The following is a 57,409-nucleotide window of genomic DNA, read 5'->3' on the forward strand; positions in this document are numbered from 1 at the left end:
CCAGGGGCACCGTTCATCCGGAGGACCTGATTCATGAGCTTCTACCGTGGCGGCCGTCGCCGCTGCAAGGACGACTGCGACTACGACTACAACTACAACAGCAAGTACGGCTACAACTACCAGCAGGGCTACGGCCATTACTGCAACAGGCACCGCGGCGGCTCGGGCTGGACGATAGCCATAACCCTTTGCATCGGTGTCTGGCTGATGGGAAACGGCTCCAAGCAGGTCACTCCGCCGACACCGCCCGCCTCGGAGGCCTTCGACAGCTCCGGCCCCGAATCCGGCTCCAACTCCGGCTCCGGCCCCGACTCCGCGCACCGCGTCGCACCCGCCGCCGCCCCGCTGTCGTCCGCCGCTCCGGTCGCGCTCCGGATCCCCGGAATAAAGGTGGACACGCCGCTCCTGGGGCTGGGACTGGACCGCGACGGCAGCCTGGACGTACCGCCGGCCGGAGTCCGCAATGTCGCGGGCTGGTACAAGGACGGCCCGTCCCCGGGCGCGAAGGGCACCGCGATCATCGCCGGCCATGTCGACAACGCGCGCGGACCCGCCGTCTTCTACAAGCTGGGCACCCTCAGAAAGGGCGAGCGCATAGAAGTGGCCCGCGCGGACGGCCGTACCGCCGTCTTCTCCGTCGACGCCCTTGAGGTCTACGAGAACGCCGACTTCCCCGAGCGAAAGGTCTACGGATCATCCGGCCGGCCGGAGCTACGGGTGATCACCTGCGGCGGCGGCTTCTCGAAGAAGACCGGCTACAAGGGCAACGTCGTGGCGTACGCCCATCTCACCGGCGTGAAATAGCCCCTGCGCGCCCCTGCCCACGGGGTCCACGGGGTCCACACGCCCCCCGGGACTCACCCATTCGCACACCCCGTCCGTACACACCCGCACGCCCCGGACTCACGCGGTCCACTGGTCGAAGGCGAGCTTCGCGACCAGCGAGAGCACCACTACCAGCAGTACCCCGCGCACGAATTCGCTGCCCTTCCTGAGCGCCGTCCGCGCGCCGAACATCCCGCCCGCCAGATTGAACACCGCCATCAGCGCCGCAAGCCGCCACATCACCGTGCCCTGGTGGGCGAACATGGCGAGCGCCCCGGCGTTGGTGCAGACGTTCACGATCTTCGCTGTGGCGGAGGCCGTCACCAGATCGAGATGGAGCACAGCAGTGAGGGCCAGCACAAGAAACGTTCCCGTGCCGGGTCCGAACAGTCCGTCGTAGAAGCCGATCCCGCCGCCCACCAGCACGATCGCCATGACGGTACGCGTCCGGGTGACGGGACCGTCCGGGCGCGCGGCCCGGCCGAAGGACGGCCGCAGCACCACGAAGGCCGCCACTCCCAGCAGCACCACCATGATCACCGGCCGGAACACCTCACTGCTGATCCCGGCCGCGAAGAAGGCTCCGGTCATCGAGCCGGCGAGGGCCGCGAGGCCGATCCGTACCGCCGTCCTGACATCGACCGGAGCCTTCCGCAGATAGGTCACCGCCGCGCCCGAGGTACCGACGATGGCGACCGCCTTGTTGGTGCCGAGGATGTGCGCGGCGGGGACGTGCGGCAGGCCGAGCAGCATCGCGGGCAGAAGCAGCAGCCCGCCGCCTCCCACCACGGCGTCGATCCAGCCGGCCGCCGCGGCGGCGAGGCAGAGCAGAACGAGCGTGGTCAGCGGTATGTCGGGCACGGCCGTCAGCCTATATACGGGCGTTCGCGACCGCGCTCGTGCCCTCGGCCCGATCACGAGCCGCTGTCCGGACGGCGACGAGGCCGCCGTCCGGACAGACGAGCAGACGGATCGGACAGACGGATCGGCGGACGAGCAGACGAGCAGACGGGCGAGGTGCGAGTGGGTACAGGCGCCGACCGCTACCGCGAGCCGCTACGACAGGGCGAGCGTGCAGGCGGCCCCGTTCAGGGTGAAGGCGCCCGGCGCGGTGTTGCCGCCGCTCCAGGCCCCGTTGAACCCGAAGCCGGCCGAGCCGCCGGGCGCGATCGCCGCGTTGTGGGCGACGTTCACGGCGGTGGCCTGCGCGCCGGACTGGCTGACAGTGGCGTTCCAGGCCTGGGTCACGCTCTGGCCCGAGGGCCATGTCCAGCGCAGGGTCCAGCCGTTGACCGGCGAGTTTCCGGTGTTCCTGACCGTCACGGCGGCGGTGAAGCCGGTGTTCCACTGACTCTGGACGGCATAGGTCACGGCGCACCCGGTGGTGGGTACGGGATCACCGGGGTCGCCGCCGCCTCCGTCCCCGGTCCAGCCGAGCGCCTCCGCGATCCCGTAGTACGCCGGTTTGGGCTGGAAGCCGGCGTCGTACGGCGTGGCCGCGCCCTCTCCCGGGAAGACGTCCGGGATCCAGGAGTCGGAGTCGGTGAAGCCCCAGACGGTGACCCCCTCGCAGCGCGCGACGGCGAGGCAGGCGTTGGTGACGGCCTTGAACTCGGTCTTCTGCTGGGCGAGCTTGGCGGCGGTGGCGGGCAGCGTCATCCGGATGTCGAGTTCGGTGATGGCCACCTCCACACCGAGGTCGGCGAAGCGCTGGAGATTGGCCTGGAGCGTGGCCGGTACCTGGCCGAGGATGAGATGGCCCTGGAAGCCGACGCCGTCGATCGGTACGCCCTGCGCCTTGAGCCGCTGGACCAGGGAGTACATCCCGTTGCTCTTGGGGCCCGTGCCGTCGGTGTTGTAGTCGTTGATGTACAGCTTCGCGGCGGGATCGGCGGCGCGCGCGGCACGGAAGGCGTCGGCGATGTACGACTCGCCGAGCTGCGTGTAGAACTTGCTGGTCCTCATGGTGCCGTCTTCGTTGAGGGGCTCGTTGACGACGTCCCAGTGGTCGATCCGGCCCTTGTAGCGTGTGACCTCGGTGGTGACGTGGTCGTTCATGATCGTGCGCAGCTCGGTGTTGCTGAAGGAGCCGTTGGCCAGCCAGTTGGGCATCTGGCTGTGCCAGACGAGCGTGTGCCCGCGCACCTGCTGCCCGTTGGCCTCCGCGAAGTTCACCACCCGGTCGGCACCCGCCCAGCTGAAGCTGCCGCGGTTCGGCTCGACCGTGCCCCACTTCATCTCGTTGGCGGGAGTGATGGAGTCGAACTGGGCGCCGGTGATGGCTCCGTACGTACCGCTGAGCTTGGAGGACGTGACGGCGGTGCCGTAGTAGACGCCCTTCGTCGCGGCGAGGTCCCGCAGGACGGGATCCGCGGCGTGCGCGGGGGCGGCGAGTCCGACCAGGGCGACGGTCGCCGCGGTCAGGGCCGAGACGGCTGTCACGACTCCGGACAAGATCCGAGGTTTTCTCACGATCGTCCCTCTCTCATGTGATTTCGGAAAGTTCACAGAAAGTTTCGAGAGCGCTGTTCGGAACGTAGAGGCGGAGGTGGTGTTCGTCAACGGACGTGGCACGAGTTCGCGCATCCGGGTACCGCACGTGTTCCTGCCGCCCCACCCGGGCAGACCGACGCCGTACGCCACATCAGGACATGCCCCCTCCGTACGCCACTCCGGGCCGTGGCGATCCGGGGCCCCATGCCTCGGCTTCGCCTCACCACCCGTTCAACCACCGGCCATGCGCGGCCCCTAGGCTCCTGCGGCGTGCGACCCCGTGGCGCCGTCCGGCGCCTCGGGACGGTCACCACACCCCCATGGAGCGACCAGTGGAACGTCGCAGTTTCCTGCGCGGAGCGGTCATCGGCACTTCTGCCGCCGCACTCGGCGGCACGTTGTGGCGCGGAGCGGCCATCGCCGCGCCCGCCCAGCCGGGCGCGGGCCCCTATGGAGCACTCGGCGCGGCGGACGCCAACAACATCCGCCTCCCCGCCGGCTTCACCAGCCGGGTGATCGCCCGTTCCGGGCAGCCGGTCACGGGCACGTCGTACACCTGGCACAGCGCGCCCGACGGCGGCGCCTGCTACGCCGACGGCACCGGCTGGATCTATGTCTCCAACTCGGAGATCGACCCGTCGGGCGGCGCGAGCGCGGTCCGTTTCTCCGCCACCGGCGCGATCACCGGGGCGTACCGGATCCTCTCCGGCACCCGGCAGAACTGCGCGGGCGGCAAGACACCGTGGAACACCTGGCTCTCCTGCGAGGAGGTGGACCGCGGCTATGTCTACGAGACCGACCCGTGGGGCGCGAAGGCGGCGGTACGGCGGGACGCCATGGGCCGCTTCAAGCACGAGGCCGCCGCGGCCGACCCGGTCCGCAAGACGATCTATCTGACCGAGGACACCACGGACGGCTGCTTCTACCGCTTCACCCCCACCATCTGGGGCGATCTGTCGTCGGGCCGTCTTGAGGTGCTCGTCGCGGGTACGGCCACCAGCGGCCCGGTGACCTGGAAGACCGTGCCCGACCCCACCGGTGCCACCGCCACCCGTAACCAGGTCTCGGGCGCCAAGCGCTTCAACGGCGGCGAGGGCTGCTACTACGCGGACGACACCTGCTGGTTCACCACCAAGGGCGACAATCGCGTCTGGCAGTACAACGTGGCCGCCGGGACCATCGAGCTGGCCTACGACGACTCGCTGGTGTCCGGTACGGCGCCGCTGACCGGTGTCGACAATGTGACCGGTTCCTCGTCCGGCGATCTCTTCGTCTCCGAGGACGGCGGGAACATGGAGATCTGCGTCATCACACCGAACGACGTCGTGGCGCCGTTCCTGCGGATCGGCGGCCAGTCCGGCTCCGAGATCACCGGACCGGCCTTCTCGCCCGACGGCAAGCGGCTCTACTTCTCCAGCCAGCGGGGCACCAGCGGCAGTTCGTCGGCCGGTATCACCTACGAGGTGACCGGGCCGTTCCGCGCGTAACGCCCGTCGCTCTTCCGCGCGGAGCGCCCGTCCGCGGTGGCGCCGCCCCTCAGCAGGGCGGCGCCCAGTGGTGTGAGGGTGTGCAGTACGGCATTGCCGTGGCGCAGGGTGACCACGAGCCCCGCCTCGCGCAGCACGCAGGCGTGCTGGCTCGCGGAGGCGAGTGACACCCCCGTCCTGCGGGCCAGTTCGCTGGTCGTGGAGCCGTGTCCGATGGCCCGCAGGACCGCCGAGCGGGTGTGGCCGACGAGCCGGCCGAGCGAGGGCCCGGGGCGCTCATTGACGGCCGGCGCGTCGGAGTGCGTCACGGGATAGACCAGCACGGGCGGCAGCGTCGGGTCCCGGTGGACGACGGGTGTGCCGCGGCAGAAGAAGGACGGCTGGAGGAGCAGCCCCCGTCCGTCCAGGCGCAGTTCGCGGTCGACCGGATAGTCGGCCTCCAGCACCGGGGAGCGCCAGCGCAGCATCGGGGGCAGCGTGCCGAGGAGTTCGTCGGCGCCGCCGTCGAGCAGGGCCCGGCCGCGCAGCGCGCGGTCCGCCTCGGTCCTGGCGCGGATGTGCGGCCAGTACGGCTCTATCGCGGCCCGGTGGTACGTACGCAGCGCGTCGACGAGCGCGCCGAGCCGGGCGGCCCCGGGCCCGGGGCCGCCCCCGTGACCGTCCCCGTGGTGGCCGGCCCCGGCCCGCTCGACCGCGAGCAGGGCGAGCTCGGCGCGGACCCGTTCGGGCGGGGTGGCGCGCAGCGCGTCGAGGCCCGTCTCCAAACCGGCCCGCCCTTCGGCGGGCGTCAGGAAATCCGGGAAATAGCCGCGCCGTGGCACCAGGGCGGAGATCGGTGCTGTTTCGCCTTTCAACCTGGCCCGCGTTTCCTTGCGCCATTCCCCGAAGGCAAGAGGACCTCGCCGATCCCTTATTCGATGAAAACTGAGAATCGTTTCCCAGAGCGGATCGGGACCGGCGGCCATCCGGACCCCGCCGAGGTCCTTCCCGGTGAAATGAATACGCAGCATCGAATCCCCACCTGTTTGCATCCACAATCTCCCCCGACACCGAGTATGCATGCCATCACAGCCGGTTACCACGGTGTTTCAGCCACAGTTGAAACGCATCGCGGCCGGTACGTCCCAACCGAAAAGCTGTACCGCGTCGGGCATGAAACCCGGACGGCCGAATAGGCGCGGCGAAGGCCGTGGGGGGCTTTGCCCGCCCGGCGGCGGTCGGTCGGGGTTGCGGCTCCATGTCCGGCTCTCGAAAAGGGAGCGCGGTCGGTGGGTGGGGATCCACCGGCCGTGCTCCACCGTGCCGGAGGAGCCGCCCGTAAGGCATTACTCAATGTGCTTGAAGAAAACGTGTGCCCGCCGAATGGGCGGAGAATCGACGAAGGGACGGGCGCCTCCGCACGGGCACCCGCCCCTTCATCGTGTTCCGGAGCCGCCCGCCGGGTCGGCGAGGGTCGGGTGACCGGCGACCGGCTCCGGGGTCCGTGTCCGGCGGCGACCGCCTACCGCGAGTCGCTGCCCGCCGAGGCCGCCGCCGCGCGGCCCGCCTCCAGCCGCGCCACCGGGATACGGAACGGCGAGCAGGAGACGTAGTCCAGGCCCACCTCGTGGAAGAAGTGCACCGACTCCGGGTCGCCGCCGTGCTCACCGCAGACGCCCAGCTTCAGTCCGGGCCGGGTGGCGCGCCCCGCCTCCACCGCGCTCCGTACGAGCGCGCCCACACCGTCCCGGTCGATCGTCTCGAACGGCGAGACGCCGAAGATGCCCTTCTCCAGGTACGCCGTGAAGAAGCTCGCCTCCACGTCGTCGCGGGAGAAGCCCCAGACGGTCTGGGTGAGATCGTTCGTGCCGAAGGAGAAGAACTCGGCGGCCTCCGCGATCTGCCCCGCCGTCAGCGCGGCACGCGGCAGCTCGATCATCGTGCCGAGCGCCAGGGTGAGTTCGACGCCGGTGGCGGCCTCCACCTCGGCGATGACCTGCTCGGCCTCGTCGCGGACGATCTCCAGCTCCTGGACCGTACCGACGAGCGGGATCATGATCTCGGCCCGCGGATCCCCCTTGGCGTTCTTGCGTTCGGCGGCGGCCTCCGCGATGGCCCGTACCTGCATGGCGAACAGCCCCGGGATGACCAGCCCGAGCCGTACCCCGCGCAGACCGAGCATCGGGTTCTGCTCATGGAGCTTGTGCACGGCCTGGAGGAGGCGCAGATCGTTCTCGTTGTGGTCCTTGCGGGCCTCGGCGAGCGCGACCCGTACGGACAGTTCGGTGATGTCGGGAAGGAACTCGTGCAGCGGCGGATCGAGCAGCCGGACCGTCACGGGCAGCCCGTCCATCGCCTCGAACAGCTCGATGAAGTCCTTCTTCTGGAGCGGCAGGAGCGCGCCGAGCGCCGCTTCGCGCTCGTCGTCCGTGTCGGCGAGGATCAGCTTCTCGACCATCTCGCGGCGCTCGCCGAGGAACATGTGCTCCGTACGGCACAGTCCGATGCCCTGGGCGCCGAAGCGCCGGGCGCGCAGCGCGTCCTCGACGTTGTCGGCGTTGGCGCGCACCCGCAGCCTGCGACGGCGGTCCGCGTAGGCCATCATCCGGTGGACGGCCTCGACCAGTTCGTCGGCGTCGTCGGCGCCGGCGTGCATCCGGCCCTCGAAGTACTCCACCACGGGCGACGGGACGACGGGCACCTCGCCGAGGTAGACCTTGCCGGTCGAGCCGTCGATGGAGACGACGTCGCCCTCCTCGACAACGGTCCCGTTCACCGTCATCCGGCGGGCCTTGGTGTCCACCTCCAGCTCCTCGGCGCCGCAGACACAGGTCTTGCCCATGCCCCGGGCGACGACGGCGGCGTGGGAGGTCTTGCCGCCGCGCGAGGTCAGGATGCCCTCGGCGGCGATCATGCCGTCGAGGTCGTCGGGGTTGGTCTCCCGGCGGATGAGGATGACCTTCTCGCCCGACCTGGACCATTTGATGGCGGTGTACGAGTCGAAGACCGCCTTGCCGACGGCCGCGCCCGGCGACGCGGCGATCCCGCGTCCGAGCAGTTCCCGCTTGGCGTCCTCGTCGAAGCGCGGGAACATGAGCTGGGCGAGCTGGGCGCCGTTGACGCGCTGGAGCGCCTCGGCCTCGCCGATCAGCCCCTGGTCGACGAGCTGGGTGGCGATCCGGAAGGCGGCGCCGGCGGTGCGCTTGCCGACCCGGGTCTGGAGCATCCACAACTGGCCGCGCTCGATGGTGAACTCGATGTCGCACAGATCGCGGTAGTGCGTCTCCAGCGTCTCCATGATGCTCATGAGCTGGTCGTACGACTTCTTGTCGATGGCCTCCAGATCGGCGAGCGCCACGGTGTTGCGGATGCCCGCGACGACGTCCTCGCCCTGGGCGTTCTGGAGGTAGTCGCCGTACACGCCCTGCTGGCCGCTGGCCGGGTCGCGGGTGAAGGCGACGCCCGTGCCGGAGTCGGGGCCGAGATTGCCGAAGACCATGGAGCAGACGCTGACGGCCGTGCCGAGATCGCCGGGAATGCGCTCCTGGCGGCGGTAGAGCCTGGCCCGGTCGGTGTTCCAGGACTCGAAGACCGCGCGGATCGCGAGATCCATCTGCTCGCGCGGGTCCTGCGGGAAGTCGCGGCCCGCCTCCCGGGTGACGATCTTCTTGAACCGCTCGACCAGCTTCTTGAGGTCCTCGACCGCCAGATCCACGTCCGTGGCGGCGCCCTTGTCCTGCTTGGCCTCCTCCAGCGCCTCCTCGAAGAGCGCGCCGTCGATGCCGAGCACGGTCCTGCCGAACATCTGGATGAGTCTGCGGTACGAGTCCCAGGCGAAGCGCTCGTCCCCGGCCTGGGCGGCGAGACCCGCCACGGAGGCGTCGGAGAGGCCGACGTTGAGGACGGTCTCCATCATGCCGGGCATGGAGAACTTGGCGCCGGAGCGTACGGAGACGAGCAGCGGATCGTCGTGCTGTCCGAGCTTCTTGGCCATCGTCCGTTCGAGGGCGTCGAGGTGCGCGCTGACCTCCTCGCGCAGGGTGGCCGGTTCCGTACCGCTGTCGAGGTAGATGTTGCAGGCCTCGGTGGTGATGGTGAATCCCGGCGGAACAGGCAGCCCGAGGTTGGTCATCTCGGCGAGATTGGCGCCCTTGCCGCCGAGCAGGTCCTTGAGATCCTTGTTGCCCTCGGTGAAGTCATAGACGAATTTCTCGGCTGAGGCTGAGTGGGGATCAATGTTTTCCGACACGGGTCTCGACTCCTCGAGGACGCGGTGGCTGCCCTGACGGCGAGGAACATACCCAGATCGAAGGTACCTGGGTACGTCCACTTGCCTGTCATACGGCCTTAACCACCCGTCCGCCACCAGATCGAAAGTGGCCCGGGGCCGGGTGGCCCTGTCCCGCGTCTTCACCCCTCGAAGCGGACATGACCCGCCCATGACACGAGATGCTCATATGAGCGAAGACATCGACGTCTGAGTTCAGAAAGTGAACACGAAAAGGGTGGCGCCAGGCGCCACCCCTTCCAGTAGTGCAGCCACCCACATCAAGCTCATATGAGCCGAGCGCCGATCAAACGTGGCGAGAATCACGCTTCGGTCGGCACTGTGATTCCAGGATCCGGACGGTCTTCCGGTGCGATGAACACACCCGTGACGGATGGCCCGTTACGAACGGTCCGTCACCGGTGCGGGCCGCGCCCGGGAGCGCAGCCGCTCAGCACACCGAGGTCGACCTCCTCCAGGCTGTCCGCGAAGTACCGTCCGTCGGCGGGCTCCACGGGCAGCAGCGAGGGCACCACCAGGACCGCGCAGCCGGCCGCCTGGGCGGAGGCGCTGCCGTCGGGCGAGTCCTCCACGGCGACACACGCTCCGGGCCCGACGCCCAGCCGTTCGGCCGCCGCGCGATAGGGATCGGGGTGCGGCTTGGTCCGTACGGTGTCGTCGGCCGAGAGCGTGAAGGCGAAGCCGACACCGGCCAGCGAGCCCGCGACCACCGAGTCCACCACGGCCCGCGGTGACGCGCTCACCAGGGCGAACGGCACCCGGGCGCCCTCCAGCTCGGCCAGCAGCCGGCGGGCGCCCGGCCGCAGCGGCACGCCCGCCTCCACCCGCCGGAAGAAGGACCCGGCCAGTTCGGCGGCGACCGTCTCGGCGCACCCGCCGCCGCTGACCGTGACCAGATGAGCGGCGGTGTCGGCGACCGCCCGGCCGACGACCTGCGGCGCGTCCGCGTCGGTGAGCCGGTGGCCGAGACCGGCCGCGACCTCGTCCGCCGTCTCCCACCACAGCACCTCGGTGTCCACGAGCGTGCCGTCCATGTCGAAGAGCACCGCCTCGGGCAGCACCGCCCCGGGCGGGCTCACCTCGTCCGTGCTCACCTCGCCGTTCGTGCTCACCTCCGGCGTACTCACGCGCCCTTGCCCGCGGCCGGCACCACGAGTACCGGGCGCCGCGCCGGCGCGACCGTCGCGCGCACGCCCGGCGTCAGCGCGCCGGCGTCCCGCGACGGTACGTCGGACTTGACCGAGCCGCCGCCGGGCAGATCAAGCAGCACACGCGTGACCGAGCCGAAGAAGGACGCGGAGACGACCGTGGCCGTACCGGCCGGATCGGCGGTGGCGAGGATGTTCTCGGGCCGTATCAGCACCTCCACCTCACGCTCGGCCGGGATCTCGCCGTCCACCGGCAGTTCGGCGCCCGCGACCTCGACCAGTCCGCCGTCGGTGAGCCGGCCGGGCAGCCGGTTCATCGCACCGACGAACTCGGCGACGAACGGCGTGGCGGGCCGCTCGTACAGCTCGGCGGGCGGCGCGCACTGTTCCAGTCTGCCCGCGTTGAGCACCGCCACCCGGTCGGCCATGGAGAGCGCCTCCTCCTGGTCGTGGGTGACGAAGATGGTGGTGATGCCCAGCGAGAGCTGGAGCCGGCGGATCTCCTCGCGCAGAGTGAGCCGCACCTTCGCGTCGAGCGCCGAGAGCGGCTCGTCGAGCAGCAGGACGCGCGGGCGCAGCGCCAGCGCGCGGGCCAGCGCGACACGCTGCTGCTGGCCGCCGGACATCTGGTGCGGGAAGCGGTCGCCGTGCTGGGGCAGTCCGACCAGATCGAGGAGTTCGGCGGCGCGGGCGCGCCGCTCGGCGGCGGACACCTTCCGTACCCGCAGCCCGAAGGCCACGTTGTCGCGCGCGTTGAGGTGCGGGAAGAGGCTGTACGACTGGAAGACCATGCCGGCGTCGCGCCGGTTGGCCGGCACCCGGGTGATGTCCTCGCCGTCCACCAGCACCTCGCCCGCGTCCGGCTGCTCGAAGCCGGCGAGGACCCGCAGCGCCGTGGTCTTGCCGCAGCCCGACGGTCCGAGCAGGGCGAGCAGCTCGCCCGGCCTGGCCGTCAGATCCAGGCCGTCGAGGGCGACGGTGGCACCGAAGGCCCGGCGCAGTCCGCGGAATTCGACCAGGGCGCCGGTGGCCGTGGCCCGCTCCGGCCGCTCGGCGGTCGCTGTGGAGGTGGATGACATGGGGGTCTACTCCTTGCCGGAGACGGAAGAGGCCGCGGGGGCCGGAGCGGTGGAAGGGGCGGAGGCGGCCGGAGGGGCCGGAGCGGCGGCCGAGGAGGCACGTGTTCCCGCCCGGGAGAGGACCAGCAGCAGCGCCCAGGTGATCAGCAGGCTGAGCAGGGACACGGCCACCGACATCCGCGCCTCGGCGCCCGAGACGGTGACGATCCACACCGCGAAGGGCCGGAAGCCGAGCAGCGAGGCGATGGTGAACTCACCGAGCACCAGCGCCAGGGTGAGGAAGGAGGCACCGGCCAGGGACGAGCGGAGGTTGGGCAGGATGACCCGCAGGATCACATACGGCCTGCTCGCGCCGCAGTTGCGCGCGGCCTCCACCAGCGTCGGTACGTCGATGGCGCGCAGCCCGGCGTCCAGCGAGCGGTAGACGAACGGCAGGGCGAGCACCGTGTAGGCGAGGACGAGCACCACGGGGAACGACTCGTTCTGCACCGCGAGGAACGTCTGGTAGAGCGGCGTACGGGAGAGATGGTCCGGGCCCCAGCGCAGCACCGTGGTGACTCCGGTGACCAGCGCGATCGGCGGCACCACCAGCGGCAGCATGCAGACGATCTCGACGAGCGGCGCGAGCCTGGGCGCACCGAGCCGTACGGCCACCAGGGCGGGCACGGTGAGCAGCAGCGCCAGAAGGATGGTGGCCGCGGCGAGCCCGAGCGAGAGCAGCAGGCTCTCGGTGAAGCCCTCGGCGGAGAGGATCCCGGTGTAGGCGTCGAAGGTGAGGCCCTGCCCGGGAATGCGCACCGTGAAGACGAACGAGGACAGGAGCGGTACGAGAAAGTAGAGCCCGGCCAGGAAGAGCACGGCACCGCGCCAGACGCGCGGGCGGCGCCGGGCACGCGCGGCCCCGCCGTCCCGTGCCTTCCTCGGAGCGGCGGGCGCGGGCGCTGCCGGGGTGGCGGTGGGGGTCAGTGCAGCCATCGGGTGCTCCGTCGCTGGAGGGGCAGATAGACCGCCATGACCAGGCCGGCGATCACGATCATGTCGAGGCTCAGCGCGAGCGCCACATTCTCCTGACCGACCAGTACGTTGCCGGAGAGCGCGTCCGCGATCTTCAGGGTGACCAGCGGGACCGAGCCGCCGACCAGCGCGGCGGCGGTGGCGTGCGCGGCGAAGGCGCTGCCGAAGAGCAGGACGAATCCGCCGAGCAGCGAGGGCGCGAGGACCGGCAGTCCGACATGGCGCCAGAACTGCCAGGAGGTGGCTCCGGCGTTCTGCGCGGCCTCCCGCCACTGCGGGCGCAGACCGTCCAGCGCGGGCACGCTGACCAGCACCATCAGCGGCACCAGGAAGTAGAGATAGATGATGGTCAGTCCGGTGAAGGAGTACAGATTCCAGCCGAGATCGTCGAGATGGCCGAGCTGGGTGACCACACCGGAGATACCGAGGGTGGCGACGAACGCGAACGCGAGCGGGATACCGCCGAAGTTGGCGAGCACCCCGGAGGCGGTGAGCACGCCGTTGCGCAGCACGGTACCGCGCGAGGTGACGACGGCCTGGGCGATCAGCATCCCGAGCACGGTGCCGATCACGGCGGTCAGCGCGGAGAGTTCGACACTGCCGATGAGGGAGGTGAGATACGGGCCCTGGAGGGAGCGCTGGAGGTGCTCGCCGGTCAGGGCGGTGCCGCCAGTGGCCGGATCGTCCCTGGTGACGGCCCCGTACAGCAGGGCGCCGACCGGCAGTCCGAAGCAGAGTCCGGCGAAGACGAGCAGCGGGAGGGCGCCGAGCCAGACGCGCGGCGCCCGCCGCCGACGGCGACTGCCGTCGGCGGCGCCCACCACGGGCGGGGTGGAGACGGTCGGGGTGGGGGCGGTCATCAGGAGACGGCCTTGTCCCAGTTCTCGGCGAGGGTGGCGTTGGCCTTGTCCAGCTCGGCGGACTCGGGGAAGGTCGGCGTGCCCTCGACCTGGGGGAGCTTGGCGACAAAGGTCTTGTCGGCCGTGCCGTCCGTGGTCATGGCGGGCAGCAGCACGGGACGCGCGTAGCCCTTGAGCCAGAGGTTCTGGCCCTCGGCGCTGTAGAGGAACTCCATCCACAGGCGGGCGGCGGCCGGGTGCGGCGCGTCCTTGTTGATGGCCTGCGAGTAGTACTGCGCGTAGACGCCGTCGCTCGGGATGGCGACCTTCCAGTCCACGCCCTTGGTCTTGAACTGGTCGGCGTAGCTGGCGTTGAGGTAGTCCCAGTCGATGGAGATGGGCGTCTCGCCCTTCTCGACCGTGGCCGGGGTGGACTCGACGGGGATGAAGTTGCCGTTCTTCTTCAGCTTGCCGAAGAAGTCGATGCCGGGCTGGATGTCACCGAAGGAGCCCTTGTTGGCGAGGGCCGCCGCGTAGACGCCGCCGAAGGCCGAACCGGACTTGGTGGGGTTGCCGTTGAGCGCGACCTTGCCCTTGTACTCGGGCTTGAGGAGATCGGCGAAGGTCTCCGGGCAGGTCTTGATACGGGAGGCGTCACAGCCGATGGAGACATAGCCGCCGTAGTCGTTGAACCAGCGGCCGTCCTTCTCCTTCTGGGCGTCGGGGATCTTGTCCCAGGCCTCGACCTTGTACGGCGCGAAGAGGTTCTCGGCCGCGCCGCTGCGGGCGAAGGCGATACCGAGGTCGAGGACGTCGGGCGCGCGGTCCTGGCCCTTGCGGGACTTGACGGCGGCGATCTCGTCGGAGCTGGAACCGTCCGGGTTCTCGCTGTTGACCTTGATCTTGTACTTGGCCTCGAACGCCTTGATGACCTCGCCGTAGTTCGCCCAGTCCGGCGGAAGGGCGATCGCGTTCAGCTCGCCCTCCTTCTCGGCGGCGGTGACCAGGTCCTTCAGTCCGCCGAAGTCGGCGGCGGAGGTGGCGGCGGCGGAGTCGGCGGTCTTGGCGGATTCCTCGGGTGCGGCACCACAGGCGGTGAGCACGGTGAGTGCGGCGGTGCTGAGCGCCAGGGCGGCTGCCAGCCGGCCGTTGGCGCGGACGCGGATTCGGGTCACGCGGTGTCTCCCGGAGCGAAGAGAGGGTGTCACTTGTTCATACAAGCTGGGATCAGTTCGCCCGGTCCAAATGACTCGGAAGTGAACGACTCATGGCCATGACGGCACGACCCGAGGAAGACCATCTCGCGCAACTAGCTGGTCAGCACAGCTTTTCGAGGAGAATTAGCGATCAAGGGGACATCCTGGGGGCCGGACCCCTGGCGGGACATACGGTTAGAGTGAAGGGCAGGTCCGCGGCGGGTAGGCGCACCTGTGCACAGTTCCGTAATTCGATGGGGGCAGGCGTGGGCAGTTCGCGGTATCTGGAGATCGCGGAGGCGCTGCGGCAGTCGATCCTGGGCGGCGAGTATCCGGTCGGCGCCCGGCTGCCCTCGGAGAGCGATCTCGCGGCCCGCTGGTCGGTCTCGCGCGGCACCGTACGGCAGGCCGTGGGGCTGCTCGCCTCGGACGGGCTGATCGGCTCCCGGCAGGGAGCCCGGCGTGTCGTACTGCGCCAGGAGCGCCGGCACAGCTTCCAGCAGCTCAACAGCTTCGCGCAGTGGGCACAGGCGATGGGCTCCGAGGTCTCCAGCCGCATCCTCAGCCGTACCGCACGGGCCGCCACCGCCGAGGAGATCGCGCGCCTCGGAGTCGCCCCGGGCAGCGAGGTGCTGTACGTCGTACGGCTGCGCCGGCTCGACGGCGAGCCGGTGATGGTCGAGCGGACCGCGTACACGGACTGGGTGGCACCGGTCGTCCGCGCGCTGCCCGAGGATGTCGTGTCGATCATGAACAGCATCGCGGAGAACGCGGACATCGTCGCCCACTACGGCGAGCACCTGATCGACGCCGTCGCGGCGGGCAGCGAGGACGCGCGGCTGCTGCGAGTCCGCCGGGGCAGCCCGCTGCTGCGCCAGCGCCATCTGACCTACACGGCCGCGGGCCGACCGATCGAGTGGACGGACGACCGCTACCGCGCGGGCAGCGTGGCCTTCAGTGTGAGCAACTCCGCGGCGGCGGCGCCGCTGGAGCGCCAGGCGGGCCCGGACGTCACACCCCAGCCGCCGCGCCCGGCGGCCTAGCACGGGCCCAGGGCGCGTCGGAGCGCCCGGCGGCAACGGTCACGGGCCACAGGCACGGGCCACGAGCCACAGACACGGGCGACGGCCGCGTCGGAGCGCTCAGCCGCCCGAGGTGTCCAGCTCGGCCTCCGCGCCGACGCCCGCGCAGTCGTACGGGTCCTTCAGCCAGCCGTCCGGCAGGACGACCCGGTTGTTGCCGGACGTACGGCCGCGCGGCCCGTCCGCGCCGTCGGGCCACGGCTGGTCGAGATCGAGCCCCGACAGCAGCGTGTCCAGCTCGGCGAGGGACGAGGTGACGGCCAGTTCCCTGCGGAGCTGCGAGCCGACCGAGAAGCCCTTCAGATACCAGGCCACATGCTTACGGAAGTCGATCACGCCGCGCGCCTCGTCCCCGAGCCACTCCCCCAGCAGCTCGGCGTGGCGCCGCATGACGGCGGCGACCTCGCGCAGCGCCGGGCGCGCCAGAGCGGCCTCGCGGTCTCCGGTCCCGGCCTCCGCGGCCTCGAGGGCCGCGACCAGATCGGCGAAGAGCCAGGGGCGGCCCAGGCAGCCGCGTCCCACGACGATTCCGTCACAGCCGGTCTCGCGCATCATCCGCAGCGCGTCCCGCGCCGACCAGATGTCGCCGTTGCCGAGCACCGGGATCTCCGGGACGTGCTCCTTGAGCCGTGCGACAGCGTCCCAGTCCGCCGTACCGCCGTAGTGCTGCGCGGCCGTCCTGCCGTGCAGCGCGATCGCCGTGACGCCCTCCTCGACCGCGATCCGCCCCGCGTCGAGATAGGTGAGGTGATCGTCGTCGATGCCCTTGCGCATCTTCATCGTCACGGGCAGCTCCGCGGCGTTGGACACCGCCTCGTGCAGGATCGCGCGCAGCAGCGGGCGCTTGTACGGCAGCGCCGAACCTCCGCCCTTCCGTGTGACCTTGGGCACCGGGCAGCCGAAGTTGAGATCGATGTGGTCGGCCAGATCCTCGTCCACGATCATCCGGACCGCTTTGCCGACGGTCACCGGATCCACCCCGTAGAGCTGGATCGAACGCGGGGTCTCGGCCGCGTCGAAGCGGATGAGCTGCATGGTCTTCTCGTTGCGCTCGACCAGCGCCCGGGTGGTGATCATCTCGCTCACGAACAGCCCTTTGCCTCCGCTGAATTCACGGCACAGCGTCCGGAACGGCGCGTTCGTGATCCCGGCCATGGGCGCGAGCACCACCGGCGGGGACACGGTGTGCGGCCCGATGGCGAGCGGAGAGGTGGCGGTGGCGGTCGCGGCGAGTGAAGCGGTCATCCCGCCATTGTCCCGCATGACTCGCGCAGGACCGAGTCATTAGTTAGTCGTACTATCGACGTATGCCCGAGCTGAGCCACCGGCGGCGCCTCCTTGTCCTCGCCATCTGCTGCATGAGCCTGCTGATCGTCAGCCTGGACAACACCGTCCTCAATGTCGCCCTGCCCTCCGTGCAGCGTGAGCTGCACGCCTCCGTCTCCGGGCTCCAGTGGACGATCGACGCGTACACGCTCGTTCTCGCCTCGCTCCTGATGCTCTCGGGCTCCACCGCCGACCGGATAGGCCGCCGCCGGGTCTTCAAGACCGGGCTGGTCCTCTTCACACTCGGCTCGCTGCTCTGCTCCCTCGCGCCCAACCTCGAATCGCTCGTCGCGTTCCGCATGGTGCAGGCCGTCGGCGGCTCGATGCTCAACCCGGTCGCGATGTCGATCATCACCAACACCTTCACCGAACCACGCGAGCGCGCCCGCGCCATCGGTGCCTGGGGCGCCGTCGTCGGTGTCTCCATGGCGGCGGGGCCGCTGGTCGGCGGGCTGCTGGTGGAGTCGGTCGGCTGGCGGTCGATCTTCTGGATCAACCTCCCGATCGGGCTCACCGCGCTCCTGCTCACCTGGCGCTACGTGCCGGAGTCCCGTGCCCCGAAGCCGCGCCGACCCGATCCCGTGGGCCAGCTCCTGGTCATCGGCGTACTCGGCGCGCTGACCTACGCGATCATCGAGGCGCCCGTGGCGGGGCTGACCTCACCGCGCATCCTGTCGTTCGCCGCCGTCTCGGCCCTCTCCCTGGTCGGTCTCGTGCTGTACGAGCCGAGGCGTGCGGAGCCGCTGATCGATCTGCGGTTCTTCCGCAGCGCGCCCTTCAGCGGGGCGACCGTGATCGCCGTCTGCTCGTTCGCCGCGCTCAGCGGGTTCCTCTTCCTCAACACGCTCTATCTCCAGAACGTACGCGGACTGTCCGCGCTGCACGCCGGGCTCTACATGCTGCCGATGGCGACCCTGACCTTCCTCTGCGCGCCGCTGTCGGGCCGGCTCGTCGGCAGCCGGGGCCCGCGCCTCTCGCTGCTGGTCGCCGGTACCGCCATGACGGCGAGCGGCCTGCTGTTCGGCACGAGCGACGCGGAGGCGACGAACGCGCTGCTGTTCACCGGCTATGTCCTGTTCGGCCTGGGCTTCGGCATGGTGAACGCGCCGATCACCAATACCGCCGTCTCCGGCATGCCGCGCTCCCAGGCGGGCGTCGCCGCCGCCGTCGCCTCCACCAGCCGTCAGATCGGCGGGACGCTCGGTGTCGCGGTGATCGGCGCGGTGCTGGCGGGCGGAGTGGTCGGCGCAGCCTCCTCCGCCGCCTACACGGCGAGCTTCACGGACGCGAGCCGGCCGGCCTGGTGGATCATCACCGCCTGCGGTCTGTGCGTCCTGGTCGTCGGCGCGCTGACCAGCGGCGCATGGGCCCGCGGAACCGCGCGGCACACGGCGGAAAGGCTGGAGCCGGCCGGCGCTCAGACCAGCGCGGGCACCAGATCGTAGAGGCGGTCGAGCCGGGCCCTGGACTCGTCGTCCACCGGGACATAGCTGACCAGCCGGGGCCCCGAGGACGGTCCGAGCCAGAGGTTGGTGTGCTCCAGATTGAGCTGTCCCACCCGGGCGTTGACGAACCGCTTGGTCTTGTCGCCGACGGCGACCACTTCGTGCTGCTCCCAGATCTCCCGGAACTCCGAGGAGGCGGACCGCAGCCGGCCGAGCAGCGTCTTCCACGCGGGCTCCGCGAGATGCTCGGCCATGGCCGCCCGGAACTTGGCCGCCATCACCCGGATCGTCTCGTCGCGATTGCCGAGCGCGGAGCGCCAATCCTCGTTGGTGAAGGCCAGCCACATGCAATTGCGGTCCTCGGGCGCCAGCGCGTCCAGATCGCACATGAGGTGCCCGTAGGTGCGGTTGTACGCGAGGATGTCGTACCGCCCGTTCTGCACACAGGCCGGGTAGGGCTCAAGACGCTCCAGCATCCGCCGCAGCGCGGGCGTGACGGTCGGGCAGGGCGTCCCGGGAGCGGGATCGACGGCGCCCGCGAGCGCGAAGAGATGCGCGCGCTCGCTGCGGTCGAGCAGCAGCCCGCGGGCGAGCGCTTCGAGCACCTGCGCGGAGACCTGGATGGGGCGGGCCTGCTCCAGCCAGGTGTACCAGGTGACACCGACGGCGGAGAGCTGGGCGACCTCCTCCCGCCGCAGTCCGGGCGTACGGCGCCGGCTCCCGCGGGCGAGACCGACCTGCTCGGGCATGATGCGCTCACGGCGGCTGCGCAGAAAGGCGGCCAGCTCATGGCGGCGGATGTCCGTTTCCTGTACAGCCGTGGTCATCCTCCCAGCGTGCCGTATGTCCCGGACCGTTGCCAGGTGGTGTGGGTACCAGGATGAGCCCCGTGGATACCAGGCTGAGCGGATGGACCGGGCCGGACGGACCCGAGCGGACGGCCCGGGCACATGACGAGCGGTGCGCGCGTAAGGCGCGCACCGCGTGTGCTCCTTGTCCCACCGTTGTCCCACCTCTCCGGTCCCACCGCCCGGCCTTCGCCGGCGCTTCACGGGCGCCGGCACCTCACGGACGCCTCAGTGACGTCGCTTCACCCGCGTACGTCGTCTCACCTGTGCTTTCCGCGCGACTCCACCGCCGAGTCGGGCCCCGGCGAGACGATCGACTCATGGCCGTCCTCACCGCGTACCTTGAAGGGCGGTGTCCCGTTCGGCCCCAGTACCTCCACGATCTCCACGACGCGGTCGTGCTTGCCGACCACCCTGCCGTGCATCACCAGGCGGTCACCCTTGCTTGCTTTCATGCCGCACTCCCAAGCCGCTCATCGATGCCCGACCATGTCACCGGCCGTGATCACCAGTGTACGGAATGTCCTGTTCTGTGTCGCCCTGAGCATCTCGGCGGGACTTCCGGGCATCTCGGCGGGCCTTCCGGTCCGTGCCGGGTAGTTCATGTACCAGGATAAAGACACTCTGGTACCAGGGTGAGTAGCGCGTGATCGTGGTAACCGTGAGTACAGCTTCCGCGAAAAACACCCCGGACGCGGCGACAGCCCCGGCGGCTGCCCCGGCCGCCGGCGTGGCCGCTCCGGCCGGGGCCTCCGGCGGATCCCCCGTCGTCGTCCATGACCATGGTTCGGTGCTCGGCACGCTCGGTCTCTTCACCGTGCTGGTCGGCGCGTCCCTTCCACTGATCGACTTCTTCATCGTCAATGTCGCCCTGCCGACCATCGACCACGATCTGGCCGCCGGTCCCGCCCTCCTCGAACTGGTGGTGGCCGGATACGGGCTCTCGTACGCCGTGCTGCTCGTGCTCGGTGGCCGGCTCGGCGACATGTTCGGCCGGCGCAGACTCTTCCTGGCCGGCATGGCGGCCTTCGGCCTCACCTCGCTCGTCTGCGGCATCGCGCCCAACGCCTGGACCCTGGTCGGCGCCCGGGTCGCCCAGGGCGCCTCCGCCGCGCTGATGCTGCCCCAGGTCCTGGCCACGATCCATGCCGCCACCGGCGGACAGCGCCGCGCGAAGGCGGTCAGTCTGTACGGCGCCACCGCCGGCCTCTCGATGGTGGCGGGCCAGATCCTCGGCGGCGTACTGGTCTCCGCGAACATCGCGGGCAGCGGCTGGCGCGCGATCTTCCTGGTCAATGTGCCGGTCGCGCTGCTCGGCCTGGTCCTGGCGTTCCGTTCGGTGCCGGAGACCCGTTCCCAGCGGCCCGCGCCCATCGACACACCCGGAACGATTCTGCTGGCCGTCTCGCTGGTGACGCTGCTGGCGCCGCTCACGGAGGGCCGGGCGGCCGGCTGGCCGGTCTGGACATGGATCTCGCTCGCCGCGTTCCCGGCCGCCGCGTACGCCTTCGTCCGCGTGGAGCGGCGGGCCGACCGTCAGGGCAGAACGCCGCTCGTACCGCCGAGCCTGCTCGCGCTGGTCACGCTCCGCCGCGGACTGACCCTGCTGCTGCCGTTCTCGATCGGCTTCGGCGGCTTCATGTTCGTGATCGCGATCGCGCTCCAGCAGGGCCTCGGCATGGGAGCGGTGACGGCGGGCATCGCGCTGGTTCCGATGGCGGTGACGTTCTTCGCCGCCTCGCTGGCCGGACCTCGGCTGGTACGGCGCTACGGCAGCCTGGTGGTGACGACGGGCGCGGTCTTCCAGATGATCGGCGTCGCCCTGCTGGTGCTCGCCCTCTGGAACCGCTGGCCCTCGGTCGGCGTGCCGGAGCTGCTGCCCGGCGTCGCGCTGGCCGGTCTCGGCCAGGGCCTCCAACTGCCGGTCATCATCCGGATCGTGCTCTCCGACATCCCGTCGGAGCGGGCCGGGGTGGGCAGCGGAGTCATGGTCACCGGCCAGCAGTCCGCACTGGCGCTCGGGGTGGCGACGCTGGGCTCGCTCTTCCTCTCGCTGACCGCCGCGACGGGGATGCGGGACGCCCTGGTGATCACCCTGCTGGCGCAGCTCGGACTGATCGTCCTGACGGGACTGCTGAGTCTGCGGCTGCCGCGTTCGGTGGGCTGACGGCGGCTCAGGTCCGGTGCCGTACAGACCGTCGGGCACAGGCCGTCCGGCGCGCCGTGCACGCCGACGGGCCCGGACCACGAGGTGGTCCGGGCCCGTCGCCCATCTCCGTGTCGGTGCCGTGCGTCAGCCCTGCGCGGCGGATCCCTCGGCGGTCTCCGGGGCCGGAGCGGTGTCCTGTGCGTCCTCGCCCTCGCCCTGCCCGGCGGCGCGCTCGCGCATCTTGCGCAGCAGCTCCGCCTTCTGGTCGGCCGCGGCCTTGCGGTCGGCGTTACGCGAGGGGCCGTTGCCCTGCTGGTCGGCGCGGGACAGCTTCTTGCGCTGTCCGCCCACGCCGAGAAGGTTGTTGCGGCTCTTTGCCACGGGGTTCTCCCGAAGTGATGAGAAGTGATCTGCGGATTCGTCGGTGGGGGGCGGGCCGTGACCGCCGCGCTCTCACTCGTAGATCTGGAAGAACATGCCCGTGACGCTACCACCGGCCGGGACCGGGACGTAACGCAATTTTGGCGAGCATCGGCCATAGTGACTGACAGAAATTGAAATCTGTCATCCGTCATGCCATGGTTGCTGTGTCACTCCGATCCACCGCGACCTGCATGGAGGAACCCGCCATGACCGCCACTTCCGCCCTCCCCACCCGCCGTCTCGGCACCACCGGCCCGCTGACCGCCGCCCTCGGCCTCGGCTGCATGGGCATGTCCGCGCTGTACGAGGGAGGCGACCGCGCCGAGTCGATCGCCACCATCCACGCCGCCCTGGACGCGGGCGTCACCCTGCTCGACACGGGCGACTTCTACGGCATGGGCCACAACGAGCTGTTGATCAACGAAGCGCTGAGCACCGCTCCGGCCGCCGCGCGTGAACGGGCCTTGACCAGCGTCAAGTTCGGCGCCCTGCGCGATCCGGACGGCGACTGGACCGGCTACGACGGCCGCCCGGCGGCCGTGAAGAACTTCGCCGCGTACTCCCTGAAGCGTCTCGGCACCGACCACATCGACATCTACCGGATCGCCAGGATCGATCCCGGCGTCCCGATCGAGGAGACCGTCGGCGCCATCGCCGAGCTGGTCCAGGCGGGCCATGTCCGCCATATCGGTCTCTCCGAGGCCGGCAGCGGGACGATCCGCCGCGCGGCCTCCGTGGCCCCGATCTCGGATCTCCAGATCGAGTACTCACTGATCTCCCGCGGTATCGAGGCCGAGATCCTGCCCACCGTCCGCGAGCTGGGCATCGGTGTGACGGCGTACGGCGTGCTCTCGCGCGGGCTGATCAGCGGTCACTTCACCCGCGACCGGGCGCTGGGCCCGACCGACTTCCGTGCGATGAGCCCTCGCTTCCAGGGCGACAATCTCGAACACAATCTCGGGCTGGTGGAATCCCTGCGGAAGATCGCCGAGCAGAAGGGCGTCACCGTCGCCCAGATCGCCATCGCCTGGGTGCTTTCCCGGGGCGAGGACATCGTGCCGCTCGTCGGCGCGCGCCGACGGGACCGGCTGACCGAGGCCATGGGCGCCGTCGGGCTCACGCTGGACGCGGAGGATCTCGCCGCCATCGAGCGCGCGGTGCCGGCGGACGCCGCCGCGGGCGACCGGTATCCGACCGCGCAGATGGCGCATCTCGACAGCGAGCGATGACCGCCCACGGCCGGTACGGGCCGCGGCGGCTCGCCCGTCGGGTTGTCGGACCTGACAGGTAATGTCGTCTGTCGCGTCCCGCCGTACGAGCCACGAAAGGTCGGACATCCATGGCCACCGAGAACCTGACCGCCGAGCGGATCCTCGAAGCCACGGAGGAGGTGCTGCGCCGATACGGGCCGGCGAAGGCCACGGTCCTCGATGTGGCCCGGGTGCTCGGTGTCAGCCACGGCAGTGTCTACCGCCATTTCCGCACGAAGGCGGCGCTGCGCGAGGCGGTCACCGCGCGCTGGCTGAGCCGTACGGAAGTGGCGCTGGCGCGGATCACGGAGGGAGCGCGCAAGCCGGATCCGGAGCCGGAGGCCGGGCCGGTTACAGAGCCGGGGACCGAGGCGGAGGCCGGGCCGGACGCGGGGCGGGCGCCCGGGCCCGCGCCGGAGAAGCTGCGGGACTGGCTGCTGACGCTGTTCGACACCAAGCGTCACAAGGCGGGCGACGATCCCGAGCTGTTCGCGACCTTCTCGGTGCTCATCGACGAGAGCAGCGGGGTGGTCGACGCGCATCTCACCGAACTCACGCGCCAGCTCACCCGGATCGTCGAGGAGGGCGTGCGGGCGGGCGAGTTCGTCGCGGTGGACCCGGCCGCGACGGCGGGCGCGGTCTTCGCCGCCACGGCCCGCTTCCATGATCCCGCCTATGCGGCGGAGTGGCAGAAGCCCACGATCGACGACCAGTTCAGCGCCGTCTGCGATCTGCTGCTGCGCGGTCTGCGGCCCTGAGCGGGGCGGCCCGCGAGGACCGTAGCCACGATCCTCGCCTCCGCGGGGCCGCCATGGAGCCCGCGGGCCCCGCTCGTCAGCCGCCGGCCGGGTCCACCGTCGCCTGGTGGGCCTCGGTGAGATGTTCCTGTGCCTTCAGCCAGGGCAGGAACTGCGCGTTCTTCTGCCAGCCGCAGGTGTCGCAGACCAACGACCGCTGCACACCCGCCTTCTGGACGCGTACGACATGTTCACGTCCGTGCTGATCCCATCTGCTGACCTTGCTGGTGGTCGTGGACGGCATCCGTGCCTCCTGTTGACGCGTGGGCCCAGTGTGCAACGAAGCCCCCGGTTCCGTGGTGGAACCGAGGGCTTCGAGCCACGACCGTGACCGTCGGGAGGTCACCGGCCGCGATCAGCGGTCGGTCAGCAGCCCATCAGCCGGCCACCGAGATAGCTCTGGATCTGGTCCAGCGAGACACGCTCCTGCTTCATCGTGTCGCGCTCGCGCACGGTCACCGCGTTGTCGTCGAGGGTGTCGAAGTCGACGGTCACACAGAACGGCGTGCCGATCTCGTCCTGGCGGCGGTAGCGGCGGCCGATGGCGCCCGCGTCGTCGAACTCGATGTTCCAGTTGCGCCGCAGGTCCTCGGCGAGGCCCTTGGCCTTCGGCGAGAGCTGCGGGTTGCGGGAGAGCGGCAGCACGGCCACCTTGACCGGCGCGAGGCGCGGGTCGAGCCGCATCACGGTGCGCTTCTCCAGCACGCCCTTGGCGTTGGGCGCCTCGTCCTCGTTGTACGCGTCGAGGAGGAAGGCGAGCATCGCGCGGCCGACACCGGCGGCCGGCTCGATCACATAGGGAGTCCAGCGCTCGCCGGCCTCCTGGTCGAAGTACGACAGATCATGGCCGGACGCCTTGGAGTGCGCGTTCAGGTCGTAGTCCGTGCGGTTGGCGACACCCTCCAGCTCGCCCCACTCGCTGCCGCCGAACGAGAAGCGGTACTCGATGTCGGCGGTGCGCTTGGAGTAGTGGGAGAGCTTCTCCTGCGGGTGCTCGAACCAGCGCATGTTCTCCTCGCGGAGACCCAGGTCGCGGTACCAGTTCCAGCGCTGCTCCATCCAGTACTCCTGCCACTGCTCGTCCTCGCCCGGCTTGACGAAGAACTCCATCTCCATCTGCTCGAACTCACGCGTGCGGAAGATGAAGTTGCCCGGAGTGATCTCGTTCCGGAAGGACTTGCCCACCTGCGCGATACCGAACGGCGGCTTCTTGCGCGAAGTCTGCTGGACCTGGGCGAAGTTGGTGAAAATGCCCTGCGCGGTCTCGGGCCGGAGGTAGGCGACCGAGCCGGTGTCCTGCGTGGGGCCGAGGTGGGTGGAGAGCAGACCGGAGAACTGCTTGGGCTCGGTGAAGGTGCCCTTGTTGCCGCAGTTGGGGCAGTTGAGGTCGGCGAGGCCATTCGCGGGGGCCTTGCCGTGCTTCTCCTCGTACGCCTCTTCGAGATGGTCCGCGCGGAACCGCTTGTGGCAGGAGGTGCACTCGGTGAGCGGATCGGTGAAGGTCGCGACGTGGCCGGACGCCTCCCAGACCTCCGTGGCCAGGATCACCGACGAGTCGATACCGACAACGTCCTCGCGCGAGGTGACCATGTAGCGCCACCACTGGCGCTTGATGTTCTCCTTCAGCTCGACTCCGAGCGGCCCGTAGTCCCAGGCGGCTTTCTGCCCACCGTAGATCTCACTGGACGGGTAGACGAAGCCACGGCGCTTGCTCAGGTTGACGATGGTGTCGATCTTGTCGGCGGCCACGGTGCTCTCTTCATTACGACGACGACGAACGCGAATGCTTCAGATTAGCGGCGGGCGCACCCCTTCGATCAAATCGGTGCGCGGGAAGAGACACACCCGCCGCTTGTTGACAATCGTTTCCAGCTTTGTTGAAAATGACTGTCATGAACGCACGACGCCTGATACCCACCGCCACCCTCGCCGGAGCTGTCACGCTCGGCCTGGTGGCGCTGTCCGCCTGCTCCTCCTCCGACGCCGCAGACAAGAAGAGCGGTGACAGGCTCATGGTCACGGCGTCGTTCTACCCGATGGAATTCCTGGCCCGGCGGATCGGCGGTGATCATGTCTCGGTCACCACCCTCACCAAGCCGGGCGTCGAACCCCACGATCTTGAGCTGAAGCCCCGGCAGACCGCCGAACTCGGCGAATCGGACGTCATTCTCTGTCTCAAGGGTATCCAGCCCGCCGTGGACAAGGCCATCGACCAGTCCGGAGTGGGACAGATCGTCGACGCGGCCACCCTGACCGCGCTGGAGAAGCACGGCACCGAGGTCGGCCACGCGCACGGCGGCGACGAGCACGGCGCCGACGAGCACGCGGCCGAGGAAGCCACCCCGGACGGCAACGACCCGCACATCTGGCTCGACCCGGTGAAGTACGCCGAGGTCGCCAAGGGCGTCGGCGCCGCCCTGGAGAAGGCCGACCCGGACAACGCGGACGCGTACCGGAAGAACACGGACACGCTGGTCACCGAGCTCGGCGCGCTGGACACCGCGTTCAAGCGGGGCCTCGCGGACACCTCCACCAAGACCTTCATCACCACCCACGCCGCCTTCGGCTATCTCGCCGAGCGCTACGGCCTGGCACAGGAGGCGATCGCCGGCATCGACCCGGAGGCCGAGCCCAGCCCGGCCCGGATCAAGGAACTGGAGACCATCGCGAAGCAGGACAAGGTCAGCACCGTATTCTTCGAGACGCTCGCCAGCGACAAGACCGCCAAGACCATCGCTGCGGACTCGGGACTGGAGACGGACGTCCTGGATCCGCTGGAAGGAATTACGGACCGGTCCAAGGGCGATGACTACATCGAGGTCATGCAGGCCAACCTCGCCGCGCTGCGAAAAGCACTCGGCGCGAAATGAACCGGCCGACGGCAGCAACGGAGGCGTGGCGGATGACGGCCAGGGAGAGCGGCGAACAGGCCCGGGAGGCGCGAGCGCCCGAGGCCACGGCGACGCCCGCCGGCGCGGGCACCCGTCCCACCGGGACCGGGAGCGCCGAAGGCGGAACCGCGCCCGCCGGGACCGGGCCGGGCCGGCCGGCTGCCGACCGGACACCGGCGGGCCCGCCCGCGCAGGGCACGTCCAGTGGCTTCCTGCCGGTTCAGAGGACGCGTCGCCCCTCGACGCCCGGCCCCCGGCGTGCTCCGGAGACGGCCGGGACCACAGCCACCGCGGACGGAGGACCCGCTGCTCAGCGGCCCGCGTCGGTCGTCTCCGTCCGCGGTGCCACGGCCACGCTCGGCTCCCGCACCGTGCTCTGCGGCATCGACCTCACCGTGCACCGCGGTGAGGTCGTCGCCCTGCTCGGCGCCAACGGTTCCGGCAAGTCCACCGCCGTACGCGCCGTGATCGGCCAGGTCCCGCTGACCGGCGGCGAGATATCGCTCTTCTCGACGCCGCTGCGCCGCTTCCGCGACTGGGCGCGTGTCGGTTACGTACCGCAGCGCACCACCGCGGCGAGCGGAGTACCCGCGACCGTCCGCGAGGTCGTCTCCTCCGGCCGGCTCTCCCGTACGAAGTTCCGCCGGCCCTCCAGGGCCGACCGCGCGGCCGTCCAGGAGGCCATCGAACTGGTCGGACTGGCCGACCGCGCCAAGGACTCGGTGGACGCGCTCTCCGGCGGCCAGCACCAGCGCGTCCTGATAGCCAGGGCGCTCGCCGCCGGGCCCGAGCTGCTGATCATGGACGAGCCGATGGCGGGCGTCGATCTGGCCAGCCAGGACATCCTCGCGGCGACACTGCGCGAGCAGGTGGCCGCCGGTACGACCGTGCTGCTCGTCCTCCATGAACTGGGCCCGCTGGAGCCGCTGATCGACCGCGCGGTGGTGCTGCGCGACGGCTGTGTGACCCATGACGGGCCGCCTCCGCGGGCCCTGGGCCAGCACGCCCTGCCCGGCCACGATCACGTCCATCCCCACGCGGCCGGCGAGCCGCTCCGTACAGGACTGCTGACCTGACCATGGAAATCCTCCAGACCGCGTTCATGCAGCGCGCGCTGATCGCGGCCGTGCTGGTCGGTATCACCGCGCCCGCCGTCGGCATCTATCTTGTGCAGCGCCGCCAGGCGCTGATGGGCGACGGCATCGGCCATGTCGCCATGACCGGCGTCGGTCTGGGCTTCCTGCTCTCCGCCAGCCCGGTGTGGATCGCGACGCTGGTCTCGGTGGCCGGTGCCATCACCATGGAGCTGATCAGGGCGTACGGCCGCACCCGTGGCGACATCGCGCTGGCGATGCTCTTCTACGGCGGGATGGCCGGCGGCGTCCTGCTGATCAATCTCGCGCCGAACGGCTCGAACGCCAATCTCAGCTCGTATCTCTTCGGTTCGCTCTCGACGGTCTCCCCGTCGGACGTGACCGCGATCTCCCTGCTCGCCGCCTTCGTGGTGCTGGTGACGGTGGGGATGCGGCGCCAGCTCTTCGCGGTCAGCCAGGACGAGGAGTTCGCCCGGGTCACCGGACTGCCGGTGCGTACGCTGAATCTGCTGATCGCGGTCACGGCCGCGGTGACGGTCACCGTCGCCATGCGGGTGGTGGGGCTGCTGCTGGTCAGCGCGCTGATGGTGGTGCCGGTGGCGGCGGCCCAGCAGATCACCAGGTCGTTCACGGTCACCTTCGTGCTCGCGGTCGTGATCGGCACGGCGGTGACACTCGCCGGGACGGCCACCTCGTACTACCAGGACGTGCCGCCGGGCGCGACGATCGTGCTGCTGGCGATCGGCGTCTTCGTGGTGCTGACGGTCCTCGCCACCCCCCTGGCGCGACGGAGGGCCGGGGCGCTGCGGAACGCCGAGGAGGCGGGGCAGAACGTGACCGTCGGCGTACCCGGCGTAACACCCCCTCAGGACGGTTCGGGCGGCCGCCGGCCCACGGACGATCTCACGGTCTGACCGCGATCCGGCCACGAACTGGCAGAATGGCCCGAGGGAAGCGGGCAATGCCCGGTGGATTCGGGCAGAGGCAAGGAGGCACCTGTGACGACTGCGCCCAGCGGTGGATCGAGCGCGGCCCCCGTGCGCGGCCGATCGACCCGCCAGCGTGCCGCGGTGGCGGCGGCGCTCGACGAGGTCGACGAGTTCCGCAGCGCGCAGGAGCTCCACGACATGCTCAAGCACCGCGGTGACTCGGTCGGACTGACCACGGTCTACCGCACGCTCCAGTCCCTCGCCGACGCCGGCGAGGTCGATGTGCTGCGGACGAACGACGGCGAGTCCGTCTACCGCCGCTGCTCGACCGGCGACCACCACCACCATCTTGTCTGCCGGGTCTGCGGAAAGGCCGTCGAGGTCGAGGGACCCGCGGTGGAGCAGTGGGCCGAGACGATCGCGGCGCAGCACGGCTATGTGAGCGTGGCGCACACGGTGGAGATCTTCGGCACCTGCGCCGAATGCGCGGGCCAGTCCTCACGCAACTAGGCCCTGTCCGACCGGACAGGACCTAGGCCCTGTCCGCGGCACAGGCCCGTTCCCGGCACAGGCCATGTCCGGGACCGCGCCCTTTCCGGCCGCGTGCCGGGCCGGAGCCCGGTGCCGGGCGGGCGGGCGGCCTGCCCGGCAACCGAGGAGACGGCACCCGGGGACATGGCGCCCGGCGGCTCAGTCCTGCGGAAACTCCTCCGCCTCCGGCTGGTCCGGGTTGGGCAGCGCACCGCCGAAGCGCCGGTCCCTGGAGGCGTATTCGAGGCAGGCCCGCCACAGGTCCCTGCGGTCGAAGTCCGGCCACAGCACGTCCTGGAAGACCATCTCCGCGTAGCTGCTCTGCCAGATCAGATAGTTGGACGTGCGCTGCTCGCCGCTGGGCCGCAGGAAGAGGTCCACGTCCGGCATGTCCGGGTAGTAGAGGTACTTCGCGAAGGTCTTCTCGTTGACCTTGGCCGGATCGAGCTTCCCCGACGCCACGTCCGCCGCGAGCGCCTGCGCCGCGTCCGCGATCTCCGCGCGCCCGCCGTAGTTGACGCAGAAGTACAGCGTCATGGCGTCGTTGTCCTTGGTCTGCTCCTGTGCGACCTGGAGCTCCTGGACGACCGACTTCCACATCTTGGGCATCCGGCCGACCCAGCGGATCCGGATGCCCAGCTCGTCCATCTCGTCCCGGCGGCGCCGGATCACATCGCGGTTGAAGTTCATGAGGAAGCGCACCTCGTCGGGCGTGCGCTTCCAGTTCTCCGTGGAGAAGGCGTACAGGGAGAGGTTCTTGACGCCCATCTCCAGACAGCCCTTGAGCACATCGAGGACGACGCCCTCACCGACCTTGTGGCCCTCGGTGCGCGGCAGCCCGCGCTCCTTGGCCCAGCGGCCGTTCCCGTCCATCACGCACGCCACATGCCGCGGCACCAGCTCGGCCGGGATCTTCGGCGGGCGCGCGCCCGAGGGGTGCGGTTCGGGCGTCTTGTACTCGCGGCGGGAACGTCCCAGGATTCCGCGTCGTGCCATGCGCTCTCGTCTCCCAAATCTTCTCTACGTATCAGTTCTTCTCTACGTATCTGAGCGAGCGCAGACCGCGCTCCAGGTGCCAGTGCAGATAGGCGGACACCAGCCCGCTGCCCTCCCTGACATGTCGCGCCTCGCACGCGTCGGCCGTCTCCCAGTCGCCGGTCAGCAGCGCGCTCAGCAGTCCGACGGCCTCAGCAGAGGGTACGACGCTGCCGGGCACCCGGCAGTCGCCGCATACGACACCGCCCGCCGCCACGGAGAAGAAACGATTGGGCCCGTGAAGTCCGCACTTGGCGCAGTCGTCGAAGCTCGGCGCGTATCCGTTGACCGCGAGGGAGCGCAACAGAAAGGCGTCCAGGATGAGATGGGGTGCGTGCTCACCGCGGGCGAGCGTACGCAGCCCGCCGACCAGGAGCAGATACTGCTGGACGGCCGGCTCGCCCTCGTGGTCGGTGAAGCGCTCGGCGGTCTCCAGCATCGCCGTCCCCGCGGTGTAGCGGGCGTAGTCGGTGACGATGCCGCCACCGTACGGAGCGATGGTCTCGCTCTGGGTGCACAGAGGCAGGCCACGGCCGATGAGCTCGCTGCCGCGCGCGAAGAACTGCACATCGACATGGGAGAACGGCTCCAGCCGCGCCCCGAACTTGGACTTCGTCCGCCGCACGCCCCGGGCGACGGCGCGGACACGGCCGTGGCCGCGGGTCAGAAGCGTGATGATGCGGTCGGCCTCACCGAGCTTCTGGGTGCGCAGCACAACGCCGTCGTCCCGGAACAGACTCATGGCCTCATTCTCCCGCATGCGCGCGGGCCGCCGGGCCGCCCGCACACGGGCCTGGGCGGGCCCGCCCGCCGTGCGCCCGTCATATGCCGCGGGCAGTGGCTCAGGAGGCGCCCGAGGAGGCGCTCAGAGCGCGCTCAGGAGGGTGTTCCCGACGCGGCCAGCAGCAGTCGCTCCGTGTCGTCCGAGCACAGCAGCAGCGCGCCGCCGACGATGCTGAGCACCTCGCGCTCCGCCGGGCTGTACGGTCCGTCGGCCACGGCGATCCTGGCGCCCTGGAGCACGATCGACTCCCGGCCCGCCGGGGCGAGATGCGGGGCCAGCGGCTCCAGCGCCTCGTGCAGCTCGATGGCGAGCGCGGCGCCGCACGGGCCCGGATCCAGATCCGGGTCCACGACGAACCGGCCGGTGTCGGCGGCGAGGGCCTCCACCAGATCGGCGAGCCGGCCCTCCGTGCAGTCCTCGAATCCGGCCGCCCGGACGACATGGACCGCGGTCTCCCTGACCGTACGGGAGGAGATCCCGCCGGCCGCGAGGACGGCGAGCGCGACGGTGTGCACGGCGTCACGGAGCATCACGGAGAAGCGCGTGGTGGTGGGATGATCGAGGATGTCCGTGCCGAAGTGGGCATGGCAGGCCGTGCATTCGATCACCGGTCCGGCGACCCCGCGCGCGAGCAGCGGAACGCCGAGGACGGTGAACCGGCGACGGCCGGTGCGTCGGCGGTAGTTGCGGTCGCCCCCGCAGTCGGGACAGAAGAACTCGCCGTCACCGATGGTGTTCCAGGACGTACGAATGCCGCAGATGCACACTTTTCGGCCGCTTGATCCTTGGGCTGGCAGCACGTCGCGCACCTCCGTAACGCTCCGGCAACATTGCCGCGTTGACGTGATGTTAGCCACATCCCCCCGGCCCCGTCAGTACCGCGGCGTGAGATCGCCACGACATGGCCGAACCCCGCCCACCGTGAACGGTGGACGGGGCTCGTGAACGCCCAGGTGAACGCGTGGTTCAGTGGCTCAGGACCGCCGTGCGGACGTCGTCAACGGGTCGCGCGGTTGACGGCGGAGATGACCGCCTTGAGTGACGCCCGGGTGGTGTTCGCGTCGATCCCGATGCCCCAGAGCACCTTCCCGTCGATCGCGCACTCGATGTACGAGGCGGCCTGCGCGCTCGCGCCCTCGCTCATCGTGTGCTCCTGGTAGTCCAGGAGCCTGGCGTCCACCCCGACGGCGGCCAGGGCCTCGAAGAACGCCGAGATGGGACCGTTGCCGATGCCGGTGAGCACCGTCTCCGTGCCGTCCACCACGGCCTGGACGGTCAGGGTGTCGCGGCCGTCCGTGTCGGTCGTGCTCTGGCCCGAGCGGAGCTGGATCCGGCCCCAGGCGTTGTCCGGGTTGGGCAGGTACTCGTCCTGGAAGACGGACCAGATCTGGCCGGGTGTGACCTCGCCGCCCTCGGCGTCGGTCTTGGCCTGGATGATGCGGGAGAACTCGATCTGCATCCGGCGCGGCAGGTCCAGCTTGTGCTCGTTCTTCAGGACGTACGCGATGCCGCCCTTGCCGGACTGCGAGTTGACCCGGATCACCGCCTCGTAGGACCGGCCCACGTCCTTCGGGTCGATCGGCAGATACGGCACGGCCCACTCCATCTCGTCGACCGGCACCCCCCGCGCGGCGGCGTCGGCCTCACGCGCGTCGAAGCCCTTCTTGATCGCGTCCTGATGAGACCCGGAGAACGCCGTGTAGACCAGATCGCCCGCGTAGGGATGACGCGGATGGACCTCCATCTGATTGCAGTACTCACTGGTCCGCCGGATCTCGTCGATCTGCGAGAAGTCGATCTGCGGGTCGACACCCTGCGAGAAGAGGTTCATGCCCAGCGTCACCAGATCGACATTCCCGGTGCGCTCACCCTGGCCGAACAGACAGCCCTCGATCCGGTCCGCACCCGCCATCAGCGCCAGCTCGGCGGCGGCGACGGCCGTACCCCGGTCGTTGTGCGGATGCACCGAGAGACACACGTACTCACGCCGCGACAGATTCCGCGACATCCATTCGAAGCGGTCCGCGTGCGTCGACGGCGTCGAACGCTCCACCGTGGCGGGCAGATTCAGAATGATCTCCCGCCCGGCCTCCGGCTGCCAGACGTCCATGACCCCCTCGCAGACCTCCAGGGCGAAGTCCAGCTCGGTGTCGGTGAAGATCTCCGGACTGTACTGATAACCGAACACGGTCCCGGGATCCAGGATCTTCTCCGCGTACTCCATCACCAGCCGGGTACCGTCCACGGCGATCTGCCTGACCTGCTCCCTCGTCCCCCGGAAGACGACGCGGCGGAAGGTCGGCGCGGTCGCGTTGTAGAGGTGGACGGTCGCACGGTGGGCGCCGCGCAGCGACTCGACCGTCCGCTCGATCAGTTCCTCCCGCGCCTGCGTCAGGACGGAGATCGTCACGTCCTCGGGGACCGCGCCCTCTTCGATGATCGACCGTACGAACGCGAAATCGGTCTCGCCGGAGGACGGGAAGCCGACCTCGATCTCCTTGTACCCCATGCGGACCAGCAGGTCGAACATCTCGCGCTTACGGGCCGGCGACATGGGGTCGATCAACGCCTGATTGCCGTCACGCAGATCGGTGGAGAGCCACCGGGGGGCGACGGTGATCCGATTGTCGGGCCAGGTGCGGTCGGGGATGTCCACGGCCTCGTACCGGCCGTACTTGTGGATCGGCATCCCCGACGGGCGTTGGGTGTGCGTCGCGGTGGTGACGGGCGTGGGGCTGCCGACAGAGGCGACGGAACGTTCGGACATTGCGCAGGGCTCCTCGTGTGTCCACTGGGACGGCCGACGGGGCGCGATCACCGCAACGCCAGACTCCGCGGGGAGGGGGTCGGCCTACGACTACAGGCCCTCGCCGCGGCAGCTAAGGAGAAGCAGCCCGAAACGCATGATGTGGGGGAGCCTAGCCGAGCCTCGCCGTCCGTGCCGGTCCGTATCAGAATGCGGAACCGGATCCACCCTCTCCTCGAATCACGAAGGTATTCCCCGGGTGTCCGTAGATCACTCCATTTCAGCAACCTCGGTCGCCATGGGTGCAATCGCCGTGACGGAGTGCCACATTGCTTTCATGGACGCCATCACCCCTGTTTTCTGCACCATCGTGCCGCCGCATGTGCTGGACAAGCTCGCGAGCGCGGACGATCCGGTCGTCTCCGGGCCCGCCCGCCGCACCCTGGAGGCCGACTCCGCCCAGCGCACCCGGCGCCGGCTGACGGCGGTCCGCGGCGCCGTGCCGTCGCCGGCCGCCGTGCCGACGGGAAAGCCGGACCGTGCCATCCACGACTGCCGGCACGGCACGGCCCTGCCGGGCACGAAGGTCCGCGGCGAGGGCGGCGAGCCCGGCAGGGACGCCACCGTCAATCGCGCGTACAGCGGCCTCGGCGCCACCTTCGAGCTGCTGCTGACGGCGTACGGCCGTGACTCCCTGGACGGCGCGGGACTGCCGCTGACCGCCAGCGTCCACTACGACCGGGAGTACGCGAACGCCTTCTGGGACGGCGAGCAGATGGTCTTCGGAGACGGGGACGGGGAGATCTTCCTCGACTTCACGATCCCGGTCGATGTGATCGGCCATGAGCTGGCCCACGGAGTCACGCAGTACACCGCCAATCTCAACTACTACGGGCAGTCGGGCGCGCTGAACGAGTCCCTGTCGGACGTCCTCGGCTCACTGGTCAAGCAGTTCACCCTGGACCAGACCGCCGACCGGGCCGACTGGCTGATCGGGCAGGGCCTGCTCGCGCCGCGCGTCACCGGTGTCGCGCTGCGCTCCATGAAGGCACCGGGCACGGCGTACGACGACGATGTGCTCGGCAAGGATCCCCAGCCCGCCGTCATGGACGACTACGTGCGGACGAACCAGGACAACGGCGGGGTGCACATCAACTCCGGCATCCCCAACCACGCGTTCTATCTGCTCGCCGAGCGGCTGGGCGGAAAGGCGTGGGAGCGGGCGGGCCGGATCTGGTTCGACGTGCTGACCGGAGGCGAGCTGGCGGCCGACGCGGACTTCGCGGACTTCGCCCGGCTGACCGTCGCGGCGGCGCGGTCGCGCTTCGGGGACGGGGCGGAGCACGAGGCGGTGGTCAAGGCCTGGTCCCAGGTCGGCGTACCGACAGCGCGGTGAGACGGGAGCGTCGGCTACCGCGCCCGCCCCGCAGGCACTAGACAGGAGCCATGCGTATCGAAGTACGTCGTACGGGCGGTTTCGCGGGTATCGAGCGCAGGGCCGAGGTCGACACCTCACACCTGTCCGACGCCCCCACCTGGCGGGAACTCGCCGAACAGGCCATGACGGACGCCACCCGGGACCCCGGGGCCCCGGTGGTCCCCGACGGCTTCAGCTACCGGATCACGGTGGACGACCACGAGTTCCGCTGCGCCGACCCCCACCTCTCCGAGTCCCAGCGCACCCTGATCTCCCGTGTCCTCAAGGAAGGAGCCTGAGCGGGAGACGATCCCTTGAACGGAAGCCCGGAGTGGTCAGAAGCCCAGTTTGCGGAGCTGTTTCGGGTCGCGTTGCCAGTCCTTGGCGACCTTGACGTGAAGGTCGAGAAAGACCGGGGTGCCGAGCAGGGCCTCGATGTGCTTGCGGGACTTGGTGCCGACCTCTTTGAGGCGCTTGCCCTTGGGGCCGATGATGATCCCCTTCTGGCTGGGGCGCTCGATGTAGACGTTCGCGTGGATGTCCAGGAGCGGCTTGTCCGCGGGGCGGTCCTCGCGCGGGAGCATCTCCTCGACCACCACCGCGATCGAGTGCGGGAGTTCGTCCCGTACGCCTTCCAGCGCGGCCTCGCGGATGAGCTCGGCCACCATGACCTGCTCGGGCTCATCGGTGAGATCGCCCTCCGGATAGAGCGGAGGGCTCTCGGGGAGGAGCGGGACCAGCAGGTCCGCCAGCAGACCGACCTGCTGGTCGCCGACGGCCGAGACCGGGACGATCTCCGCCCATTCCAGACCGATCTCCTTGCCGAGCTGATCGATCGCGATCAGCTGTTCGGCGAGCGTCTTGGAGTCGACGAGGTCCGTCTTGGTGACGACGGCGACCTTCGGCGTCTTCTTGATGGCCGCCAGTTCCTTGGCGATGAACCGGTCGCCGGGACCGAGCTTCTGGTCCGCGGGCAGACAGAAGCCGATCACGTCGACCTCGGCCCAGGTCGTCCGTACGACATCGTTCAGGCGCTCGCCGAGCAGGGTGCGCGGCTTGTGGAGGCCCGGGGTGTCGACCAGGATGAGCTGGGCCTCGGGGCGGTGCACGATGCCACGGACGGTGTGCCGGGTGGTCTGCGGCCGGTTCGAGGTGATGGCCACCTTCTGACCGACGAGAGCGTTCGTGAGGGTGGACTTGCCCGCGTTGGGGCGACCGACGAAGCAGGCGAAGCCCGCCCGGTGGGGGACTTCGGCTGTCTCGGGAGAGGAGGTACGAGCGCTCATGGCGCCCATTCTCCCCGATCGTTCACGCTGCGCCGACCAGATCGGCCATGACGGTCACCATCGGGGCGTCCGCCGCGGCCGCCGGCGGACCGCCGCCGGCCGGGCCGCCGCGCGCCGGTCAGCCCGCCTCGACGGTCGCCCGCAGCGTGCCGTCGGGGCGCGCCACCAGGACCGGAGTCCCCGCGCCGCCCAGATCGCGCACGGCCGCGCGGTCCTCGTCGGACACCGTCTCCGTCTCGGTGACCACGGCCGCCGCCTCCAGTGAGTTCGCTCCACTGGCCACGGCCATCGCGACCGCGGTGCGCAGCGCGCTGAGCTTGAGGGAGGCCAGTTCCACGGTGCCGGCGACATACGTACGCCCGGTCTCGTCCCGTACGGCCGCGCCCTCCCGTACACCGTTACGGGCGCGGGCGCTCCGGGCCAGAGTGATGATCTTGCGGTCCTCGGGGCCGAGGCCGGCGCCGGGATCGGTGCTCTCAGTCATGCGTCGAGCATAGGCAGCGGACGCGGAGCCTCCGCCGACGGGGAGACCCCGGTCGAGTCCTCGGACGTCTCGTTCAGCCCCAGGCACCAGGCCCTCAGTTCCCCCGGGGTCACGCGGCGTCCCCCGGTGTCATCCGTCCCCCGGGGTCACGCGGCGGGCTCCTCCTTGCGCACCGGCTCGACCAGGACCGTGACGATCTTGTTGCGGCGGCCGGCCGGGGACTCCGCCGTCAGCCGCAGACCGCGCCCGTCGGGCAGCTCCACCTCGGCGCTCGCCCCGGCGATCGGGACCCGGCCCAGCGCCTTCGCCAGCAGTCCGCCGACCGTCTCCACATCCTCGTCGTCGTACTCGTCGAGCCCGAACAGCTCGCCGAGATCACCGATGTCGAGCCGGGCCGTGACCCGGTAGGAGCCGTCGCCGATCTCCTCGACCGGCGGCAGTTCACGGTCGTACTCGTCGGTGATCTCGCCGACGATCTCCTCCAGGATGTCCTCGATCGTGACGATGCCGGCCGTGCCGCCGTACTCGTCGATGACGACCGCGACATGGCTGCGCTCCTGCTGCATCTCGCGGAGCAGATCACCGGCGTTCTTGGTGTCCGGGACGAAGGCGGCGGGGCGCATCGCCGTGGAGACCAGGTCGCTCTCGGAGTCCCGGTTGATATGGGTCTTTCTGACCAGGTCCTTGAGATAGACGATGCCGACCATGTCGTCCTCGTTCTCACCGGTCACCGGGATCCGGGAGAAGCCGGAGCGCAGGGCCAGCGTCAGCGCCTGCCGGATCGTCTTGTAGCGCTCGATGCAGACCAGGTCCGTGCGCGGGACCATCACTTCCCGTACGAGGGTGTCGCCCAGCTCGAAGACGGAGTGGACCATCCGGCGCTCGTCGTCCTCGATGAGGGACTCCTGCTCGGCGAGGTCGACCAGGGCCCTCAGCTCGGCCTCGCTGGCGAACGGGCCTTTGCGGAAGCCCTTGCCCGGCGTGAGGGCGTTGCCGAGGAGGATCAGCAGCTGCGGGATCGGGCCCATGATCCGGGCGAGCGGCAGCAGCACGTACGCCGAGGCCGTCGCCGTGTTCAGCGGATGCTGACGGCCGATGGTGCGCGGCGAGACGCCCACCGCGACATACGAGACGAGGACCATCACCCCGATCGCGACGACCAGTGCCGACCAGGTCTCCTCGAACTCGTTGAGACAGACATACGTCACCAGCACTCCGGCCGCCATCTCGCAGGCGACCCGGACCAGCAGGGCCACATTCAGATAGCGCGTCGGATCGGCGGCGATCTGCTCCAGCTTGGCCGCGCCGCGCCGCCCGGAGCGGACGGCCTCGGCCGCGCGGAAGCTGGAGACCCGGGCGAGGCCCGCCTCGGCCGACGCCGCCAGCCAGGCGACGACGACCAGGGCGACCGCTCCGAGGATCAGTTGCGCGGTCACGAGACGGTCGGCGCGGGGGACGGACCCGTGAGCCCCTGTTCGGATCGCCAGCCGTCGACGATCGCCGCCTGGAGGCCGAACATCTCGGCCTTCTCGTCCGGCACTTCGTGGTCGTAACCGAGGAGATGCAGCACACCGTGGACGGTGAGGAGCTGGAGCTCCTCGTCCATGGTGTGCCGCGTCGGGGCTTCCTCGCCCTGCTTCTTCGCCACCTCCGGACAGAGGACGATGTCACCGAGGAGCCCCTGGGGGGGCTCCTCGTCGTCCTTGACCGGCGGACGCAGCTCGTCCATCGGGAAGGACATGACATCCGTCGGACCCGGCAGATCCATCCACTGGAGGTGGAGCTGCTCCATGGCCGCCTCGTCCACCACGATCACCGACAGCTCGGAGAGCGGGTGGATACGCATCCGGGTGAGCGCGTAGCGGGCGACATCGAGGATCGCCTGCTCGTCGACCTCGGTGCCTGACTCGTTGTTGACGTCGATCGACATGGTGCGCTCTTGTTCTACTTCCCGTTTCGGCCGTCGTTGCGGCTGTCGTACTGCTCGTACGCGTCGACGATACGGCCGACGAGCTTGTGCCGTACGACATCCTTCGAGGTGAGACGGGAGAAGTGCACGTCCTCCACGCCTTCCAGGATGTCCTGGACCTGGCGCAGACCGCTCTTCGTGCCACCGGGAAGGTCGACCTGGGTGATGTCACCGGTGATGACGATCTTCGACTCGAAGCCGAGCCTCGTGAGGAACATCTTCATCTGCTCGGGGCTGGTGTTCTGGGCCTCGTCGAGAATGATGAACGCGTCGTTGAGCGTGCGGCCCCGCATGTACGCCAGCGGCGCGACCTCGATCGTGCCCGCCGCCATCAGCCGCGGGATCGAGTCGGGGTCGAGCATGTCGTGCAGTGCGTCGTAGAGCGGGCGCAGATACGGGTCGATCTTCTCGTAGAGCGTGCCGGGCAGGAAGCCGAGCCGCTCACCCGCCTCGACGGCGGGCCTGGTCAGGATGATCCGGTTGACCTGCTTGGCCTGGAGGGCCTGGACCGCCTTGGCCATGGCGAGATAGGTCTTGCCCGTACCGGCGGGACCGATGCCGAAGACGATCGTGTGCCGGTCGATCGCGTCGACATACCGCTTCTGGTTCAGGGTCTTGGGGCGGATGGTCCGGCCCCGGCCGGACAGGATGTTCTGGGTGAGCACCTCGGCGGGGGTCTCGGGGCCGTCCGCACCGCCGTTCTCGCTCGCCCTGAGCATGGCGATGGAACGTTCCACTGCGTCCTCCGTCATCGGCTGACCGGTGCGGAGCACCAGCATCATCTCGTCGAAAAGGCGCTGGACGAGCGCGACGTCCGCCGCGCTGCCGCTCGCACTGATCTTGTTGCCCCGGACATGGATGTCCGCGGCCGGGAACGCCTTCTCGATCACACGGAGCAGGGAATCCCCTGAGCCCAGGACCGTCACCATGGGGTGATTGGCGGGGACGGTGAAGTGGGTACGTGCCTGCCCCTCCGCGGGGGTCCGGGCTGTAGGTGTCTGAGTCATGGGCCGGCGCTGTGGCCTGCGCATACCTCCCGTTGCAGGGTTCTCGCTGCTCGACAACCTCTGAGGTACCAGCGTACGGCTCCGCGCTGACAAGCCCCAGGGCTTTTACCCGTGCCGTTCCTGAACCTTGTGGGACACGCCGGGCAAGCCCGCGGTACGCGCCGGGAAGCGGACGCCCACGACGGGCGTCCGCGGCGGCCGTCCGCGCCGGCCCGCGCTCAGCCCGAGCGGCCGAAACCGATGGTCGGTACGGCCCTGCGCAGCGGCCACGGCCTGCTCGGCGCGGGCAGCAGCTCCTCCAGGAAGGCGTAGCGTCGCAGCGCCGCCGGATCCTGGTCCGAGCAGGCCTGTACGTACTGCCACCAGGCCGCGACCTCCGACCAGCCGGGCGCGGAGAGCGAGCCGCCGAACTCCTGGACCGAGAGCGCGGCGGTCAGCCCGGCGAAGGCCAGCCGGTCCGCCAGCGGCCAGTCGGCGAGCGTGCCGGTGACATAGCCCGCCACGAAGACGTCGCCCGCGCCCGTCGGGTCCAGGGCTTCCACCGCGATGGCCGGCACCTCGGCGGTCTCGCCGGTGGCGCCGTCCACTGCGTACGCGCCCTCGGCGCCCAGCGTGACGACGGCGACCGGCACCCGCTCGGCGAGCAGCCGCGCGGCTGCCCGGGGACAGTCGGTGCGGGTGTAGCGCATGGCCTCCTCGGCGTTGGGCAGGAAGGCCTCGCAGTGCTCCAGATCGGCCAGCCCCGCGAGATCCCAGCGGCCCGACTCGTCCCAGCCGACGTCGGCGAAGATCCGCGCGCCGCGGCGGACGGCGCGGGCGATCCATTCGTCGCGGCGGCCCGGGGTGAGCGCGGCGACGGCGGCGCGGGCGCGCGGCGGGCACTCCGGGAGGGCGTCCTCGGGCGGCGGGGCCTCGTGGCCGTGCGAGACCATCGTCCGCTCGCCCTCGTAGGCCATGGAGACCGTGACGGGCGAGTGCCAGCCGGGGACGGTGCGGGAGCGGGACAGGTCGACGCCCTCGCCCTGCTCCAACGCGTCCCAGCAGTACTCGCCGTAGTGGTCGTCGCCGAAGGCCGCCGCGAGCGAGGTGTGCAGTCCGAGGCGGGCGAGCGCGGTGGCCATGTTGGCGATCCCGCCGGGGCTCGATCCCATGCCGCGCGCCCAGGACTCCGTACCGCGTACGGGCGCGCTGTCCAGGCCCGTGAAGATGATGTCGAGGAAGACCGTGCCCGTCAGATAGACGTCGCAGTCCGGATCGTCCGGGGCACGCAGCGCGCCGAGGGGATCGACATGCGCGCCGGCATGTGCGGCGTGTTCCGCGGTGTGCTCCAGCGGGTCTCCATTGGGTGTGATCACGGCGGGCTCCCGATCGCGTGCGGATCCGGACAGTCTGCCCGATCCTCGGCGCCGGGGCTGACGCCCGGGATCCCCATGACGGCTGTGTTCACTTCAGCTCGATGCCATAGCGCATTCAGTCGAAACTTGATCAATTTCCGATCGGTTCACCATGAAGAATCGATCGAAATATGACCGACATCGACCGGATCTCTGACCGGATCTCGGCCCGCGCCGGTCTCAGCCGGAGCGCTTCGGCAGCGGCACCCGCACCAGGTCGGCGGCGACGGTCAGTTCACCGTCGAACCCGGCCGCCCGCGCCTGCCGCTCGAACTCGTCGGGGTCGCCGTAGCGCTGCGAGAAGTGCGTCAGTACGAGATGCCGTACGCCCGCCTCGTGGGCCGCCCGGCCCGCCTGGCCCGCCGTGAGATGGCCGTGCTCGCTCGCCAGCCGCTCGTCCTCGTCGAGGAACGTCGACTCGATGACCAGCAGATCGCACCCCTCGGCCAGCGTCCGCACGCCGGGACAGAGCCGGGTGTCCATGACGAAGGCGAACCGCTGGCCTCTGCGCGTCTCGCTGACGTCGTCCAGCGACACCCCGTTCAGCGAGCCCTCGCGCTGGAGACGGCCCACGTCGGGGCCCGCGATACCGTGCTCGGCCAGCAGCGCCGGAAGCATCCGCCGCCCGTCGGGCTCGATCAGCCGATAACCGTACGACTCGACGGGGTGGGAGAGCCGGTGCGCCTCCAGGGTGTACGCGGGCGTCCGCGCCAGCACTCCGTCGCCGGTGACCGGCGCCTCGGTCAGCGGGACGGTCTCGCGGTAGGCCGTCGCGTACCGCAGCCGTTCGAAGAAGTGCTGTCCGCTCGCCGGGTAGTGCGCGGTGACGGGATGCGGCACCTGGTCGAGATTGATCCGCTGGACGACTCCGGCCAGACCGAGCGAGTGATCACCGTGGAAGTGCGTGACACAGATCCGGTCGATGTCGTGCGCGGCCACCCCGGCGCGCAGCATCTGGCGCTGCGTGCCCTCGCCAGGGTCGAAGAGCAGGCCCTCGCCGTCCCAGCGCAGCAGATAGCCGTTGTGGTTGCGGTGGCGGGTGGGCACCTGGCTGGCGGTGCCGAGCACCACCAGTTCTCGTACGGACAAGGCGCCTACCCGGGAGGCCAGTTGAAGCCGCGACCGCCCAGCACATGGGCATGGGCGTGGAAGACGGTCTGACCGGCGCCCGCGCCGGTGTTGAAGACGATCCGGTAGCCGCTGCCGTCGGTCTTGTCCTCGACGGCGACCGCCGCCGCCTCGCGCAGCACGTCGGCGGCGACACCCGGCTCGGCCGCGGCGAGGCTGCCCGCGTCCGGGTAGTGCACCCGGGGGATGACCAGGACATGGGTCGGGGCCTGCGGATTGATGTCACGGAAGGCGACGGTGGTCTCGGTCTCCCGGACGACGGTGGCGGGCACCTCCCCCGAGACGATCTTGCAGAACAGGCAGTCGGCCTGTGGTTCTCCGGCCATGATCCGGGCCCTCCTCGACGCCGCCGGTGATCCGTTCGCTACGGACGCATGCTATCCGTCCACGGGCCGCCGTCTGTTGAGAGCCGCCCTGCTGAGCCAGTACGTGAGAAGCATCCCCCAGAACAGGGGCACGCCCAGTCCGCCGACCAGGCCCGCGCCCGCCGCGGGCAGGGCCACCACGGCCGCCGAGTGCAGCCCCAGCAGTCCGACGGACACGGCCATCGCCACCACGGGCGGGCAGCGGCGGGCCAGCAGCAGCATCGTCCCGCGCAGCCGCGCGGGCACCCGCCGCCGTGTCCACAGCGCCCATCCCGCCCAGAGGGCCACGAGCGCGAGGGCGGCGGCCAGTTGGGCCGCCAGGGCGCCGGTCCCGATGTCGCCGGTGCGCGGGCCGACCGTGCCGAGGACGGAGACCACGAGCCCGGCCAGCGCGACCCAGCGGGCGCCCGCCGCCACGCCCCAGGCCATGGACTCCAGGTTGAACCGGGCGTCCCGGTCCGCCGTGTCGAGGGCGGCGGCCGTGGCGAACCCCTCCGCCGCCGCGCTCCACGCGCCGCGCCGCCGCCATCGCTGCCCCATGCTCAGCATCGCCAGGTTGTTGTGTGCCTCGCTGCTCTGCGGATTGAGGCGCAGCGCGGTGCGGTAGGCGAGTTCGGCGGTACGGAAGTCACGCAGCCGGTGGGCGGTGACCCCGACGAGGAAGTGCGCGGCGTCGTGCTCCGGGGCGAGCTCGGCGGCCCGGCCCGCGACGGCGTACGCCTCCTGGCGGCGGGAGCGGTCGCCGGAGCGGTCCAGGACCCAGGCGAGCGCCTGGTACGCGCCCCAGAAGAACGGCGCGAGCCGGATCGACTCACGGGCCGCCGCCTCCGCCTCGGCGTACCGGCCCGCGCCGGTGAGCAGCTCGGCGCGCACGATCCAGGCGGAGAGCCGGCGCGGATCGGCGCGCAGCGCCTCGTCCACCGCGCGCAGCGCCTCGGCGCGGTCGCCGAGCGCGTGGGTGCAGCGGGCGAGCAGGACCCAGGCGCGCGCGTCGCCCGGGTGTTCGGCGAGATGGGCGGACACGGTGGCGGCGGCCTGCTCGTGACGGCCCATCTCATGCAGCGCGTCGGCCCGCTTCAGCGCCTCGCTCACCGCGGACGGCCGGCGGCGGCACGGCCCATGGCGCCGGGGCGGCCCGTGCTCACAGCTTCCGCTTCTTCTTCAGATAGGCCAGGAGATCGTCGTACACACCGCCGTCGTTGGCGAACATGGCGACATTGCGGGCCGCCGCGAACCAGGGCTCCGTGGACGGCCGCACGTCCTTGGCCGCCGCCAGCAGGTCCGTCATATTGATCATGCGGACCGTACCGGTTCGGGCCGAGTCGAGCAGCGCGCTCTCCGCGGCGGAGTCGCACAGATGGGCGAGATCGGCGCCGGAGAAGTCCTCGGTGACCTTGACCAGCCTGGCCAGGTCCACGGATTCGATGGGCCGGTCGCGCAGGTGGTATCCGAGGATCGCCTCACGGGCGGGCGCGTCGGGCGGCAGGACGAGCAGGGTGCGGTCGAGCCGTCCCGGCCTGCGCAGCGCGAGGTCCACGTCCCAGGGGACATTGGTGGCGGCGAGCACGAACACGCCCTCGTTGACGGCGTCCACGCCGTCGAGCTCGGTGAGGAGCTGGTTCACGGTGTTGCGCATCCCGCTGTGGTGCGTACGGCTCCGCTTGGCGCCCAGCGCGTCCAGCTCGTCCAGGAACACCACGCAGGGCGCCTGACGGCGGGCGGTCTCGAACACCTCGTGCATGTTGCGCTCGGAGTTGCCGATCCACATGTCCAGTACGTCGTTGACCGACACGGACAGGAATCCGGCACCCAGTTCGCCCGCGACGGCCCGCGCGACAAAGGTCTTCCCGCAGCCGGGAGGACCGTAAAGAAGCAGGCCGCCGCGCAGGCTCTTGCCGAACAGCCTGCGCAGTTCGGGATTGCGCAGGGGGGCGAGGAAGGCGGCTTCGAGGCGGTCCTTGACCTCCCGCATCCCGCCGACGTCGGCGAGGGTCACGGAGCCGGGCGCGTCGATGTCCCAGGCGGGGACGGAGCCGGCGTCACCGCGGCCGTCGGCGGCGAGAGGGGCCTCGGTGGCCGGGAGGTCCGCGGGCCGCTCGGAGGTGACGAAGCGCGGCGGGATTGCGTCCTCGATCTGCCGCTCGGCCGCCGTCCAGTCGAATCCGCCCGGCCCGGAGGGCGGTTGAGGCGGAACGCCCGTCTCCGCGGGGGCCGCCGGGGCCACGGGCGCGGCGGGAACCGCGGGCACGGTCGGCACGGCAGGCGCGGCAGGCGCTGCCGGCGCGCCCATCGCGCGCAGCATCAACGCCCGCGCGTCGGCGTCCCCCGGCGCGTGCTGAAGCGCCACGGCCGCCTCGGTGACCGCCCGCTCCGCGTGGCCCGCGGCGAGCAGCAGTTCGGCGAGATGGAGCCGGAGCGGCACATCGTCGGGAGCCGCGGCGACGGCGGCGCGCAGGCTCCGGATCAGCGGAGACTCGTCGGACATACCGTCAGCCTACGAAGCGGCGGTGGGCCGCTGTCCAGCGGGTGGCGAGTACGGGCCGCGATGGTTGGGCGCCGTGGAGAGCGGCGGCGGGCGGTGAGCGGCGGGCTTCGCCGTACGGGCCCGGGCGACAGGTCCCGGGCCGTACCCCCTCAGGCCCGCGTGGCGCTCAAGCCCGCGTACGGCTCAGGACCAGCGGCCCGTGCGGCCGAGCAGCAGCGCCGTGGCCGCCGTCCCCGCGGTCGAGGTGCGCAGTACGGTACGGCCCAGCCGGTACGGCTTCGCGCCCGCCGCCGCGAACGCCGCCAGCTCCTCCGGGGACACGCCCCCTTCGGGCCCCACCACCAGCACGATCCGGCCACCGGCGGGCAGCGGCGCGGTGGCCAGCGGTTCGCTGCCCTCCTCGTGCAGGACGGCGGCGAGGTCCGCCTCCGCGAGCAGCGCGGCGACCCCCTTGCCGGTCAGGGGTTCGGTGACCTCGGGAAAGCGCAGCCTGCGTGACTGCTTGCCCGCCTCGCGCGCCGTGGCCCGCCATTTGGCCAGCGCTCTGGCACCGCGCTCGCCCTTCCACTGGGTGACGCAGCGCGCGGCCTGCCACGGCACGACCGTGTCGACACCGGTCTCGGTCATCGTCTCGACGGCCAGCTCGCCGCGGTCCCCCTTGGGCAGTGCCTGGACGACGGTGATCCCGGGCGAGGGCTCCGGCTCGGTCCGTACCTCCCTGACCGCCACCTCCAGCCGGTCCTTGCCCTCGACGGCGGCGACCGTCCCGTACGCGCCGTTGCCCGCGCCGTCCGTCAGGACGATTTCCTCACCGGCACGCAGCCTCCGCACGGAGACGGCGTGCCGCCCTTCGGGGCCGTCGAGCGTGACCGTGCCCACGCGCAGCACGCCGTCCTCGACGACGAAGACCGGAGCGGTCACGAGGCGGTACCCGGGCCGCTGTCCTGGCCGTTGCCCTGGCCGGACGTCAACGAGGCCCTGGTCGCTTCGAGTTCGGCCTCCAGCACCTCGACGAGCTGGCCCGCGGGCAGCTCACGGGCCATCCGGTGGCCCTGTCCCGCCCAGAGCGCCATCCCCTGCGGATCGCCCACCCTGGCCGCGGCCTTGCGCAGCCCGGAGGTGAGATGGTGCACCTCCGGGTAGGCGGCCGGGGCGTACGGGCCGTGCTCGCGCATGAAGCGGTTGACCAGACCGCGGGCGGGCCGGCCGGAGAAGGCCCGCGTCAGCTCGGTCCGTACGAACAGCGGGCTGGTCATGGCCTGTTTGTGCAGCACGTTCGCACCGGACTCCGGGCACACGAGGAACGCCGTACCGAGCTGGGCCGCGTCCGCGCCGGCCGCGAGCGCCGCCGCGATCTGACCGCCGCGCATCAGCCCGCCCGCGGCGATGATCGGAAGCTGCACGGCCTCCTTGACCTGGGCGATCAGCGAGAGCAGCCCGATGCCGGCGCCGTCCACGGCCGGATCGTCGCGGTGCGTGCCCTGGTGCCCGCCGGCCTCGATGCCCTGGACACAGACGGCGTCGGCTCCCGACCACTGCGCGGTCTGCGCCTCCTCGGGCGTGGTCACCGTGACCACGGTGTACGTCCCGGCACCGGCCAGGGCGTCCAGCGTGGACCGGCTCGGGCAGCCGAAGGTGAAGGAGACGACCGGCACCGGGTCGTCGAGCAGGATCGCGAGCTTGGCCTCGTAGCCGTCGTCCCGTCCGGCGTCGGGATCGCCGAGCGGTGTCTCGTACCAGGTCGCCTCTCCGGCGAGCTGGTTGCGGTAGACCTCGACGGTCGCGCGGTCGGCGCTCTGCTGCTGCGGCATGAAGAGGTTGATCCCGAAGGGCTGACCGGTCAGCCCGCGCAGCTGCTTGACCTCTTCGTACATACCGTCCGCCGTCTTGTACCCGGCGGCGAGGAAACCGAGACCGCCCGCCTCGGAGACCGCCGCGGCGAGCTGGGGGCAGGAGGCCCCACCCGCCATGGGGGCCTGCACGATCGGATACCGGCAGAGATCGGTCAGTGCGGAGGACATGAAGGCATGGTGCCATGCCCTCCGTGACAGCTCCGAATCGGTGTCGTGACTGGCATGTGCCAGGAAAAAAGCCACGCAAAAAGGCCGACGTCCAGAGAAATCCCTGGACGCCGGCCCATGACCTCGGCCACGCGGACGGTTCGCCCGCCGGCCGTTGAACGCTTCCCTCAACCGGGGGAACAGACCCCGCTGCCCGGACCGACGGCGCCCAGCCGGGGGACCACCCCCGGACCCCCGGCCCGACAACCGCCTACCGACCGTTGAACGCGTCCTTCAACCGCGAGAACAGACCCTGCTGCCCGGGCTGGAACTGGCCCGTGGGGCGTTCCTCGCCGCGCAGCTTCGCCAGTTCGCGCAGCAGCCGCTCCTGCTCCGGGTCCAGCTTCGACGGAGTCATCACCTCGACGTGCACGATCAGATCGCCACGGCCGCCACCGCGCAGATGCGTGATGCCACGGCCGTGCAGCGGGATCGACTGGCCCGACTGGGTGCCCGGCCGTACGTCGATCTCCTCCAGCCCGTCCAGCGTCTCCAGAGGGCACTTCGTGCCCAGCGCCGCCGCCGTCATCGGGATGGTGACCGTGCAGTGCAGATCGTCGCCGCGCCGCTGGAACACCGCGTGCGCCAGCTCGTGGATCTCGACGTACAGATCACCGGCGGGACCGCCGCCGGGGCCGACCTCGCCCTCGCCCGCGAGCTGGATGCGGGTGCCGTTGTCGACACCGGCCGGGATCTTGACCGTGAGCGTACGGCGCGAGCGGATACGTCCGTCGCCCGCGCACTCGGGGCACGGCGTCGGCACGACCGTACCGAAGCCCTGGCACTGCGGGCACGGCCGCGAGGTCATGACCTGGCCCAGGAAGGACCGGGTGACCTGCGAGACCTCGCCGCGGCCACGGCACATGTCACAGGTCTGCGCCGAGGTGCCGGGCGCCGCGCCCTCGCCGGAGCAGGTCGTACAGACCACGGCCGTGTCGACCTGGATGTCCTTCGTCGTACCGAAGGCCGCCTCGTTGAGATCGATCTCCAGCCGGATCATCGCGTCCTGGCCGCGCCGCGTCCGCGACCGCGGGCCGCGCTGCGACGCCGTACCGAAGAACGCGTCCATGATGTCGGAGAAGTTGCCGAAGCCACCGGCTCCGAAGCCGCCGGGGCCACCGCCGCCGTTGGCCGAGAGCGGGTCGCCGCCGAGGTCGTAGACCTGTTTCTTCTGCGGGTCCGACAGCACCTCGTACGCCGCGTTGATCTCCTTGAAGCGCTCCTGCGTCTTGGGATCGGGATTGACATCCGGATGCAGCTCGCGCGCGAGCCGCCGGAATGCCTTCTTGATCTCGTCCTGAGATGCGTCGCGGCGTACGCCGAGTACGGCGTAATAGTCCGTGGCCACTTACGACTCCGCCAGGATCTGTCCGACGTAACGTGCCACTGCGCGTACCGCTCCCATCGTTCCGGGGTAGTCCATGCGGGTCGGTCCGACCACGCCGAGTTTGGCGACTGCCTCGTCGCCCGAACCGTAGCCGACCGCGACGACGGACGTGGAGTTGAGTCCCTCATGGGCGTTCTCGTGCCCGATACGTACGGTCATGCCGGGATCCTTGGCCTCGCCGAGCAGCTTGAGGAGCACCACATGCTCCTCCAGCGCCTCCAGCACCGGCCGGATGGTCAGGGGGAAGTCGTGTCCGAAACGGGTGATGTTGGCCGTACCGCCGATCATCAGCCGCTCCTCGGTCTCCTCGACCAGGGTTTCGAGCAGGGTCGCGAGCACGGTGGACACCACACCGCGGTCCTCCTGCTCGAACGAGTCGGGCAGGTCCTGCACGAGCTGCGGGACATCCGCGAAGCGGCGCCCGACGATCCGGCTGTTGAGCCGGGCGCGCAGATCCGCGAGCGAGGTCTCGCCGAAGGGCGCGGGAGCGTCGACCATACGCTGCTCGACCCGTCCCGTGTCCGTGATCAGGACGAGCATCAGCCGGGCGGGCGCGAGCGCCAGCAGCTCCACGTGCCGCACCGTCGAGCGGGTCAGCGAGGGATACTGGACCACGGCGACCTGCCGGGTGAGCTGCGCCAGCAGCCGTACCGTGCGGCCCACGACGTCGTCCAGATCGACGGCGCCGTCCAGGAAGTTCTGGATGGCACGGCGCTCCGGTGAGGAGAGCGGCTTCACACCGGCCAGCCTGTCGACGAAGAGCCGGTAGCCCTTGTCGGTCGGGATGCGTCCCGCGCTGGTGTGCGGCTGGGCGATGAAGCCCTCGTCCTCCAGCACCGCCATGTCGTTGCGGACGGTCGCCGGTGAGACACCGAGCTTGTGGCGCTCGGTGAGCGCCTTGGAGCCCACGGGCTCCTCGGTGCCGACATAGTCCTGGACGATGGCGCGCAGCACCTCGAGTCTGCGTTCGCTGAGCATGGCGCACACCTCCAGCTCTGGTCGTCGTTCCGGGCCCGGTACTCACTTCTTGGCCTGTTCGGCGCTCTTCCAAGCACGTGTTGGCACTCGCTCACGGGGAGTGCCAGCACTCCCCCCGTAAGTGTACGGCCGTGGGGTACGCCGGGAGCAAGGGCGGCCGAACACGATACCGCCCGATCGGGCCCGTCGGCGGCGGCGGTGTTTCCGTAGCGTCCCGTAGCGTCCTGGTATGGACGTCTGCTGGGAAGAACACGGCTGGGAGCGGCTGGCAGCCGGAGTGGGACGGCGGCGGCTGCCGGGGTGGGACGCGACGGCCGGACTGGTCGTCGGCGCGGACGCCGTGCTGCTGTACGACACGGGCTCGACGGTCCGTGAGGGCACCGGACTCGGGGCGGAGGTGCGGGCGCTGCTGGGCGGCGGCCGGCATGTGACGCACATCGCACTCAGCCATCCGCACTTCGACCATGTGCTGGGGACGGCCGCGTTTCCGGGGACGGAGGTGTACGGGGCGGTGGGCACGGCGCGGCTGCTGTCGGCGGGCGGCCCGGGGCCGTCGGGTCTGTACGAGGAGGCCGTGCGCCTGGGGGCGGACGCGGCGGAGACGGCACGGGCGGTGGAGGTGCTGGTGCCGCCCCGGCACGAGGTGTCGGGGCTGCTCACCCTGGAGCTGGGCGGTGGCCGGCGGGCGGTGCTGGTGAACGCCGGTCCGGGTCATACGGCGCACGATCTGGCGATGCTGGTGCCGGAGACCTCGGTGGGCGCTCCGGCCGGCGCCTCGGCGGGCGCTCCGGCGGCCCGCTCCGTGGTCTTCTGCGGCGATCTGGTGGAGGAGTCCGGTGAGCCGCAGGCGGGGCCTGACGCGATCCCGGCCCGCTGGCCGCCCGCCCTGGACCGGCTGCTGGCGCTGGGCGGCGAGGACGCGGTGTACGTACCGGGACATGGCGCGGTGGTGGACGCGTCGTTCGTACGGGCACAACGCGACGCGCTGGCGGCGCGGTTCGGGGTGTCGTAGCCGTACCGGCCCGTGCGGCCTATCGTCTTGCGAATGCGTAGCTACAGCCCCGATCTGACGCCTCCGTGGAAGAAGTCCACGCCCGCGCCCGAGGTTCCGGCGGAGCCGGATCCGGATCTGGTGGTCGAGGAGGTGTCGACGGGCTTCTGCGGTGCGGTGGTCCGCTGTGAGAAGACGGCGGAGGGCCCGACGGTGACGCTGGAGGACCGGTTCGGGAAGCACCGGGTCTTTCCGCTGGTTCCGGGCGGTTTTCTGCTCGACGGCCGGGTGGTCACGCTGGTGCGCCCGGCGGCGGCGGGGCCGGCCCGCCCGGCCCGTACGGCTTCCGGGTCGGTGGCCGTGTCCGGGGCCCGTGCGCGGGTGGCGCGGGCGGGCCGTATCTACGTCGAGGGCCGGCACGACGCCGAGCTGGTGGAGAAGGTGTGGGGCGACGATCTGCGTATCGAGGGCGTGGTCGTCGAGTATCTGGGCGGTGTCGACGATCTCCCGGCCGTCGTGGCCGACTTCGCCCCGGCACCGGACGCGCGGCTGGGTGTGCTGGTCGACCATCTCGTACCGGGCTCGAAGGAGTCCCGTATCGCGGCGGCGGTGACCGGCCCCGACGTGCTGGTGGTGGGCCATCCCTACATCGACGTCTGGGAGGCGGTGAAACCGTCGTCGGTGGGCATCGTGGGATGGCCCTCGGTCCCCAGGGGCGAGGACTGGAAGACGGGCGTCTGCCGCGCGCTGGGCTGGCCGGAGAACACGGGAGCGGCATGGCAGTACGTACTGTCCCGGGTCCGGACCTTCCGAGACCTTGAACCGGCGCTGCTGGGCAGGGTGGAAGAACTGATCGACTTCGTCACGGCCGGCGGTGACGTTTGACCGGGGGAAGCGTCCCGAACTCCGAGGTGGCCGGCTCGACACGAGCAGATCCAGGGGTACGGGGTCGCCGAACCGTCTCGGATTCACCCCGGCGAGTGATCAGTCCGGGAGCGGTCGGTCCGCGGGCGGTCAGTCCACCAGGTCTCTGACCACCGCGTCCGCCAGCAGGCGGCCCCGTAGCGTCAGGACGGCGCGGCCCTCCTCGTACGGGCCCGGCTCCAGGAGGCCGTCGGCCAGGGCTCGGCGGGAGGCGGTCAGGCCGTCCGGGCGCAGGAGGGAGAGTTCGCAGCCGGCGGACAGGCGCAGCTCCAGCAGGACGCGTTCCACCCGGCGGTCCTCCGCCGAGAGGATCTCCCGGCCGGCCCCGGGCGAGCGGCCCTCCGCCAGCGCCGCCGCGTACGCGCCCGGGTGCTTGACGTTCCACCAGCGCACGCCGCCCATATGGCTGTGCGCGCCGGGGCCCGCGCCCCACCAGTCCGCGCCGCGCCAGTACAGCTCGTTGTGCAGACAGCGGGCCGCCTCCGAGGTGGCCCAGTTCGACACCTCGTACCAGGAGAAGCCCGCCTCCGCCAGCACCGCGTCCGCGATCAGGTACCGGTCCGCGTGCTCGTCGTCGTCCGTCATCGGGACCTCGCCGCGCCGGATCCGCCGCGCCAGTCCCGTGCCCTCCTCCACGATCAGCGCGTACGCCGAGACATGGTCCGGCCCGGCGCCCACCGCCGCCGCCAGCGAGTCACGCCAGTCGTCGTCGCTCTCCCCCGGCGTCCCGTAGATCAGATCGAGGTTCACGTGCTCGAACCCGGCCGCGCGGGCCTCCGTGACGCACTCCTCGGGCCGTCCGGGCGTGTGCGTACGGTCCAGGACCTTCAGCACGTGCTGCTTCGCGCTCTGCATCCCGAAGGAGATCCGGTTGAAGCCGCCCTCCCGCAGCGCCGCCAGATAGGCCGGATCCACCGATTCCGGATTCGCCTCCGTGGTGATCTCCGCATCGTCCGCGAGGCCGAACTCGTCCCGTATCGCGCCGAGCATCCGCACGAGGTCCCCGGCCGCGAGCAGTGTGGGCGTACCGCCGCCGACGAACACCGTACGGACCTGCCTCGGATCGTCGCCCAGTACCTTCCTGGCGAGCCGTATCTCGTCGGCGAGCGTCTCGGCGTAGTTGTCGCGGGAGGCCAGCACACCTCCCGAGCCGCGCAGCTCGGTCGCCGTGTACGTGTTGAAGTCGCAGTAGCCGCAGCGGGTCGCGCAGTACGGAACGTGCAGATAGAAGCCGAGCGGCCGGTCGGCCGAGCCAGTCAGCGCGTGCGGTGGCAGCGCTCCGGTCTCGGGCATCGGGTCACCGTCGGGCAGTGCGGAAGGCATACCGCCCAGTGTCCCGTACCGGACGGGTTGTCCGTGTCACGCCGGGAGCGGTCACTCCGCCCGAGGCCGTCCTCAGGGCCGGGAGCGGTCGCTCCGCCCGAGGGGTCATCGCGAGTCGAGGGGTCGTCCCGAGTCGAGGCGTCGTCCCGAGTCGAGGCGTCAACGCGCCCGGAGCGGTCATTCCGCCTGGAGCACCAGCAGCGCCAGATCGTCCCCCGGCGGTGTGTCACCGAATTCGTGCACCGCCCGCCGTATCCGGTCCGCGACGCCCTGTGCCGACAGCCCCACGCACTGCGCCAGCGCCTGCGCGAGCCCGTCGCCGTCGTCGAACATCCGCGGCCCCGAGCGCCGCTCCGTCACACCGTCGGTGACACAGAGCAGCGTGTCACCGGGCTCCAGCTGGAACGTACGGCTCTCGTACGCGACGTTCTCGACGACCCCGAGCAGCAGCTGCGGCTCCGCGGCCGGCCGTACCGTCCCGTCGGGCCGCAGGAGCAGCGGCAGCGGATGGCCGGCGCTCGCGAGCGTGCACCGTACGCCGCCGCCCTCGCCCGGCAGCGGCATCAGCTCTCCGTACAGCAGCGACAGGAAGCGCGGCTGGCCGCCCTCCGTCGCCCCGGGGACGGCGCCGGGTCTGCCGAGCGGGGGACCGGCCGCGGCTGCCGCCGCGACCATCAGGGACGCGGATTCCGCCGCCTCGGTGGCGTCGTCCAGGAGCAGCCGGTTGAGCCGGTCGAGGACCGCGCCGACGCGGTACCCCTCGCGGGCCAGCAGCCGCAGCCACGGGCGGGCGAGTCCGGTGACGACGGCCGCCTCGGGGCCGCTGCCCTGGACGTCGCCGAGCATGAAGCACCAGCGGTCGCCCGGCGGGCACGGGAAGACGTCGTAGAAGTCGCCGCCCGCGAGACCCTCGTCACTCGGTTCGTACACCAGGGAGCTGGCGACACCGGGGATCCGCGCGACCTGGCTGGGCAGCAGGCCGCGCTGCAGGACCCGGCTGATGGTGACCTGGCGGGTGTAGCGGCGGGCCGCGCCGATGGCGAGGGCGACGCGTCGCGCGAAGTCCTCGACCAGGGCGGTGACATCGTCGGGCACGCCGGTCCCGCCGGGGCGGCCGAGCATCAGGGTGCCGAGCGCGCGCCCGTTGGCGACAAGCCGGCAGGCGAGCGCCGAGCCCTCCCCCGGCCCGCCGCCCGCTCCGGCCTCCGTCCCGGCCTCTGTCCCGGCCTCCGTCCCGGACTCCGCGTCCGCGCCGCCGGACGTCTCCGTACCGCCCGCAGCATCCGCACCGCCCGTATCGCCCGTATCGCCCGCACCATCCGCATCGGACGCCTCGCCGTTTCCCACACCCCAGCCGCCCGGCCACGGCACCCGCACCGGGCCGCCCCTCGGCAGATCGGGCAGCCGCGGCGGGTCCTTCTCCAGGACCGCGCGCAGTTCGCCGGTTCTGGACTCGTCGGCGTGCCAGACGCGGGCGAGCCGTGGCGCCGTGCCCGCCTGGACGCTCTCGGCGTCCAGCCACACCGCGCACCAGTCGGCGAGCCGCGGCACCAGCAACTGCCCGGCGAGCGCCGCGATCAGGTCCTCGTCGAGCTGGCCCGCGAGCAGTTCCGAGGCCTCGGCGAGAAAGGAGAGCGCGCCGCGGCCGACCCAGTCGGGATCGTCCCGTACGGAGCGCCGCGACGAGGGCGCGAGGATCTCCGCGGCGCGCAGTCCCCTGCGCAGCGCGGGTTCGGCGGGCTGGCCGGGCCCCGCCTCCCTTCCTTCGAGGGGCAGGCGGGCCCAGACGGTCTTGAGCCCGGGACGGTAGGTGATGCCCCACCGGTCGGCCAGGGAGGCGACGAGCTGCAGCCCTCGGCCGTACTCCGGAGTGCCGGACGGCGCCTGGCCCCGGGCGTCGCTCTGGATGGCGCGTGCGGGATGGTGATCCGATATCTCCAGAACCAGGGCGGCCGGCTCCTCCCCCGTCCCCGAGGGGTCCTCGGCCGCCGCCTCGTGGCGGCAGAGCAGTTCGACGGTGGTCCCGGCGTGCACGACCGCGTTGGTGACCAGTTCGCTGACGATGACCGCCGCGTCGTCCGCGAGCAGATCGGTGCTGTGCCGCCCCGGCGGGCATCCCCCGTCGCCCCGGCAGAAGGTGCAGGTGGCCAGCTTTCCCTGGCTGGTCCAGTCGGCCAGCGTCGCGCGTACGAACCGGCGCGCGGCCGACGGCGCGAGCGGGTTCCCGGGCAGGCTGGTACGTGATGTCGACCGCGCGTCCTGTCGTAACGGCACCTCGGGTGCCGAACGGTGCAGCGACTCGCGCGGAATCGGAATGGGCCCCACTGCGGCTCCTGATCCCGTTCTGGTGTTGTGCCACTTACGATCCCGACAGAGTGACAGACGGAGGGCGTCCATATGCGCCGAGTCATCGAAGTGGGCCGATATTTGCCTGGAGTTGGTGAACGGCCGAGGTCCGGCGGAGTCCTCGGGGACGGACGGTATGGCTGAGGACACGGGTTGACAACGCGGCGGCCAAACCCCGGGTAACGACGTGCGAAACCGCGCCGGACGGAGCAGTCTTGCCCCGCTGGCCGACAGCCGAGGGCCGAGGGCCGAGGGCCGACAAGGAGAGCCGGATGAGCAGGTCAACAGCCACCGTGGAACGCGCGACCATCCTTCTCGTGGACGACATGGAGGACAACCTCGACGCGCTGGAAGCGGTCCTCGGCTCCCTGGACGTGACACTCGTACGGGCCCGTTCGGGCGAGGAGGCGATGGAGGAACTGCTGCGGCAGCCGTTCGCGCTGGTCCTGCTGGACGTCCGTATGCCCGGCATGGACGGTTTCGAGACGGCTTCCCGGATCAAGCGGCTCGACCACGCCAAGGACGTCCCCATCATCTTTCTGAACGGACCGGAGTCCGACAGCGGTTACGCGTTCCGCGGGTACGCAACGGGCGCGGCGGACTTCCTGACCAAGCCGTTCGACCCGTGGGTGCTGCGGGCCAAGGTCGGTGTCTTCCTCGATCTGCACCGGAAGAACGAGCAGTTGGAGCGGATGCTGGCGCGTGAGCAGGAGCATCTCGGGGAGATCGCGGGCCGGCTGTCGTCGATCGAGGAGGAGTTACGGCGCCGCGCGCCGCACGATCTGGCGGCGCTGGGGCAGCAGCTCACGCGCATAGGCGACACCCTGGGCGAACTGCGCCGCGAGCGGGCCCGGTAGGGCGTCGCCCGGGCGCCGCTCACGCCCCGTGCCATCCGGCCCGGGGCCCGCGCGCCGGGCGGTGCCCGCTCAGGCCTCCCGGGACCCCTCGTACATCTCCTCGATCAGATTCCTGTACTCCCGCTCCACCACCGGCCTCTTGAGCTTGAGGCTCGGTGTCAGCTCACCGTGCTCGATGTCCAGATCCCGCGGCAGCAGCCGGAACCTCTTGATGCTCTGCCAGCGCTGGAGCCCCGCGTTGAGGCGCCTCACATAGCCGTCGACGAGCTGCTGGACCTGTGCGGAGGCGACCACCTCGGCGTACGGCCTGCCGCCCAGCCCGTGCTCGGCCGCCCAGCCGAGGATCGTCGGCTCGTCGAGCGCGATCAGCGCCGTACAGAAGTTGCGGTCCGCGCCGTGCACCAGGATGTTGGAGACGAACGGGCACACCGCCTTGAACCGGCCCTCGATCTCGGCCGGCGCGATGTACTTGCCGCCCGACGTCTTGATCAGGTCCTTCTTGCGGTCGGTGATCCGCAGATAGCCGTCCGGGGACAGCTCGCCGATGTCGCCGGTGTGGAACCAGCCGTCCGGCTCCAGCACTTCCGCGGTCTTCTCGGGCAGCCCGTGGTACCCGGCCATGATCCCCGGGCCGCGCAGCAGGATCTCGCCGTCGTCGGCGATCCGTACCTCCGTACCGGGCAGGGGCTTGCCGACCGTGCCCGTACGGTACGCCTCGCCCGGATTGACGAAGCTGGCGGCGCTGGACTCCGTCAGTCCGTATCCCTCCAGGATGTGGATCCCGGCGCCGGAGAAGAAATAGCCGATGTCGGGCGCGAGCGCCGCCGAGCCGGAGACCGCGGCCCGCAGCCGCCCGCCGAACGCCTCGCGCAGCTTGGCGTAGACGAGCGCGTCGGCGGCCCTGTGCTTGGCGCCGAGGGCGAACGGCACGGACGCCCTGCCCGTACGGCGGAAGTTGTCCTGGGAGACCCTGGCGTACTCCCGGGCGACCCCGGCCGCCCACTGGAAGATCCTGTACTTGGCGGGACCGCCGGCGCGCGCCTTGGCCGCGACACCGTTGTAGACCTTCTCGAAGATCCGCGGCACGGCCGCCATATAGGTGGGCCGGACCACCGGCAGATTCTCGATGATCTTGTCGACCCGTCCGTCCACCGCGGTGACATGCCCGACCTCGATCTGCCCCGAGGTCAGCACCTTGCCGAAGACATGGGCGAGCGGCAGCCACAGATACTGCACATCGTCCTTGGTGATCAGTCCGGTGCCCGCGGTGGCCTTGGCCATGTACGACCAACTGTCGTGCGCCAGCCGCACACCCTTGGGCCGGCCGGTG

52 protein-coding genes (1 of these 52 cut by a window edge) are annotated in these 57,409 nt (G+C 70.7%); 16 read left to right on the forward strand and 36 right to left on the reverse strand.

All coding sequences use genetic code 11. From position 1 onward, the window contains the following. Nucleotides 1–207: 207 nt before the first annotated feature. On the forward strand, nt 208–804 hold the full coding sequence (locus BFF77_RS00275; RefSeq protein ID WP_066942610.1) for a class F sortase: 597 nt from the start codon (nt 208–210) through the stop codon (nt 802–804). A 99-nt stretch (nt 805–903) separates the two neighbouring features. Here BFF77_RS00275 and BFF77_RS00280 read toward each other — a convergent pair whose 3' ends face one another. Both BFF77_RS00280 and BFF77_RS00285 read right to left on the reverse strand, forming a co-directional pair. Next, entirely contained in the window at nt 904–1,686 is a 783-nt protein-coding gene (locus BFF77_RS00280) for a sulfite exporter TauE/SafE family protein (protein WP_066942511.1), read from the reverse strand. 195 nt (nt 1,687–1,881) lie between these two features. Beyond that, a complete protein-coding gene (locus BFF77_RS00285) occupies nt 1,882–3,267 on the reverse strand; it encodes a glycoside hydrolase family 10 protein (RefSeq protein WP_245702963.1) in 1,386 nt (461 codons plus the stop codon). 383 nt (nt 3,268–3,650) lie between these two features. Here BFF77_RS00285 and BFF77_RS00290 point away from each other — a divergent pair, with 383 nt between their 5' ends. Then, complete coding sequence (locus tag BFF77_RS00290) at nt 3,651–4,805, forward strand: alkaline phosphatase PhoX (protein WP_066942515.1); 1,155 nt, start codon at nt 3,651–3,653, stop codon at nt 4,803–4,805. Here BFF77_RS00290 and BFF77_RS00295 read toward each other — a convergent pair. The 7 genes from BFF77_RS00295 to BFF77_RS00325 form a co-directional block, all read right to left on the reverse strand. Then, nucleotides 4,775–5,815 carry an ArsR/SmtB family transcription factor gene (locus BFF77_RS00295; protein ID WP_211280118.1) on the reverse strand — a complete coding sequence of 347 codons (1,041 nt, stop codon included), beginning with the start codon at nt 5,813–5,815 and terminating at the stop codon, nt 4,775–4,777. The genes BFF77_RS00290 and BFF77_RS00295 overlap by 31 nt on opposite strands. A gap of 491 nt (nt 5,816–6,306) precedes the next feature. Next, on the reverse strand, nt 6,307–9,033 hold the full coding sequence (ppdK, locus tag BFF77_RS00300) for a pyruvate, phosphate dikinase (protein ID WP_066942517.1): 2,727 nt from the start codon (nt 9,031–9,033) through the stop codon (nt 6,307–6,309). 434 nt (nt 9,034–9,467) lie between these two features. Beyond that, a complete protein-coding gene (locus tag BFF77_RS00305; protein WP_066942612.1) occupies nt 9,468–10,151 on the reverse strand; it encodes an HAD family hydrolase in 684 nt (227 codons plus the stop codon). Nucleotides 10,152–10,195: 44 nt separating this feature from the next. Beyond that, entirely contained in the window at nt 10,196–11,299 is a 1,104-nt protein-coding gene (locus tag BFF77_RS00310; RefSeq protein ID WP_066942519.1) for an ABC transporter ATP-binding protein, read from the reverse strand. Nucleotides 11,300–11,305: 6 nt separating this feature from the next. Next, a complete protein-coding gene (locus tag BFF77_RS00315; RefSeq protein WP_079124685.1) occupies nt 11,306–12,274 on the reverse strand; it encodes an ABC transporter permease in 969 nt (322 codons plus the stop codon). Then, on the reverse strand, nt 12,262–13,173 hold the full coding sequence (locus BFF77_RS00320; RefSeq protein ID WP_066942521.1) for an ABC transporter permease: 912 nt from the start codon (nt 13,171–13,173) through the stop codon (nt 12,262–12,264). Before BFF77_RS00320 ends, BFF77_RS00315 begins: the two co-directional genes overlap by 13 nt. Further along, the gene (locus tag BFF77_RS00325; RefSeq protein WP_079124686.1) at nt 13,173–14,327 is read right to left on the reverse strand and encodes an ABC transporter substrate-binding protein; all 1,155 of its coding nucleotides are present in this window, start codon (nt 14,325–14,327) and stop codon (nt 13,173–13,175) included. Before BFF77_RS00325 ends, BFF77_RS00320 begins: the two co-directional genes overlap by 1 nt. 287 nt (nt 14,328–14,614) lie before the next feature. On the opposite strand from BFF77_RS00325, the gene BFF77_RS00330 reads away from it, so the two are divergent. Continuing rightward, nucleotides 14,615–15,391 carry a GntR family transcriptional regulator gene (locus BFF77_RS00330; protein WP_066942523.1) on the forward strand — a complete coding sequence of 259 codons (777 nt, stop codon included), beginning with the start codon at nt 14,615–14,617 and terminating at the stop codon, nt 15,389–15,391. 99 nt (nt 15,392–15,490) lie between these two features. On the opposite strand, the gene dusB is transcribed toward BFF77_RS00330, so the two are convergent. Further along, nucleotides 15,491–16,693: a tRNA dihydrouridine synthase DusB gene (gene dusB / locus BFF77_RS00335; RefSeq protein WP_066942525.1), complete on the reverse strand. Its 1,203-nt coding sequence runs from the start codon at nt 16,691–16,693 to the stop codon at nt 15,491–15,493. Nucleotides 16,694–16,737: 44 nt separating this feature from the next. On the opposite strand from dusB, the gene BFF77_RS00340 reads away from it, so the two are divergent. Beyond that, nucleotides 16,738–18,201, forward strand: coding sequence for an MFS transporter (locus tag BFF77_RS00340; RefSeq protein WP_066942527.1), 1,464 nt, complete (start codon nt 16,738–16,740; stop codon nt 18,199–18,201). Here the strand turns inward: BFF77_RS00340 and BFF77_RS00345 are convergent. Together BFF77_RS00345 and BFF77_RS00350 are read right to left on the reverse strand one after the other, a co-directional pair. Continuing rightward, nucleotides 18,174–19,028 carry a helix-turn-helix transcriptional regulator gene (locus BFF77_RS00345; RefSeq protein ID WP_066942529.1) on the reverse strand — a complete coding sequence of 285 codons (855 nt, stop codon included), beginning with the start codon at nt 19,026–19,028 and terminating at the stop codon, nt 18,174–18,176. The two genes, BFF77_RS00340 and BFF77_RS00345, sit on opposite strands and share 28 nt — an antisense overlap. A 281-nt stretch (nt 19,029–19,309) precedes the next feature. After that, the gene (locus BFF77_RS00350; protein ID WP_066942531.1) at nt 19,310–19,504 is read right to left on the reverse strand and encodes a DUF1918 domain-containing protein; all 195 of its coding nucleotides are present in this window, start codon (nt 19,502–19,504) and stop codon (nt 19,310–19,312) included. 275 nt (nt 19,505–19,779) lie between these two features. Between BFF77_RS00350 and BFF77_RS00355 the strand changes: the two genes are divergently transcribed. Then, entirely contained in the window at nt 19,780–21,216 is a 1,437-nt protein-coding gene (locus tag BFF77_RS00355; RefSeq protein WP_066942533.1) for an MFS transporter, read from the forward strand. Between the two features lie 126 nt (nt 21,217–21,342). On the opposite strand, the gene BFF77_RS00360 is transcribed toward BFF77_RS00355, so the two are convergent. Next, complete coding sequence (locus BFF77_RS00360; protein ID WP_066942535.1) at nt 21,343–21,579, reverse strand: DUF6243 family protein; 237 nt, start codon at nt 21,577–21,579, stop codon at nt 21,343–21,345. A gap of 248 nt (nt 21,580–21,827) precedes the next feature. Here BFF77_RS00360 and BFF77_RS00365 point away from each other — a divergent pair, with 248 nt between their 5' ends. Both BFF77_RS00365 and BFF77_RS00370 read left to right on the forward strand, forming a co-directional pair. Continuing rightward, nucleotides 21,828–22,850, forward strand: a complete 1,023-nt coding sequence (locus tag BFF77_RS00365) for an aldo/keto reductase (protein WP_066942537.1) — start codon at nt 21,828–21,830, stop codon at nt 22,848–22,850. 110 nt (nt 22,851–22,960) lie between these two features. Beyond that, complete coding sequence (locus BFF77_RS00370) at nt 22,961–23,629, forward strand: TetR family transcriptional regulator (protein ID WP_066942539.1); 669 nt, start codon at nt 22,961–22,963, stop codon at nt 23,627–23,629. Nucleotides 23,630–23,705: 76 nt separating this feature from the next. Here the strand turns inward: BFF77_RS00370 and BFF77_RS00375 are convergent, their stop codons facing one another. Further along, nucleotides 23,706–23,912, reverse strand: coding sequence for a hypothetical protein (locus tag BFF77_RS00375; protein WP_066942541.1), 207 nt, complete (start codon nt 23,910–23,912; stop codon nt 23,706–23,708). Nucleotides 23,913–24,034: 122 nt separating this feature from the next. Next, nucleotides 24,035–25,417, reverse strand: coding sequence for a glycine--tRNA ligase (locus BFF77_RS00380; RefSeq protein ID WP_066942543.1), 1,383 nt, complete (start codon nt 25,415–25,417; stop codon nt 24,035–24,037). Nucleotides 25,418–25,560: 143 nt separating this feature from the next. On the opposite strand from BFF77_RS00380, the gene BFF77_RS00385 reads away from it, so the two are divergent. From BFF77_RS00385 to BFF77_RS00400, 4 genes are all read left to right on the forward strand, one after another. Then, nucleotides 25,561–26,538, forward strand: a complete 978-nt coding sequence (locus BFF77_RS00385) for a metal ABC transporter substrate-binding protein (protein WP_066942545.1) — start codon at nt 25,561–25,563, stop codon at nt 26,536–26,538. Between the two features lie 233 nt (nt 26,539–26,771). After that, nucleotides 26,772–27,635, forward strand: a complete 864-nt coding sequence (locus tag BFF77_RS00390; RefSeq protein WP_079124691.1) for a metal ABC transporter ATP-binding protein — start codon at nt 26,772–26,774, stop codon at nt 27,633–27,635. A gap of 2 nt (nt 27,636–27,637) precedes the next feature. After that, the gene (locus BFF77_RS00395) at nt 27,638–28,567 is read left to right on the forward strand and encodes a metal ABC transporter permease (RefSeq protein WP_066942547.1); all 930 of its coding nucleotides are present in this window, start codon (nt 27,638–27,640) and stop codon (nt 28,565–28,567) included. An 84-nt stretch (nt 28,568–28,651) separates the two neighbouring features. Then, nucleotides 28,652–29,092, forward strand: a complete 441-nt coding sequence (locus tag BFF77_RS00400; RefSeq protein WP_066942549.1) for a Fur family transcriptional regulator — start codon at nt 28,652–28,654, stop codon at nt 29,090–29,092. A 180-nt stretch (nt 29,093–29,272) separates the two neighbouring features. On the opposite strand, the gene BFF77_RS00405 is transcribed toward BFF77_RS00400, so the two are convergent. From BFF77_RS00405 to leuA, 4 genes are all read right to left on the reverse strand, one after another. Further along, complete coding sequence (locus BFF77_RS00405) at nt 29,273–30,109, reverse strand: isoprenyl transferase (RefSeq protein WP_066942551.1); 837 nt, start codon at nt 30,107–30,109, stop codon at nt 29,273–29,275. 31 nt (nt 30,110–30,140) lie between these two features. Continuing rightward, a complete protein-coding gene (gene recO, locus BFF77_RS00410) occupies nt 30,141–30,890 on the reverse strand; it encodes a DNA repair protein RecO (protein WP_066942553.1) in 750 nt (249 codons plus the stop codon). Nucleotides 30,891–31,024: 134 nt separating this feature from the next. After that, a complete protein-coding gene (locus tag BFF77_RS00415) occupies nt 31,025–31,732 on the reverse strand; it encodes a TerB family tellurite resistance protein (RefSeq protein ID WP_066942618.1) in 708 nt (235 codons plus the stop codon). A 197-nt stretch (nt 31,733–31,929) separates the two neighbouring features. Then, nucleotides 31,930–33,699, reverse strand: coding sequence for a 2-isopropylmalate synthase (leuA, locus tag BFF77_RS00420; RefSeq protein WP_066942555.1), 1,770 nt, complete (start codon nt 33,697–33,699; stop codon nt 31,930–31,932). Between the two features lie 316 nt (nt 33,700–34,015). On the opposite strand from leuA, the gene BFF77_RS00425 reads away from it, so the two are divergent. Both BFF77_RS00425 and BFF77_RS00430 read left to right on the forward strand, forming a co-directional pair. Next, entirely contained in the window at nt 34,016–35,074 is a 1,059-nt protein-coding gene (locus BFF77_RS00425; protein WP_066942557.1) for a M4 family metallopeptidase, read from the forward strand. Between the two features lie 50 nt (nt 35,075–35,124). Next, entirely contained in the window at nt 35,125–35,394 is a 270-nt protein-coding gene (locus BFF77_RS00430) for a protealysin inhibitor emfourin (RefSeq protein WP_066942559.1), read from the forward strand. A gap of 36 nt (nt 35,395–35,430) precedes the next feature. On the opposite strand, the gene era is transcribed toward BFF77_RS00430, so the two are convergent. The 14 genes from era to hrcA form a co-directional block, all read right to left on the reverse strand. Beyond that, nucleotides 35,431–36,390: a GTPase Era gene (gene era / locus BFF77_RS00435; RefSeq protein ID WP_066942560.1), complete on the reverse strand. Its 960-nt coding sequence runs from the start codon at nt 36,388–36,390 to the stop codon at nt 35,431–35,433. Between the two features lie 109 nt (nt 36,391–36,499). Beyond that, nucleotides 36,500–36,865, reverse strand: coding sequence for a cytidine/deoxycytidylate deaminase family protein (locus BFF77_RS00440; RefSeq protein WP_066942562.1), 366 nt, complete (start codon nt 36,863–36,865; stop codon nt 36,500–36,502). Between the two features lie 146 nt (nt 36,866–37,011). After that, nucleotides 37,012–38,301, reverse strand: coding sequence for a hemolysin family protein (locus BFF77_RS00445; RefSeq protein WP_066942564.1), 1,290 nt, complete (start codon nt 38,299–38,301; stop codon nt 37,012–37,014). Beyond that, nucleotides 38,298–38,795, reverse strand: coding sequence for an rRNA maturation RNase YbeY (ybeY, locus tag BFF77_RS00450; protein WP_066942566.1), 498 nt, complete (start codon nt 38,793–38,795; stop codon nt 38,298–38,300). Before ybeY ends, BFF77_RS00445 begins: the two co-directional genes overlap by 4 nt. A gap of 14 nt (nt 38,796–38,809) precedes the next feature. Further along, nucleotides 38,810–39,841 carry a PhoH family protein gene (locus BFF77_RS00455; protein WP_066942568.1) on the reverse strand — a complete coding sequence of 344 codons (1,032 nt, stop codon included), beginning with the start codon at nt 39,839–39,841 and terminating at the stop codon, nt 38,810–38,812. A gap of 218 nt (nt 39,842–40,059) precedes the next feature. Next, complete coding sequence (locus BFF77_RS00460; RefSeq protein WP_066942620.1) at nt 40,060–41,172, reverse strand: carbohydrate kinase family protein; 1,113 nt, start codon at nt 41,170–41,172, stop codon at nt 40,060–40,062. Between the two features lie 243 nt (nt 41,173–41,415). Then, entirely contained in the window at nt 41,416–42,324 is a 909-nt protein-coding gene (locus BFF77_RS00465) for a ribonuclease Z (protein ID WP_066942570.1), read from the reverse strand. Between the two features lie 5 nt (nt 42,325–42,329). Then, nucleotides 42,330–42,689, reverse strand: coding sequence for a histidine triad nucleotide-binding protein (locus tag BFF77_RS00470; RefSeq protein WP_066942572.1), 360 nt, complete (start codon nt 42,687–42,689; stop codon nt 42,330–42,332). Nucleotides 42,690–42,740: 51 nt separating this feature from the next. Continuing rightward, nucleotides 42,741–43,820, reverse strand: coding sequence for a tetratricopeptide repeat protein (locus BFF77_RS00475; protein ID WP_079124688.1), 1,080 nt, complete (start codon nt 43,818–43,820; stop codon nt 42,741–42,743). 49 nt (nt 43,821–43,869) lie between these two features. Next, complete coding sequence (locus tag BFF77_RS00480; RefSeq protein ID WP_066942574.1) at nt 43,870–45,213, reverse strand: ATP-binding protein; 1,344 nt, start codon at nt 45,211–45,213, stop codon at nt 43,870–43,872. A gap of 183 nt (nt 45,214–45,396) precedes the next feature. Next, the gene (locus BFF77_RS00485) at nt 45,397–46,134 is read right to left on the reverse strand and encodes a 16S rRNA (uracil(1498)-N(3))-methyltransferase (RefSeq protein WP_066942576.1); all 738 of its coding nucleotides are present in this window, start codon (nt 46,132–46,134) and stop codon (nt 45,397–45,399) included. Beyond that, complete coding sequence (locus BFF77_RS00490) at nt 46,131–47,234, reverse strand: nitronate monooxygenase (RefSeq protein WP_066942578.1); 1,104 nt, start codon at nt 47,232–47,234, stop codon at nt 46,131–46,133. Before BFF77_RS00490 ends, BFF77_RS00485 begins: the two co-directional genes overlap by 4 nt. Before the next feature lie 250 nt (nt 47,235–47,484). Next, nucleotides 47,485–48,621 carry a molecular chaperone DnaJ gene (dnaJ, locus tag BFF77_RS00495; RefSeq protein WP_066942580.1) on the reverse strand — a complete coding sequence of 379 codons (1,137 nt, stop codon included), beginning with the start codon at nt 48,619–48,621 and terminating at the stop codon, nt 47,485–47,487. Next, nucleotides 48,622–49,638 carry a heat-inducible transcriptional repressor HrcA gene (hrcA, locus tag BFF77_RS00500; RefSeq protein WP_066942582.1) on the reverse strand — a complete coding sequence of 339 codons (1,017 nt, stop codon included), beginning with the start codon at nt 49,636–49,638 and terminating at the stop codon, nt 48,622–48,624. Nucleotides 49,639–49,867: 229 nt separating this feature from the next. On the opposite strand from hrcA, the gene BFF77_RS00505 reads away from it, so the two are divergent. After that, nucleotides 49,868–50,650, forward strand: coding sequence for an MBL fold metallo-hydrolase (locus BFF77_RS00505; protein WP_066942583.1), 783 nt, complete (start codon nt 49,868–49,870; stop codon nt 50,648–50,650). 33 nt (nt 50,651–50,683) lie between these two features. Continuing rightward, nucleotides 50,684–51,514: a DUF3097 domain-containing protein gene (locus BFF77_RS00510; protein ID WP_066942584.1), complete on the forward strand. Its 831-nt coding sequence runs from the start codon at nt 50,684–50,686 to the stop codon at nt 51,512–51,514. Between the two features lie 129 nt (nt 51,515–51,643). On the opposite strand, the gene hemW is transcribed toward BFF77_RS00510, so the two are convergent. Both hemW and BFF77_RS00520 read right to left on the reverse strand, forming a co-directional pair. Then, nucleotides 51,644–52,876 (reverse strand): radical SAM family heme chaperone HemW, encoded by a 1,233-nt coding sequence (gene hemW, locus BFF77_RS00515; protein ID WP_066942585.1) that lies wholly within the window; start codon nt 52,874–52,876, stop codon nt 51,644–51,646. A gap of 177 nt (nt 52,877–53,053) precedes the next feature. Continuing rightward, nucleotides 53,054–55,201: a SpoIIE family protein phosphatase gene (locus BFF77_RS00520; protein WP_425424322.1), complete on the reverse strand. Its 2,148-nt coding sequence runs from the start codon at nt 55,199–55,201 to the stop codon at nt 53,054–53,056. Nucleotides 55,202–55,494: 293 nt separating this feature from the next. Between BFF77_RS00520 and BFF77_RS00525 the strand changes: the two genes are divergently transcribed. Continuing rightward, entirely contained in the window at nt 55,495–56,079 is a 585-nt protein-coding gene (locus BFF77_RS00525) for a response regulator (RefSeq protein WP_066942587.1), read from the forward strand. 69 nt (nt 56,080–56,148) lie between these two features. Here BFF77_RS00525 and BFF77_RS00530 read toward each other — a convergent pair whose 3' ends face one another. Further along, nucleotides 56,149–57,409 carry the 3' portion of an AMP-dependent synthetase/ligase gene (locus BFF77_RS00530; protein WP_066942588.1) on the reverse strand. The gene runs 629 nt beyond the window's last position, so 1,261 of the gene's 1,890 nt are visible here — the last part of the coding sequence; the start codon falls outside the window, past its right edge; it ends in the stop codon at nt 56,149–56,151.

Source organism: Streptomyces lushanensis, from assembly GCF_001700515.1.
Lineage (GTDB): Bacteria > Actinomycetota > Actinomycetes > Streptomycetales > Streptomycetaceae > Streptomyces > Streptomyces lushanensis.

Excerpts from the sequence above, each read along its gene's own strand:
- BFF77_RS00480 (WP_066942574.1), bottom strand. The coding sequence starts at position 45,213 with ATGTCCGACGAGTCTCCGCTGATCCGGAGCCTGCGCGCCGCCGTCGCC.
- BFF77_RS00365 (WP_066942537.1), top strand. The coding sequence starts at position 21,828 with ATGACCGCCACTTCCGCCCTCCCCACCCGCCGTCTCGGCACCACCGGC.
- era (WP_066942560.1), bottom strand. The coding sequence starts at position 36,390 with ATGGGCGCCATGAGCGCTCGTACCTCCTCTCCCGAGACAGCCGAAGTC.
- leuA (WP_066942555.1), bottom strand. The coding sequence starts at position 33,699 with ATGTCCGAACGTTCCGTCGCCTCTGTCGGCAGCCCCACGCCCGTCACC.
- BFF77_RS00510 (WP_066942584.1), top strand. The coding sequence starts at position 50,684 with ATGCGTAGCTACAGCCCCGATCTGACGCCTCCGTGGAAGAAGTCCACG.
- BFF77_RS00470 (WP_066942572.1), bottom strand. The coding sequence starts at position 42,689 with ATGGCCGGAGAACCACAGGCCGACTGCCTGTTCTGCAAGATCGTCTCG.
- BFF77_RS00490 (WP_066942578.1), bottom strand. The coding sequence starts at position 47,234 with ATGTCCTCCGCACTGACCGATCTCTGCCGGTATCCGATCGTGCAGGCC.
- BFF77_RS00405 (WP_066942551.1), bottom strand. The coding sequence starts at position 30,109 with ATGGCACGACGCGGAATCCTGGGACGTTCCCGCCGCGAGTACAAGACG.
- BFF77_RS00275 (WP_066942610.1), top strand. The coding sequence starts at position 208 with ATGGGAAACGGCTCCAAGCAGGTCACTCCGCCGACACCGCCCGCCTCG.
- BFF77_RS00425 (WP_066942557.1), top strand. The coding sequence starts at position 34,016 with ATGGACGCCATCACCCCTGTTTTCTGCACCATCGTGCCGCCGCATGTG.
- BFF77_RS00525 (WP_066942587.1), top strand. The coding sequence starts at position 55,495 with ATGAGCAGGTCAACAGCCACCGTGGAACGCGCGACCATCCTTCTCGTG.
- BFF77_RS00370 (WP_066942539.1), top strand. The coding sequence starts at position 22,961 with ATGGCCACCGAGAACCTGACCGCCGAGCGGATCCTCGAAGCCACGGAG.
- BFF77_RS00375 (WP_066942541.1), bottom strand. The coding sequence starts at position 23,912 with ATGCCGTCCACGACCACCAGCAAGGTCAGCAGATGGGATCAGCACGGA.
- hrcA (WP_066942582.1), bottom strand. The coding sequence starts at position 49,638 with ATGCTCAGCGAACGCAGACTCGAGGTGCTGCGCGCCATCGTCCAGGAC.
- BFF77_RS00310 (WP_066942519.1), bottom strand. The coding sequence starts at position 11,299 with ATGTCATCCACCTCCACAGCGACCGCCGAGCGGCCGGAGCGGGCCACG.
- BFF77_RS00315 (WP_079124685.1), bottom strand. The coding sequence starts at position 12,274 with ATGGCTGCACTGACCCCCACCGCCACCCCGGCAGCGCCCGCGCCCGCC.
- BFF77_RS00385 (WP_066942545.1), top strand. The coding sequence starts at position 25,561 with ATGAACGCACGACGCCTGATACCCACCGCCACCCTCGCCGGAGCTGTC.
- BFF77_RS00340 (WP_066942527.1), top strand. The coding sequence starts at position 16,738 with ATGCCCGAGCTGAGCCACCGGCGGCGCCTCCTTGTCCTCGCCATCTGC.
- BFF77_RS00345 (WP_066942529.1), bottom strand. The coding sequence starts at position 19,028 with ATGACCACGGCTGTACAGGAAACGGACATCCGCCGCCATGAGCTGGCC.
- BFF77_RS00505 (WP_066942583.1), top strand. The coding sequence starts at position 49,868 with ATGGACGTCTGCTGGGAAGAACACGGCTGGGAGCGGCTGGCAGCCGGA.
- recO (WP_066942553.1), bottom strand. The coding sequence starts at position 30,890 with ATGAGTCTGTTCCGGGACGACGGCGTTGTGCTGCGCACCCAGAAGCTC.
- BFF77_RS00350 (WP_066942531.1), bottom strand. The coding sequence starts at position 19,504 with ATGAAAGCAAGCAAGGGTGACCGCCTGGTGATGCACGGCAGGGTGGTC.
- BFF77_RS00395 (WP_066942547.1), top strand. The coding sequence starts at position 27,638 with ATGGAAATCCTCCAGACCGCGTTCATGCAGCGCGCGCTGATCGCGGCC.
- BFF77_RS00440 (WP_066942562.1), bottom strand. The coding sequence starts at position 36,865 with ATGACTGAGAGCACCGATCCCGGCGCCGGCCTCGGCCCCGAGGACCGC.
- dusB (WP_066942525.1), bottom strand. The coding sequence starts at position 16,693 with ATGCGGGACAATGGCGGGATGACCGCTTCACTCGCCGCGACCGCCACC.
- BFF77_RS00430 (WP_066942559.1), top strand. The coding sequence starts at position 35,125 with ATGCGTATCGAAGTACGTCGTACGGGCGGTTTCGCGGGTATCGAGCGC.
- BFF77_RS00295 (WP_211280118.1), bottom strand. The coding sequence starts at position 5,815 with ATGCTGCGTATTCATTTCACCGGGAAGGACCTCGGCGGGGTCCGGATG.
- BFF77_RS00320 (WP_066942521.1), bottom strand. The coding sequence starts at position 13,173 with ATGACCGCCCCCACCCCGACCGTCTCCACCCCGCCCGTGGTGGGCGCC.
- hemW (WP_066942585.1), bottom strand. The coding sequence starts at position 52,876 with ATGCCTTCCGCACTGCCCGACGGTGACCCGATGCCCGAGACCGGAGCG.
- BFF77_RS00455 (WP_066942568.1), bottom strand. The coding sequence starts at position 39,841 with ATGACTCAGACACCTACAGCCCGGACCCCCGCGGAGGGGCAGGCACGT.
- ybeY (WP_066942566.1), bottom strand. The coding sequence starts at position 38,795 with ATGTCGATCGACGTCAACAACGAGTCAGGCACCGAGGTCGACGAGCAG.